Source organism: Roseobacter sp. HKCCD6576-2 (assembly GCF_013179285.1).
Classification (GTDB): Bacteria; Pseudomonadota; Alphaproteobacteria; order Rhodobacterales; family Rhodobacteraceae; genus Rhodophyticola; species Rhodophyticola oceani.
This window is the reverse complement of sequence record NZ_WVNW01000001.1, coordinates 733,430-790,719: the sequence shown is the minus strand read 5'-3', so window position 1 is coordinate 790,719 and position 57,290 is coordinate 733,430. Positions and strand designations below refer to the sequence as shown.

The 57,290-nt window shown below is 60.8% G+C and carries 54 protein-coding genes (2 of these 54 running past the window's edge); 23 read left to right on the top strand and 31 right to left on the bottom strand.

Annotated elements, in window-relative coordinates:
* The 10 genes from GTF44_RS03915 to pdeM all read left to right on the top strand — a co-directional run.
* Positions 1–463: the 3' portion of an AAA family ATPase gene (locus GTF44_RS03915; protein WP_171557660.1), read on the top strand. Its footprint begins 788 nt before the window's first position; 463 of the gene's 1,251 nt are visible here — the last part of the coding sequence; its start codon lies beyond the left edge, outside the window; its stop codon occupies positions 461–463.
* A 14-nt stretch (positions 464–477) separates the two neighbouring features.
* Positions 478–1,935 (top strand): CpaF family protein, encoded by a 1,458-nt coding sequence (locus GTF44_RS03910; RefSeq protein ID WP_171557659.1) that lies wholly within the window; start codon positions 478–480, stop codon positions 1,933–1,935.
* A gap of 6 nt (positions 1,936–1,941) precedes the next feature.
* Entirely contained in the window at positions 1,942–2,910 is a 969-nt protein-coding gene (locus GTF44_RS03905) for a type II secretion system F family protein (RefSeq protein ID WP_145211684.1), read from the top strand.
* Between the two features lie 14 nt (positions 2,911–2,924).
* A complete protein-coding gene (locus GTF44_RS03900) occupies positions 2,925–3,902 on the top strand; it encodes a type II secretion system F family protein (protein WP_171557657.1) in 978 nt (325 codons plus the stop codon).
* A 33-nt stretch (positions 3,903–3,935) separates the two neighbouring features.
* Positions 3,936–4,514 (top strand): tetratricopeptide repeat protein, encoded by a 579-nt coding sequence (locus GTF44_RS03895; protein WP_171557656.1) that lies wholly within the window; start codon positions 3,936–3,938, stop codon positions 4,512–4,514.
* Between the two features lie 24 nt (positions 4,515–4,538).
* Positions 4,539–5,396 carry a lipopolysaccharide assembly protein LapB gene (locus GTF44_RS03890; protein WP_171557655.1) on the top strand — a complete coding sequence of 286 codons (858 nt, stop codon included), beginning with the start codon at positions 4,539–4,541 and terminating at the stop codon, positions 5,394–5,396.
* Complete coding sequence (locus GTF44_RS03885) at positions 5,396–5,893, top strand: prepilin peptidase (RefSeq protein ID WP_171557654.1); 498 nt, start codon at positions 5,396–5,398, stop codon at positions 5,891–5,893. Before GTF44_RS03890 ends, GTF44_RS03885 begins: the two co-directional genes overlap by 1 nt.
* 87 nt (positions 5,894–5,980) lie before the next feature.
* Positions 5,981–7,303, top strand: a complete 1,323-nt coding sequence (locus GTF44_RS03880; protein WP_171557653.1) for an ATPase — start codon at positions 5,981–5,983, stop codon at positions 7,301–7,303.
* A 136-nt stretch (positions 7,304–7,439) separates the two neighbouring features.
* Positions 7,440–9,854 carry a ligase-associated DNA damage response DEXH box helicase gene (locus GTF44_RS03875; RefSeq protein ID WP_171557652.1) on the top strand — a complete coding sequence of 805 codons (2,415 nt, stop codon included), beginning with the start codon at positions 7,440–7,442 and terminating at the stop codon, positions 9,852–9,854.
* A 57-nt stretch (positions 9,855–9,911) separates the two neighbouring features.
* Complete coding sequence (pdeM, locus tag GTF44_RS03870; protein ID WP_171557651.1) at positions 9,912–10,574, top strand: ligase-associated DNA damage response endonuclease PdeM; 663 nt, start codon at positions 9,912–9,914, stop codon at positions 10,572–10,574.
* Here pdeM and GTF44_RS03865 read toward each other — a convergent pair.
* Entirely contained in the window at positions 10,571–11,365 is a 795-nt protein-coding gene (locus GTF44_RS03865) for a LytTR family DNA-binding domain-containing protein (protein ID WP_171557649.1), read from the bottom strand. The genes pdeM and GTF44_RS03865 overlap by 4 nt on opposite strands.
* A gap of 92 nt (positions 11,366–11,457) precedes the next feature.
* Here GTF44_RS03865 and GTF44_RS03860 point away from each other — a divergent pair, with 92 nt between their 5' ends.
* Entirely contained in the window at positions 11,458–11,871 is a 414-nt protein-coding gene (locus GTF44_RS03860) for a PaaI family thioesterase (RefSeq protein WP_171557648.1), read from the top strand.
* 35 nt (positions 11,872–11,906) lie between these two features.
* On the opposite strand, the gene folD is transcribed toward GTF44_RS03860, so the two are convergent.
* The 16 genes from folD to ruvC form a co-directional block, all read right to left on the bottom strand.
* Positions 11,907–12,806, bottom strand: coding sequence for a bifunctional methylenetetrahydrofolate dehydrogenase/methenyltetrahydrofolate cyclohydrolase FolD (gene folD, locus GTF44_RS03855; protein WP_171557646.1), 900 nt, complete (start codon positions 12,804–12,806; stop codon positions 11,907–11,909).
* A 1-nt stretch (position 12,807) separates the two neighbouring features.
* Entirely contained in the window at positions 12,808–14,484 is a 1,677-nt protein-coding gene (locus tag GTF44_RS03850; RefSeq protein ID WP_171557644.1) for a formate--tetrahydrofolate ligase, read from the bottom strand.
* Positions 14,485–14,850: 366 nt separating this feature from the next.
* A complete protein-coding gene (locus GTF44_RS03845; RefSeq protein ID WP_171557643.1) occupies positions 14,851–15,456 on the bottom strand; it encodes an MOSC domain-containing protein in 606 nt (201 codons plus the stop codon).
* Between the two features lie 98 nt (positions 15,457–15,554).
* Positions 15,555–17,474 carry an ATP-dependent zinc metalloprotease FtsH gene (gene ftsH / locus GTF44_RS03840; protein ID WP_145211722.1) on the bottom strand — a complete coding sequence of 640 codons (1,920 nt, stop codon included), beginning with the start codon at positions 17,472–17,474 and terminating at the stop codon, positions 15,555–15,557.
* 90 nt (positions 17,475–17,564) lie between these two features.
* The gene (tilS, locus tag GTF44_RS03835) at positions 17,565–18,824 is read right to left on the bottom strand and encodes a tRNA lysidine(34) synthetase TilS (RefSeq protein WP_171557641.1); all 1,260 of its coding nucleotides are present in this window, start codon (positions 18,822–18,824) and stop codon (positions 17,565–17,567) included.
* Positions 18,821–19,639, bottom strand: coding sequence for a tol-pal system protein YbgF (ybgF, locus tag GTF44_RS03830; RefSeq protein ID WP_171557639.1), 819 nt, complete (start codon positions 19,637–19,639; stop codon positions 18,821–18,823). Before ybgF ends, tilS begins: the two co-directional genes overlap by 4 nt.
* A 6-nt stretch (positions 19,640–19,645) precedes the next feature.
* Complete coding sequence (gene pal, locus GTF44_RS03825) at positions 19,646–20,140, bottom strand: peptidoglycan-associated lipoprotein Pal (protein WP_171557638.1); 495 nt, start codon at positions 20,138–20,140, stop codon at positions 19,646–19,648.
* A 78-nt stretch (positions 20,141–20,218) separates the two neighbouring features.
* Complete coding sequence (tolB, locus tag GTF44_RS03820; protein WP_171557636.1) at positions 20,219–21,559, bottom strand: Tol-Pal system beta propeller repeat protein TolB; 1,341 nt, start codon at positions 21,557–21,559, stop codon at positions 20,219–20,221.
* On the bottom strand, positions 21,556–22,668 hold the full coding sequence (locus GTF44_RS03815; protein WP_171557634.1) for an energy transducer TonB: 1,113 nt from the start codon (positions 22,666–22,668) through the stop codon (positions 21,556–21,558). The genes tolB and GTF44_RS03815 overlap by 4 nt, the downstream gene beginning before the upstream one ends.
* A gap of 7 nt (positions 22,669–22,675) precedes the next feature.
* Positions 22,676–23,149, bottom strand: a complete 474-nt coding sequence (gene tolR / locus GTF44_RS03810; protein ID WP_171557632.1) for a protein TolR — start codon at positions 23,147–23,149, stop codon at positions 22,676–22,678.
* Positions 23,149–23,841, bottom strand: coding sequence for a protein TolQ (tolQ, locus tag GTF44_RS03805; protein ID WP_145211742.1), 693 nt, complete (start codon positions 23,839–23,841; stop codon positions 23,149–23,151). The genes tolR and tolQ overlap by 1 nt, the downstream gene beginning before the upstream one ends.
* A gap of 113 nt (positions 23,842–23,954) precedes the next feature.
* A complete protein-coding gene (gene ybgC / locus GTF44_RS03800; RefSeq protein WP_171557631.1) occupies positions 23,955–24,368 on the bottom strand; it encodes a tol-pal system-associated acyl-CoA thioesterase in 414 nt (137 codons plus the stop codon).
* On the bottom strand, positions 24,365–25,015 hold the full coding sequence (locus tag GTF44_RS03795; protein WP_253261143.1) for a DUF2927 domain-containing protein: 651 nt from the start codon (positions 25,013–25,015) through the stop codon (positions 24,365–24,367). The genes ybgC and GTF44_RS03795 overlap by 4 nt, the downstream gene beginning before the upstream one ends.
* 43 nt (positions 25,016–25,058) lie before the next feature.
* A complete protein-coding gene (gene ruvB, locus GTF44_RS03790; protein ID WP_171557629.1) occupies positions 25,059–26,093 on the bottom strand; it encodes a Holliday junction branch migration DNA helicase RuvB in 1,035 nt (344 codons plus the stop codon).
* Between the two features lies 1 nt (position 26,094).
* Positions 26,095–26,754, bottom strand: coding sequence for a Holliday junction branch migration protein RuvA (ruvA, locus tag GTF44_RS03785; protein WP_171557627.1), 660 nt, complete (start codon positions 26,752–26,754; stop codon positions 26,095–26,097).
* Complete coding sequence (ruvC, locus tag GTF44_RS03780) at positions 26,751–27,254, bottom strand: crossover junction endodeoxyribonuclease RuvC (RefSeq protein ID WP_171558599.1); 504 nt, start codon at positions 27,252–27,254, stop codon at positions 26,751–26,753. The genes ruvA and ruvC overlap by 4 nt, the downstream gene beginning before the upstream one ends.
* A gap of 336 nt (positions 27,255–27,590) precedes the next feature.
* On the opposite strand from ruvC, the gene GTF44_RS03775 reads away from it, so the two are divergent.
* Positions 27,591–27,794: a DUF1127 domain-containing protein gene (locus tag GTF44_RS03775; RefSeq protein ID WP_145211756.1), complete on the top strand. Its 204-nt coding sequence runs from the start codon at positions 27,591–27,593 to the stop codon at positions 27,792–27,794.
* Positions 27,795–27,870: 76 nt separating this feature from the next.
* Here the strand turns inward: GTF44_RS03775 and GTF44_RS03770 are convergent, their stop codons facing one another.
* The 3 genes from GTF44_RS03770 to GTF44_RS03760 all read right to left on the bottom strand — a co-directional run bounded on the left by GTF44_RS03770 (position 27,871) and on the right by GTF44_RS03760 (position 30,429).
* A complete protein-coding gene (locus GTF44_RS03770) occupies positions 27,871–28,230 on the bottom strand; it encodes a hypothetical protein (RefSeq protein ID WP_171557625.1) in 360 nt (119 codons plus the stop codon).
* A 75-nt stretch (positions 28,231–28,305) separates the two neighbouring features.
* Entirely contained in the window at positions 28,306–29,172 is an 867-nt protein-coding gene (locus tag GTF44_RS03765; protein WP_171557624.1) for a 50S ribosomal protein L11 methyltransferase, read from the bottom strand.
* Between the two features lie 9 nt (positions 29,173–29,181).
* The gene (locus GTF44_RS03760; RefSeq protein WP_171557622.1) at positions 29,182–30,429 is read right to left on the bottom strand and encodes an MFS transporter; all 1,248 of its coding nucleotides are present in this window, start codon (positions 30,427–30,429) and stop codon (positions 29,182–29,184) included.
* Between the two features lie 84 nt (positions 30,430–30,513).
* On the opposite strand from GTF44_RS03760, the gene GTF44_RS03755 reads away from it, so the two are divergent.
* Complete coding sequence (locus tag GTF44_RS03755) at positions 30,514–31,149, top strand: class I SAM-dependent methyltransferase (protein ID WP_253261142.1); 636 nt, start codon at positions 30,514–30,516, stop codon at positions 31,147–31,149.
* Here the strand turns inward: GTF44_RS03755 and GTF44_RS03750 are convergent.
* From GTF44_RS03750 to GTF44_RS03730, 5 genes are all read right to left on the bottom strand, one after another.
* Positions 31,146–32,174 (bottom strand): endonuclease/exonuclease/phosphatase family protein, encoded by a 1,029-nt coding sequence (locus tag GTF44_RS03750; RefSeq protein ID WP_171557620.1) that lies wholly within the window; start codon positions 32,172–32,174, stop codon positions 31,146–31,148. The two genes, GTF44_RS03755 and GTF44_RS03750, sit on opposite strands and share 4 nt — an antisense overlap.
* Positions 32,175–32,307: 133 nt before the next feature.
* Positions 32,308–32,928: a 30S ribosomal protein S4 gene (gene rpsD, locus GTF44_RS03745; RefSeq protein ID WP_145211771.1), complete on the bottom strand. Its 621-nt coding sequence runs from the start codon at positions 32,926–32,928 to the stop codon at positions 32,308–32,310.
* Positions 32,929–33,094: 166 nt separating this feature from the next.
* On the bottom strand, positions 33,095–34,174 hold the full coding sequence (locus GTF44_RS03740) for a Hint domain-containing protein (RefSeq protein WP_171557618.1): 1,080 nt from the start codon (positions 34,172–34,174) through the stop codon (positions 33,095–33,097).
* A 98-nt stretch (positions 34,175–34,272) separates the two neighbouring features.
* Positions 34,273–35,190: a lipid A-modifier LpxR family protein gene (locus GTF44_RS03735; RefSeq protein ID WP_171557617.1), complete on the bottom strand. Its 918-nt coding sequence runs from the start codon at positions 35,188–35,190 to the stop codon at positions 34,273–34,275.
* A gap of 86 nt (positions 35,191–35,276) precedes the next feature.
* A complete protein-coding gene (locus GTF44_RS03730) occupies positions 35,277–37,556 on the bottom strand; it encodes an adenosylcobalamin-dependent ribonucleoside-diphosphate reductase (RefSeq protein ID WP_171557615.1) in 2,280 nt (759 codons plus the stop codon).
* 106 nt (positions 37,557–37,662) lie between these two features.
* Between GTF44_RS03730 and GTF44_RS03725 the strand changes: the two genes are divergently transcribed.
* Positions 37,663–38,094, top strand: a complete 432-nt coding sequence (locus GTF44_RS03725) for a DUF1489 family protein (RefSeq protein WP_171557613.1) — start codon at positions 37,663–37,665, stop codon at positions 38,092–38,094.
* A 3-nt stretch (positions 38,095–38,097) separates the two neighbouring features.
* On the opposite strand, the gene GTF44_RS03720 is transcribed toward GTF44_RS03725, so the two are convergent.
* The 4 genes from GTF44_RS03720 to hisS all read right to left on the bottom strand — a co-directional run bounded on the left by GTF44_RS03720 (position 38,098) and on the right by hisS (position 42,957).
* Positions 38,098–39,591: an L-lactate permease gene (locus tag GTF44_RS03720; RefSeq protein WP_171557611.1), complete on the bottom strand. Its 1,494-nt coding sequence runs from the start codon at positions 39,589–39,591 to the stop codon at positions 38,098–38,100.
* A gap of 83 nt (positions 39,592–39,674) precedes the next feature.
* The gene (gene hisG / locus GTF44_RS03715; RefSeq protein WP_171557610.1) at positions 39,675–40,367 is read right to left on the bottom strand and encodes an ATP phosphoribosyltransferase; all 693 of its coding nucleotides are present in this window, start codon (positions 40,365–40,367) and stop codon (positions 39,675–39,677) included.
* The gene (locus tag GTF44_RS03710) at positions 40,364–41,479 is read right to left on the bottom strand and encodes an ATP phosphoribosyltransferase regulatory subunit (RefSeq protein ID WP_171557608.1); all 1,116 of its coding nucleotides are present in this window, start codon (positions 41,477–41,479) and stop codon (positions 40,364–40,366) included. The genes hisG and GTF44_RS03710 overlap by 4 nt, the downstream gene beginning before the upstream one ends.
* Positions 41,476–42,957 (bottom strand): histidine--tRNA ligase, encoded by a 1,482-nt coding sequence (gene hisS, locus GTF44_RS03705; protein ID WP_171557606.1) that lies wholly within the window; start codon positions 42,955–42,957, stop codon positions 41,476–41,478. The genes GTF44_RS03710 and hisS overlap by 4 nt, the downstream gene beginning before the upstream one ends.
* Before the next feature lie 151 nt (positions 42,958–43,108).
* Here hisS and GTF44_RS03700 point away from each other — a divergent pair, with 151 nt between their 5' ends.
* Entirely contained in the window at positions 43,109–43,312 is a 204-nt protein-coding gene (locus GTF44_RS03700) for a SlyX family protein (RefSeq protein WP_171557605.1), read from the top strand.
* Positions 43,313–43,322: 10 nt separating this feature from the next.
* Here the strand turns inward: GTF44_RS03700 and arsH are convergent, their stop codons facing one another.
* Complete coding sequence (gene arsH, locus GTF44_RS03695) at positions 43,323–44,039, bottom strand: arsenical resistance protein ArsH (RefSeq protein ID WP_171557603.1); 717 nt, start codon at positions 44,037–44,039, stop codon at positions 43,323–43,325.
* 107 nt (positions 44,040–44,146) lie between these two features.
* Positions 44,147–47,593 carry a DNA polymerase III subunit alpha gene (gene dnaE, locus GTF44_RS03690; RefSeq protein ID WP_171557601.1) on the bottom strand — a complete coding sequence of 1,149 codons (3,447 nt, stop codon included), beginning with the start codon at positions 47,591–47,593 and terminating at the stop codon, positions 44,147–44,149.
* A gap of 360 nt (positions 47,594–47,953) precedes the next feature.
* On the opposite strand from dnaE, the gene xdhA reads away from it, so the two are divergent.
* The 8 genes in view from xdhA to GTF44_RS03650 are tightly spaced (at most 8 nt apart) and all read left to right on the top strand, a layout consistent with a single transcriptional unit that may run on beyond the window.
* Entirely contained in the window at positions 47,954–49,351 is a 1,398-nt protein-coding gene (xdhA, locus tag GTF44_RS03685; RefSeq protein ID WP_171557600.1) for a xanthine dehydrogenase small subunit, read from the top strand.
* Complete coding sequence (gene xdhB, locus GTF44_RS03680; RefSeq protein WP_171557598.1) at positions 49,348–51,783, top strand: xanthine dehydrogenase molybdopterin binding subunit; 2,436 nt, start codon at positions 49,348–49,350, stop codon at positions 51,781–51,783. Before xdhA ends, xdhB begins: the two co-directional genes overlap by 4 nt.
* The gene (xdhC, locus tag GTF44_RS03675; protein ID WP_171557596.1) at positions 51,780–52,721 is read left to right on the top strand and encodes a xanthine dehydrogenase accessory protein XdhC; all 942 of its coding nucleotides are present in this window, start codon (positions 51,780–51,782) and stop codon (positions 52,719–52,721) included. The genes xdhB and xdhC overlap by 4 nt, the downstream gene beginning before the upstream one ends.
* Positions 52,718–54,247 (top strand): ATP-binding cassette domain-containing protein, encoded by a 1,530-nt coding sequence (locus tag GTF44_RS03670; RefSeq protein WP_171557595.1) that lies wholly within the window; start codon positions 52,718–52,720, stop codon positions 54,245–54,247. Before xdhC ends, GTF44_RS03670 begins: the two co-directional genes overlap by 4 nt.
* Positions 54,234–55,322, top strand: a complete 1,089-nt coding sequence (locus GTF44_RS03665; RefSeq protein ID WP_145211820.1) for an ABC transporter permease — start codon at positions 54,234–54,236, stop codon at positions 55,320–55,322. Before GTF44_RS03670 ends, GTF44_RS03665 begins: the two co-directional genes overlap by 14 nt.
* Positions 55,322–56,245 carry an ABC transporter permease gene (locus GTF44_RS03660; protein WP_145217292.1) on the top strand — a complete coding sequence of 308 codons (924 nt, stop codon included), beginning with the start codon at positions 55,322–55,324 and terminating at the stop codon, positions 56,243–56,245. Before GTF44_RS03665 ends, GTF44_RS03660 begins: the two co-directional genes overlap by 1 nt.
* 8 nt (positions 56,246–56,253) lie before the next feature.
* Positions 56,254–57,015 carry an ion transporter gene (locus tag GTF44_RS03655; protein ID WP_171557593.1) on the top strand — a complete coding sequence of 254 codons (762 nt, stop codon included), beginning with the start codon at positions 56,254–56,256 and terminating at the stop codon, positions 57,013–57,015.
* Positions 57,012–57,290, top strand: partial view of a BMP family ABC transporter substrate-binding protein gene (locus GTF44_RS03650; RefSeq protein WP_145211825.1) — the 5' portion only. The gene runs 801 nt beyond the window's last position; only the first 279 of its 1,080 coding nucleotides appear in the window; it begins with the start codon at positions 57,012–57,014; the stop codon falls past the right edge of the window. Before GTF44_RS03655 ends, GTF44_RS03650 begins: the two co-directional genes overlap by 4 nt.

Genomic DNA, 57,290 nt, shown 5'->3' with positions numbered 1-57,290 from the left:
GCCCGAAGACGTCGAAGCGGTTCTGAACCTTGCGACGGAGTGTTTCGACATCGTGGTTATCGATATGCCAACCACGATCGTGCAATGGACAGAGACCGTCCTGAACCGAGTCGATGTGTTCTTTTCGATGCTGGAACTCGACATGCGCTCGGCTCAAAACGCGATGCGGTTCATCCGGGCCTTGCAGTCGGAAGAACTGCCGCTCGAAAAGGTAAACTTTGTTCTGAACCGAGCGCCGAAAGGCCTGGATTTGAACGGAAAATCGCGCGTGAAGCGCCTTGCAGACAGCTTAGGCGTGAAGATCTCGACACAGCTTTCTGACGGCGCCCGCCAAGTGACGCAATCCTCGGATCATGGCGTACCATTGGCTGAAATGGCGCGAAAAAATCCGATGCGGAAAGACATTTTGAAACTGGCTGGCAACCTTTTCGAGGCGATGCTGTCGGACGCAGTCGCTAGGTAGGGGAGACCAGAGCCATGTTCTCGAAATACAAAAAACCGGTGGCGGCGCGACCTGCTGCGCAGGCCGGCGAAACCGCGAGCGGTGTGCCGCTGGGTGGTGTAGAAGCCCCGCAGCCGAAAGTGCAGCGGAAACAACCGGCACCAGATCAGCCTGCAAAACCCGCCGCTGAGGTCGCAAATCTCGACAAAGAGAAAAAGCGTCGCTTGCGCCTCGACGAAATCAAGACGGAAATGCACCACCGTCTCCTCGAAAACCTGAATCTCTCGGCGCTCGAAGGCGCGAAAGACACAGAATTGAAGGCCGAGATCAGCGCGATCACGTCCGAGGAACTGGCGGAGATGGGTGTGGTCTTGAACCGCGAAGACCGTCAGACCCTGCAAACTGAACTCTTCGACGAAGTGACCGGCCTTGGCCCACTTGAGCCACTGCTGAAGGACGACACCGTCAACGATATCCTGGTGAACGGCCCAAATCGCGTCTTTGTGGAACGTGACGGCAAGCTGACACTCTCCGATGTGCGGTTCAAAGACGAGCGGCACCTGCTGCGGATCATCGACAAGATCGTATCGGCCGTTGGTCGTCGCGTCGACGAATCGAACCCGCATGTGGACGCGCGCCTCAAAGACGGCTCGCGTTTCAACGCGATGGTCCCGCCGGTCGCCGTGGATGGCAGCTTGGTCTCCATTCGTAAGTTCAAGAAGGAGAAGCTGGGCGTCGATGACCTCGTGAAATTCGGCGCGTTTTCCGAGGAAATGGCGGCGTATCTTCAAGCTGCCGTTGCCACACGCCTGAACGTGATTGTTTCGGGCGGGACGGGCTCCGGTAAAACCACGACGCTGAACGCGCTTTCGAGCTTCATCGACAATTCCGAGCGGATCTTGACGATCGAGGATACGGCGGAACTTCAGCTTCAACAGATTCACGTGGGTCGGATGGAGAGCCGTCCGCCGAATGTCGAAGGCAAAGGTGCCGTTACACAACGCGATTGTTTGCGGAACGCGCTTCGGATGCGACCCGACCGGATCATCGTGGGGGAAACCCGCGGCGATGAGGTGATCGACATGCTGCAGGCGATGAACACCGGCCATGACGGGTCGATGACCACGATCCACGCCAACTCAGCGCGAGATGCCTGTTCGCGCTTGGAAAACATGATTGCCATGTCGGGTATCGAGATGCCGATCAAGGCCGTTCGCGCGCAGATCTCTTCGGCGGTGAACCTGATTGTGCAGGCCAGCCGTTTGCAGGACGGCTCACGCCGCATGGTCTCGATCACCGAGGTGACGGGCATGGAAGGCGAAGTGATCTCGATGCAGGAGGTCTTCCGCTATCAGCGTTTGGGCCTGAAACCTGACGGCACGATCATCGGTCGGTTCACCGCTTGTGGCGTGCGTTCGCACTATTCGGAACGCTTCAAGCAATGGGGCTACGACCTGCCCATGTCCATCTACGACCCTGTCGCGGCGGAGTAAGCTGTCATGCAAATCAGCATCGAACCCCTCATTTATATCGGCATATTCGTCGGCGTGATCATGCTGGTCAACGGCGTGTATCTGATGGTTTTTGGCAAATCGATTAGCTTCAACGCTCGGGTCAACCGACGGCTGACCATGCTCGAAAAAGGGTCCTCGCGGGAGGATGTCCTGGCCAAGCTCCGCAAAGAGCTGGACCAACACACCAAGTCCCGCACGATCCCTCTCTACTCGTTGATCGCCGACAAAGCGCAGAAGGCCAATATCGCCTTCACGCCGCAACAGCTCATCTTGGTTATGATCGGCATGACGATGGTCGCCTTTTTGCTGCTGACTCTGTTGACAGGGGCATCCTTGCCGATCCGCCTGTTGGTGTCGGTCGGGATGGGCGTCGGCGGTGTGTATTACTGGGTGAACTCCAAAGCCAAAAAACGCATCGCAATGATCGAGGAACAACTGCCCGACGCGGTGGAGTTGATGGTGCGCTCGCTGCGCGTGGGGCACCCGTTTGTCTCGGCCATCAACACGGTTGCGAAAGAGGTAGCCGATCCGCTTGGCTCGGAACTGGGCATCATTGCTGACGAAGCTGCCTATGGCCGCGATATCGCGGAAAGCATCGAAAACATGGCTGAACGTTTGGACCTGCAAGACTTGCGTTTCATGGCGGTCGCTGTTGGCATTCAGCAGACCTCCGGCGGCAACCTTGCAGAGATCCTGGCTGGCTTGGCAAATGTGATCCGCGCGCGGTTCAAACTGTTCCGCCGGGTGAAAGCGATCACTGCCGAGGCGAAGTGGTCAGGGATGTTCCTCTCGGTTTTCCCGATCCTATGCCTGATCGGCATCAACGTGATGCAGCCCGATTATTATAGCGACGTGATGAACAGCCCAGTCTTTATCCCAGCTTGTGCTGTTGTTGGGGTGATGTTGTTCGTGAACGTCATTTTCATGCGCATGATGGTCAACATCAAAGTGTAAAGGCGGGTTAACCGATGGACTTCATTCGAAACCTTCTGACTCAAATCAATGAGGCCGTGACCGGCGCCCTTGGCGATCTTGGCCCGCTGATTTTGGTCGGTGGCCTTGGCCTCCTTTTGGTCATCGTCGCCCTTCCAGCCATTCTGTTCCGGAAAAAGGACCCGCTTGATAAGCTGCGCGATATGCAAAACGGTGCCGGTGACCAAGAGTCCCGCCGAGCGCTACGGATTGGCGGCAAGGACCAGCGACTGGATCGGTTTTCGCAATTCCTCGAGCCACAGGATATCGACGAACTGAGCCAGATGCGCCTGACCTTGATCCGTGCGGGTTACCGCTCGAAAGGGGCTGTGCAAACCTTCCACTTTGCCCAATTCGCCCTTGGCCTCGGCTTTCTGGCGCTCGGCTCGATCTATGTGCTGGTGGCGCCTGGGCTTAGTGCCCAAGCCTCGATCATGTCGGTCCTAATCCCGGGGGCGGTCGGGTATTACCTGCCGAAGTATTGGGTCACAAAACGGGTTCAGACCCGCGCCGAAGAGATCACCCAGGGCTTTCCGGATGCGCTTGACCTGATGTTGGTCTGCGTTGAGGCGGGTCAGTCACTCGACCAATCCATCATCCGTGTCGCGAAAGAGATGCGCGCGGCCTACCCCGCTCTTTGCGAAGAGTTTGAAATGGTCGCTTATGAGATGAAGGCCGGCAAAGACAAAACCAAAGTGTTGCGCGATATGGGCGAGCGGGTCGATATTCAGGATGTGAATAGCTTCGTCACCGTGTTGATCCAATCAGCGACTTTCGGCACCTCCGTGGCCGAAGCGCTCCGGGTCTATGCCGCCGAGATGCGCGACAAACGCGTGTTGCGTGCCGAAGAGAAAGCCAACAAACTCCCGACCAAACTGACACTCGGCACGATGATGTTCTGTGTACCGCCGCTGTTGATCATTCTGATCGGCCCATCGGTCTATGGCATCGCGCAAAACCTTGGCGGAGGCTAATGCGGAGGCAATCCAACCAAGGAGATTAGGATCATGATGCGGGGGCTCATCATTTCCACAACAATTCTTGGGCTGGCCGCCTGTGGTCACCAGGCGACCAGCCGTTTGGGCGCGGACCGCCAGGGTTTGGCCGCACCCGCCGGCACCCATGTGCTGCGCGACGCGGTCGATGGGCTCATCGTTGGCCATCGCTTGATGGAGGCTGGCGAATATGAGCTGGCGCTCAGGGCGTATATGCGCGCGACGGCGGAAGACGGCCCCTCTGGCGCACATTTCTCGGCCCTTGGTTCCGCAAATCTACAGCTCGGCCGTTTAGGCCAAGCCGAAACCTGGCTCCGCCGCGCGGTCGAAGAAGATCCCGACTTCCCACCATCCTGGAACAATCTCGGCGTCGTCTTGATGGAACGGGGCGAATATGGCGAAGCGCGGCAGGTGTTTCAGCACGCTTTTGCCCTCGATAGTGGCCAATCGGACTCCATCCGCGAAAACTTAAGGCTCGCTATCGCAAGAATGGAAAATTCGGGGTATATTCCTGAAAACAACGAAAACCGCTATGATTTGGAGCGTCGGGGCGGAGGGGTTTGGATCCTTACCGACACACCAAGAACATAGCGATCGAGCAGTAAGAGGTCGCCTATGCGCCTGACTACCCGGGTTTCTCTGGTTGTCGGCTTGTCCCTGGGACTCGCCGCTTGTGGCAATTCCGAACGCGCCGATGTGGAGCGCGCGATGGACAGTATGAATGTTATCGATGAGACCAATCTCAACGACATCATGCTCACCGTCGCCGACCCTGACGAGGCGGTCACCTATTTTCGCCGAGCGACGCGAGAACAGCCTGACCGGCTGGATCTGCAGCGGGGCCTGGGTCACAGCTTGATCCGCGCTGGACGGGCGGCCGAAGCGGGCGTTGTATGGCGCGACATCGCGGAACATCCGGAAGCGACCGCCCAAGACCGGGTAGACTATGCCGACGCGCTGATCCGCAACAGTGACTGGGATCAGGCCGAAGCGCAGCTTGATCTGGTTCCACCCACCTTCGAGACATATGAACGCTACCGACTCGAAGCGATGGTGGCCGATAGCAACCAAGAATGGTCCAATGCGGACAGCTTTTATGAGACGGCTGTGGGTCTCACGACCCGGCCCGCGAGTGTTCTGAACAATTGGGGCTTCTCCAAGCTCACACGTGGCGACACCGAAGCTGCCGAACGCCTGTTTACCGAGGCGATCACCTATGACCCCGATCTCTTCACCGCCAAGAACAACCTTGTTTTGGCGCGGGCTGCGCGGGGCAACTACAATCTGCCGCTGGTGCAAATGACGCAGATTGAGCGCGCGCAGTTGCTCCATACCGCGGCACTCGCCGCTATCCGCCAAGGCGATGTGGATATTGGCCGCGGTCTTTTGGCCGAAGCAATCGACACCCATCCGCAGCATTTCGACGCCGCCGTGCGGGCCCTCCGTGCGCTTGATACGGAGGTGCGCAACTGATGTCGTTAACCTTTTCCGAAGCCGCTTGGTTCCTGCCCTTCGTCGTACCGATCTGCATCTGGGTCGCCTGGTCTGACCTGCGTGAGATGCGTATTCCCAATGTCGCGGTCCTCGCCCTGGCGGGGGTCTTCCTGATCGGTGGCCTGCTCCTTCTCCCATTCGACACGTATCTCTGGCGTCTTGCACAGCTTGGCGGTGTCTTGTTGGTCGGTTTTGTGGTCTCCTCGCTTGGCCTCGTCGGCGCGGGCGATGCGAAATTCGCGGCGGCTATGGCCCCCTTTATTGCGACGGGCGATGCGCTGTTCTTCCTGATGCTCTTCTCCCTGGTCCTCATCGGCTCTTGGCTGACCCATCGCGGTGCCTCGCGCGTGCCAGCGGTGCGGCGCGCAACGCCGGATTGGGTCTCTTGGGATCGGGGCAAGCTTTTCCCGATGGGCGTGGCTCTGGCCGGTGCTCTGGCGATTTACTTGGTGCTCGGTTTGGGACTATGGGCCTGAGCCGCAAAAATTGACGCAATTTCAAGCCGTGCCGCCTAGGTTACGCCGCATTCGTCCGGCAAAATCGCGCCAGTTAGAGGGCCCGCTATGAATATTCAGACACCATCAAGCTCCGAAGGTTTTGCCCCCCCTGCCCTGCGCAAATTGGGGGATACAGGCCTTCCCATCGTGATGATGCGCGATATCCTGCTAAAGACCATCTTCCGCAAGAATGTGGAGACCGCGACGGAGATTTCCGAGGCGATCTGTCTGCCTCTGACCCTGACGCAAGGGTTGATCGATATGGCGCGCGATATGAGCCTTCTTCAAGCAACCGGAACCTTGCATGCGACGTCTGGCTCGGAGATGGGCTTTCAACTGACCGACAATGGCAAAGCCCGCGCCCTCGATGCATTGAGCCAGTCCGAATACTATGGCGCGATGCCAGTGCCATTGGATGACTACAAAATCCAGGTGAAGCGGCAGTCGATCCGAGACATCCACCTGACCCGCGACATGCTGGAAAAATCCATGGGTCATCTGATCCTGCCAGATGGCATGATCGATCAGCTTGGGCCTGCTGTCGGCTCTGGCCGCTCGGTCTTGCTCTACGGGCCGCCCGGCAACGGCAAATCCTCCATCGCTGAAGGCATCCGTTCCGCAATGGGCGACACGATCTATATTCCCCGCGCGCTGGCCTATGCCGGTCAGGTCATTACGCTCTTTGACCCGATCGTGCACACGCCGATCGAAGACACTGACGCGACAGCACATAGTAGCCTTCGTAAAGCGTCGGCCCGGTTTGACACGCGCTATCTGCTCTGCAAGCGCCCCACGGTGATGACCGGCGGCGAGTTGATGCTGAACATGCTGGATCTGAACTACAACGCCGTCAGCCGCACCTACCAGGCCAGCTTGCAGCTGAAATCCACCGGCGGCGTCTTCATCGTCGACGACCTTGGCCGCCAGGAGGAGCCGCCTCAGGCGCTGATCAACCGGTGGATTGTACCGATGGAGAACGCCTATGACATTCTCGCCCTCCAGTCGGGTGAGAAATTCGAAGTGCCGTTCGACACGCTTGTGATCTTCTCCACCAACTTCCACCCGAATGAATTGTTCGACCAAGCGGCGCTGCGCCGAATCTTCTTCAAGGTGAAGATTGATGGCCCGACGCAGGAGGAATTCCTGAAAGTCTTCGCCATGGTCGCACGCAAGAAGAAAGTGCCGCTAAACGAGGAAAGCCTCGTTCATATGCTGAAAGTGCGCTACCCGAAGATTAACAATGTCTATGCCAACTACCACGCGAACTTCCTGATCGATCAGTTGATTGCGATCTGCGAATTCGAGGGCATCCCATATCAGATGCGCCCCGATCTGATCGACCGCGCGTGGGAGAACATGTACGTCAAAGAGGAAGCCATTATCCACTGATCTGGCCCCTGTCGCTGCACCGGATGTGCTTAGATGAAGCTGCCGGGCCGCCTCCCCTCGTCGATGACGCCGCCTTGCGCCACCGTCACGTGCTAAAGGGGCTGACCGCCACGCGCCTACGCTTTATCTCTGTGGTATGACGGCGTTGCCCCCGAATATCACCGATTGGTTCACCAAACGCGGCTGGACCATTCATCCGCATCAACAGCAGATGTTGGAGCTCTCACGAGAGCCCTGCCAACTTCTCATCGCGCCTACGGGCGGCGGCAAAACCATGGCCGGGTTTCTGCCGACGCTGGCCGAATTGGCCGATGGCACCCATCAGGGTCTCCACACGCTCTATATCTCGCCGCTGAAAGCCCTGGCCGCAGATATCAAGCGCAACCTGCGCACGCCGGTGGATGAAATCGGCCTGCCGATCCGCATTGAAGACCGGACCGGGGACACGACCCAAACCCAAAGAAAACGTCAGCGGGCCGATCCGCCGCATATCCTGCTCACGACACCGGAAAGCCTGGCGCTTCTGACTTCTTACGAAGACGCGGGCCATATGTTCAACGACCTGCAACGGGTGATCGTCGATGAGATTCACGCCCTGGCGGAATCCAAGCGCGGTGATCAACTCATGCTGGCCTTGTCGCGCCTGTCCACTCTTGCGCCAGGACTCCGCCGGGTGGGCCTCTCGGCGACGGTTGAAGACCCGCCCGCCATCGCCCGCATTCTGGCCCGCCACCCAGATCCTTGTGCAATCCTCGAGGCCGATCCTGGCCCTGACCCCGACATCTCAATGTTGGAGACCGAGGAGCGCCCGCCCTGGTCCGGCGGCGGCGGACGCTATGCAATTCCGGCGGTTCTGGAGCAGGTCAGAGCCCATAAGACGACGCTGATCTTCCACAACACGCGCGCCCAGGCGGAGATCTTCTTTCACCACCTTTGGCTCGCCAATGAAGAGCACCTGCCAATCGGCATCCATCACGGCGCGCTCTCCCGTGAGCAGCGCGAGAAAGTCGAGGCCGCGATGGTTACCGGAGACTTGCGCGCCATTGTTTGTACCGGATCGCTCGATCTAGGGATCGACTGGGGGGACGTTGACTTGGTCATCCAGGTCGGCGCGCCGAAAAACGTCAAACGTCTGGTGCAGCGGATTGGCCGTGCCAATCACCGGTATAACGCGCCCTCCAAGGCGCTCATGGTGCCCGCGAATCGGTTTGAGGTCATTGAATGCGTCGCCGCACTGGAAGCCGCCCGGGACCATGATCTGGACGGCGATCCGAAAGGCGACGGCCCACTGGACGTCCTCTGCCAGCATATCTTGATCCGCGCCGCCGCAGGCCCGTTCGCCGCGGATGATCTCTATGCCGAGGTCACGTCAGCCGGCGCCTATGCCACCCTGCCGCGCGGCACTTTTGATCGCTGTCTGGATTTCTGCGCCACCGGCGGCTATGCGCTAAAGGCTTATGACCGCTGGCAAAAGCTGGTCCAACGCCCAGATGGACAGTGGCAATTGCGTGACCCCCGCGCGAGCCGACAGATCCGAATGAATATCGGCACTATTCTTGCCTCCGACAAGCTGAAGGTCCGCTTGAAACACGCGCGGGGCGGGATGCCTTTGGGGGAGGTCGAGGAGGATTTCGCTGCGACTTTGGTGAAGGGCGATACCTTTCTGATCGGTGGTCAGATCGTGCGGTATGAAGGCCTCCGCGAGATGACCATCGAGGTTACCCGAAGCCCATCGGACAAGCCCAAGGTCGCGGTCTTCATGGGCAGTAAATTCGCCACTTCCACCCAGTTATCCGACCGAATTCTGCGGATGTTCCGGCAAGAGGATTGGCCGACACTGCCGCAACACACACGCGACTGGCTCGCCCTACAACGAGAGGTCTCGCGCCTACCCGAGCGCGACCGTCTGCTGGTTGAAAGCTTCCCCCATGACGGGCGCGAACATGTCTGCGCCTATGGGTTTGCGGGCAAGAATGCGCAGCAGACCTTAGGCCTATTGCTGACCCAACGGATGGAGCAGGAAGGCCTGAACCCGCTTGGATTTGTCTCCACCGATTATGCAACCTTGATTTGGGGGCTGGACCCTTTGCCGGATGCCAAACCATTGTTTTCCCGTGAGACCCTCACAGAAACGATGGAGACCTGGCTCTCCGGCAACGCGGTGATGAAACGCACCTTCAAAGGTGCTGCAATCATCGCCGGGCTGATCGACCGCAACATGCCCGCTGGCAAACGCAAAACCGGACGGCAGGCGACGTTTTCGACGGATATCCTCTATGACACGCTCCGCAAATACGACCCCGACCACGTGATGCTCGAGATCACGAGGATCGAGGCGATGCGCGGCATGGTGGATTTCGGCCGAATTGACGGGATGCTCACGCGGATCGGCACCCGGATTGACCATGTAAAATTGCCGCGCATCACGCCGCTCGCGGCCCCGCTGTTTTTAGAAGTCGGAAAGATTGCGGTTAAGGGCCGCGCGGAGCAGCGGTTGGTCGAAGAGGAAGCGGCCCGCTTGATGGCAACTGCCGGTGTTCAAGCTCCTTAGCCCGTCAGAGAGATGTGAAGCTTGCAAGGCGCCGCCCGTCATGCCATCGAACGAAGCATGAACGAACTGGAGTTTACCTTTGCCGACGAGCGGCTGATGGCCCTTTCATCCGGGGCGCTTTGGTGGCCTGCGGCCCGCATTCTCTGTGTCTCAGATCTGCATTTGGGTAAGTCCGAACGGATGGCCCGTCGCGGCGGGCCGATGTTGCCGCCTTACGAGGTCCAGGATACCCTGATGCGCCTTGAAGCCGATTTGGCGACCACGACAGCCGAAACGGTAATCTGCCTCGGCGACAGTTTCGACGATTTGGCCGCAGCCGACGCTCTACATAGCGAGATGGTCACCTGGTTGACGAAGCTGATGGCGAGGCGACGCTGGATCTGGATTGAGGGCAATCACGATGCCGGACCTGTCGACCTCGGCGGCAGTCACCTTGCGCATTACCGGCACGGACCCCTTCAGTTCCGCCATATTGCTGAGGCTGGGCAAGACGGCGAAATCTCTGGGCATTACCACCCCAAAGCGAAGCTTCCGACCCGCGCGCGGCGTGTCACGCGCCCTTGTTTCTTGGTTGATGATCAGCGGGTGATCATGCCCGCCTATGGCACATATACCGGCGGCCTTCACAGCGATGACAGTGCCTTGACGGCCCTGATGCAGCCCGAGGCGCATGCCATCTTGCTGACCACACCACCGCTCCGCGTGGCAATGCCGCGTTAGACCTGAAACCCATGTTCGGTCAGCGCGGGCTGATGGGCTTGGCTCACCGGGACCCGGTGTCCATCGGACAGAATGACAAAGACGCGTCGGCCCGTTTGCTCCACCGCCACAATCGCATCCAAAGCCACCCAATGAGACCTGTGGACACGGACGCCCTCATACCCATCCAACTCAGCCAAGGCATCGGAGAAGCGCATCAGAATGCGCTCCTGCCCGAGATGGGTGGCAACATCGAGATAGTGACCATCCGCAGAAACATGCACCAAATCCTTGCCCAATTCATCTGGCAAACGCCGCAAAAAAACGACATCCGGCACTTCGGGCGGGGGCGATAAAATTTCCGCGTCGACTGGTTCGGATTGAAGGTAAACTCGGATCAAAACCACGATCATGCAAACCGCAAAAACAACAAGAACATGCTTCCCAAGACTTGGCAGATCTGCGCGAGGCAAATTGTAGAGAAAGTGGTTATAGAACCAGATCATTGGCCCAAGCATCAGCGCGACAACACCGCTTGTGACCATATCAATTAAGAAAGGGTCGCCCCCGACAACCCTGGAAGTCAAGCATCTGACCCAAAAAGATAAAAACACCGACACGCCAATCATAATGCCCCAATAGATTGCCCGTTCAGGCAATGACATTGAGAGATACGTGCCGAATGGCCCAACAAGTGTGGCCAAGACAGTCATGGCCACAAATGAAGAAAACGCAGGCGACCCGATTATCCGAATCATCCTAAAGCGCAGATCAGATAATTTGGTCTGCATTTGTCCCAGCTCGTTACACAAACAATTGCGGTTTCTTTGCTCCGCTAATGGTTAACATGATAAGGAAAGTTTCGGGGGTGTGTAGGCCTTTAGGATAGAAAGATGCATAATTGATGGACGACGTCGAAAATCGCATTGCCAAGAGCTTTGCCAGCCAAGGCCTTATGCGGAGCTTGGACGCGCGGTTAGAGCATGTGTCCGAAGGGCGTGTGACAATCTCCGCGCCCATCACGGAAGCCAGCAATCAGCAGCACGGGTTTGCCCATGCGGGCCTCACTTTCGCGATTGGCGACAGCGCATCGGGCTATGCCGCGCTGACCCAAATGGAGCCGGATGCCGAGGTTTTGACCGTGGAAATGAAGATCAACCTCATCGCACCCGGCGACGGGGTGCGGCTTTGGGCGCATGGCGAAGTGGTGAAACCCGGGCGTCGCCTGCTCATCACTCGGGCAACGGTCGAGGTGGAACGTGCCGATGGCAGCCGCCGCGACATCGCACTTTTGCAGGGCACGATGATCCCGGTCTGAAGCGCTGGTCTCCGCCCGAGCCCCAGGCCCGAGGTTTAAGCAGTCAAGCCTTCGGGTTCCGGTAACCCATTGGCGCGGCAACACGCCGTGAGTGTGTTGGCCAGCAGGCAAGCGATGGTCATCGGCCCGACGCCGCCGGGAACCGGCGTGATCGCTCCGGCAACTTCTGCTGCTGACGCGAACTCCACATCTCCGATCAGCCGTGTCTTGCCGGGCTTCTCAGGGTGCGGCACCCGGGTGATGCCGACATCAATCACTGTGGCGCCGGGCTTCACCCAATCGCCCTTGACCATTTCCGCGCGGCCGACCGCCGCCACCAGGATATCGGCACCGCGACAGACCTCGGCCAGGTCCTTGGTGCGGGAATGCGCGATGGTGACGGTGCAATTCTCGCGCAGCAAAAGCTGCGCCATCGGTTTGCCGAATAGGTTCGAGCGCCCCACCACCACGGCATTCAGCCCCGTCATATCGCCAATCTGATCACGCAGCAGCATCAGGCACCCCAAAGGCGTGCAGCTGACCAGCGCGTCTTCCCCGGTGGAGAGCCGCCCGGCATTGGTCACGCTCAACCCGTCGACATCCTTGGACGGGTCGATCCGCGCCACTGTGCGCCGCTCATCCAGATGATCGGGCACCGGGAACTGGCACAACACGCCGTGCACCGAAGGGTCGGCATTCAGCTGGTCGATCAGGGCAAACAAATCGGCCTCGGACGTATCGGCGGGCAGCTTGTGCTCAAACGAGGCCATACCGACTTCGACGGTCTGCTTGTGTTTGTGGTGCACATAGACCTGGCTGGCCGGATCCTCGCCCACCAGAACCACGGCCAGACCAGGGGTCAGGCCATGGTCGGATTTCAGGCCCGCGACATGCTCCGCAACTTGGGCGCGGACATTCGCGGCAAAGGCCTTTCCGTCGATAATCGTCGCGCTCATCTCAGAACAGCCCCTCGATATTGCCCATATCGTTCAGCATGATCTGCTCAGCCGAGGGCACACGTGGCAGACCCGGCATGGTCATGATCTCGCCGCAGATCGCGACGATGAAGCCCGCACCGGCGCTCAACCGCACTTCACGCACCGGCACCGAATGGCCCGTAGGCGCACCGCGCAGATTGGGGTCGGTGGAGAAGCTATATTGCGTCTTCGCCATGCAGACCGGCAGATCGCCATAGCCTGCGTCTTCCCAGGCTTTCAGCTGATCCCGGATCTTCTTATCGGCCAGCACCTCATCGGCGCGATAAATCCGCTTGGCGATGGTCTCGATCTTCTCGAACAGCGGCATCTCATCGCGATAGAGGGGGGCGAATTGCGACGCCCCGCTTTCGGCCAGTTCCACCACCTTATGGGCCAGGTCTTCGGTTCCGGCGGAACCATCGGCCCAGTGTTTGCACAGCACAGCCTCAGAGCCTTGCGTCTCCACATAAGCCTGCACGGCGGCCACTTCGGCCTCGGTATCACCGGCGAAATGGTTGATCGCGACCACGACGGGCACACCGAAACTTTTCACATTGCCGATATGACGACCGAGGTTCGCGCAGCCAGCCTCAACCGCCTCCACATTCTCAGCACCAAGATCGGCCTTCGCCACGCCGCCATTCATCTTCATCGCCCGAACAGTGGCCACCAGCACCACCGCATCCGGCGCAATGCCCGCTTTCCGGCATTTGATGTTCATGAATTTCTCGGCACCCAGATCGGCGCCAAAGCCAGCTTCGGTCACGACATAATCGGCGATTTTGAGCGCCGTCGTCGTTGCGATGACGGAGTTACAGCCATGGGCGATATTGGCAAATGGCCCGCCATGCACAAAGGCGGGGTTGTTCTCCAAGGTCTGCACCAGGTTCGGCTGCATCGCATCTTTGAGCAGTACCGTCATCGCGCCATCGGCTTTGATATCGCGCGCATAGATTGGCTTCCGCTCGCGGGTATAGGCCACGATGATATCGCCAAGGCGTTTCTGCAAGTCTTCCAGACCGGTGGCGAGGCACAGGATCGCCATGACTTCCGACGCCACGGTGATGTCAAACCCGGTTTGACGCGGGAAACCATTGGCCACGCCGCCCAGGGATGTCACGGTATCGCGAAGCGCCCGGTCATTCATATCCATGACGCGACGCCACGTGACCCGGCGCTCATCAATCTCCAGCGCATTGCCCCAATAGATGTGGTTGTCGATCATCGCTGAGAGCAGGTTATGCGCCGACGTGATCGCATGAAAATCACCCGTGAAGTGCAGGTTCATCTCTTCCATCGGAACGACCTGAGCATAGCCACCCCCTGCGGCCCCACCTTTCATCCCGAAGCAGGGCCCGAGCGAGGCCTCACGGATACAGATCGCGGCTTTCTTGCCGATCCGGTTCAGGCCGTCGCCAAGGCCCACAGTCGTGGTCGTCTTACCCTCCCCTGCCGGGGTCGGGTTGATCGCGGTCACCAAGATCAGCTTGCCGTTTTCGCGACCCTGCACACCATCGATAAAGTCTTGGCTGAGTTTCGCTTTGTCATGGCCATAGGGCAGCAGATCATCGGACGGGATGCCCAGTTTCTCGCCAATCTCCTGGATCGGACGTTTCTTCGCTTCGCGTGCGATTTCGATGTCAGTTTTGAAAGCCATTTTGAGTGGTCCCCGTCACGGTCTTTGGGTGATGTCTCCTTCGCCTATAGCGTCTATGGATCACATGAACAGGGGCATTTCCGACATTTCCGACCTTCGCGCCGTCAGATTCCCGAAACGGTGGCGCTTCGGGCCTGTCTTCCTTGGCCTTATGGCCCATGAGTCCAATCGCAACAAATTGTAATGGCACATGCATCACAGCGCGTTGGACCTCCCTCAAGCTTTCTTTGAACCATTTCTCGCACCGGACGGTCTTACCCATAGCGAATGAGGGAGAAATGTGATGTCAGCACCGATGATCTTGATGCAAGGTGGCTTCGTCGCGGGTCTGGTTTTGGGCCTCCTCGTGGCGCTCATGGCCTGATCTTATCGATCCGCCGCCCGCGCTTTGTCGAGATGTGGCCAGACCGGCTGATCCGGCACATGTAAGCGCAGGGTCTCGCCAAGCTGAAGCGTGCCTTCCCGCTCGACCCAAGCGGTCACACCTCGCCGATTGACAGCTGCCGGTTTGAACGCCTTTCCGAAGCCAGGTTCATGGGCCTCGATCACCTTAGCGGGTAAGCTACAGGGCCGGTTTTCCATATCCACCACGAGGGTTGTGCCGTTCTCGCCTTGGAGGCGCGAGGATGGCGGGATATGGGTGAAATCCGGGATACCCTCGACCACGACGGAGGCGCCAAGCCAAGCGGGATGAAGGCGCTCCACACCCATTTCTACCGCAATCGCGGCCAACTCCTCCGCAGAAAGGATCGACACTTGCCGGACATTCCGGATTTCCGTGCCACGCTCATATTGCGCCAGAACGCGGCTGTCGGAGGGACGCGTCAAACCAGCGTGGCTCTCAACCTCATATCCCGCGAAGGTCAGCGGCATGGCGGTCAACGCCTTGCTTTCCAGGGCCGCCTCGCGGTCAGCATTATGACCGAGCCAGGTGATCTTGGCGGTGAATTCTGTTGGGATCAGGGCGGGCATCGCAACTTCTCCACTCTCCTATTCATGGCGTTACATCGCGTTGCATATCAAAAAAACCCGGCAGAAATGCCGGGTTTTTCACATGAGGGTTGTGGCTATTACGCCGTGGGCTCTGGCTCCAAGCCGCCATCGCCTGTTGGCTTGGCCTTCGGCTTGGTCTTCGGAATGGCCGTAACCGACGGCGCATTGCCGGCATCCGAACTGGCATCATCGTCATCGCCCGTATGCGGCGGCTCGCCTTTGATCACCCGCTGAATCTCTTCGCCGGTCAGGGTCTCATATTCCAAGAGGCCTTGCGCCAGACGCTCAAACTCCTCGGTTTTCTCGTCGAGGATTTGTTTGGCTGTGACATAGCCTTCATCGATCAGGCGTTTGACCTCCTGCTCGATCAACTCCTTGGTCTCCGACGAGATCGAGAAGCCGCCCGCACCATTGCCCATATAGCCTTCATGGGCTTGCTGGTAATCAATGTTGCCGACCTTGTCCGACATACCCCATCGGAGAACCATCGCGCGCGCCAGAGAGCTGGCCTGCTGGATGTCACCCGCCGGGCCGTTAGAGACATTCTCTTCGCCGTACTTGATGATCTCGGCGGCTTTCCCTGCCATGGTCATCGCGAGCTTCTGCTCACATTCCGACTTGTGCCAGTTCAGACGGTCAATCTCAGGCAGGCTGACCACCATGCCCAAAGCGCCACCGCGCGGGATGATCGTCGCCTTATAGACCGGGTCACATTTCGGCAGGCTGAGGCCCACAATCGCGTGGCCGGCCTCATGATAGGCGGTCTTTTCCTTCTGCTCGTCGGTCATCACCATCGAGCGGCGTTCGGCGCCCATCATCACCTTGTCTTTGGCGTTCTCGAAATCTTCCATCGTGACGAAGCGACGACCAACCCGTGCGGCCATCAGAGCCGCCTCGTTGACCAGGTTGGCCAAATCAGCGCCCGAGAAGCCAGGCGTGCCCCGCGCGATGATGCGGAGGTCCACATCGGGCCCAAGCGGCACTTTGCGCGCATGAACGCCGAGGATTTTGTCGCGGCCTTTGATGTCGGGGTTCGGAACCTGCACCTGACGGTCGAACCGGCCCGGGCGCAGAAGCGCAGGGTCCAACACGTCGCGCCGGTTGGTCGCGGCCAGGATGATCACACCCTCATTGGCCTCAAACCCGTCCATCTCGACCAGAAGCTGGTTCAAGGTCTGTTCGCGTTCGTCATTGCCGCCGCCGTAACCTGCGCCGCGATGGCGACCAACAGCGTCGATCTCGTCGATGAAAACGATACAAGGCGCGTTTTTCTTCGCCTGTTCGAACATGTCACGAACGCGTGAGGCCCCAACACCGACAAACATTTCGACGAAATCGGACCCGGAAATGGTGAAGAACGGTACGCCCGCCTCGCCCGCAATCGCACGCGCCAAGAGGGTTTTACCGGTGCCCGGAGGGCCGACCAAAAGCGCGCCCTTGGGGATTTTGCCGCCGAGCCGCGAGAACTTCTGCGGATTCCTCAAGAACTCCACAATCTCTTCCAGCTCTTCCTTGGCTTCGTCAATGCCGGCAACATCGTCAAAGGTCACGCGACCGGATTTTTCGGTGAGCAGTTTGGCCTTCGACTTGCCAAAACCCATCGCCCCACCGCGGCCACCGCCCTGCATCCGGTTCATGAAGAAAATCCAGATCCCGATCAGGACCAGGACCGGCAGCCAGAGGGACAACACACTGAGAAAGCCGGATTGTTCCTGAGGCGTCGCCTCAATCCGAACGTCATTCTCCAAAAGCGTGTTGGTCAGATCATCATCGCCCGGGCGGACCGTGGAATAGGTGCCGTCGCCCGTGGTGAATTGCACATTCTCGCCATCAATCGTGACCGAGACCACGCCGCCATTTTCAACCTGCTGGATGAAGTCGGAATAGGCGACCCCCTGCTGGTTGACGTTGGACTGACCGCCCGAGAATAGGTTGAACAGAGCAAGGATCAGTAGAAATAGAATGACCCAAAAAGCGATATTTCTCGCGTTGCCCAAGTGATATCTCCTTACATCAGCGCAGGCACAAGGGGGGCGGAAAGGCCCGCGCCCGGCACAAACCGTAAGATAGACATGCCTGGGCCAACTTCAATGCGATAATATAGTGTGGTGGAAGCGCGCCTGTCGCGCATAGGTCGGCTGGCAAAGCGCCGCGTGCCAAAGATTTGGCGCGGCAACCAAGGTCTCGCCACTCCATATGCCGGGATAGGAGGTGAGAGCCGCATGGGGCAGCCCTTCTGGGCGGTCGATTTGGCTGGCCCCCTCCGCCCCCAAAGCGCGGATATGGCAGCCCTGCAGCCGCGTGCCGCGCATCTGCCAGCGATTGTCCCAGAGCGCTTGCCCGTCGGCGGGGCACTCAAGCGCGGCAACGGCCACCAATTCGCGGGAGAGGATGATATGGTCGGTCGTCACGGTGATCTGCCCGCCGTGAAGGGTGCTGCCTTTGCCGATCTGCGCGCCATCCAAGCTGCTTTCCAACGCGCTCAGGCGGGGGCGGTAAGCGGCCGAGGCCAAGCACTGCAACCCATGAGCCATAAGGCGCAGTTGCGTTTCGCGTTCCGTCGCGGCGAAACCCGGTCGGTCAAACATGATGACGCCCGGCAACGGCTCGGTCGCCAGACGAGCTGCGGCCTCCGCCGTCCGCGCTTCAAGCGCTTTGCGGGCCCGAGCAAGCTGTTGCGCGGTTTCCGCGAGCCGGTCGGTGGTCAGGCCCAACGGCCCAAGCACATCCAGCGCCTGACGCATCCGCACCCGGTCAAATTGCGGATCTTCATTGGAGGGGTCGTTCAGCCAGGTCATCCGCCGCGCGCTCAGCTCATCCCGCAAGGTCTGGCGGCGCTCCGCCAAAAGTGGGCGGAGGACGCGCATACCGCCTATCTCAGCGGTCTCCGCCATCGCTGCCAATCCATCCACGCCAGAACCGCGCGCCAAGCGCATCAGAAAGGTTTCCGCCAGATCATCGCGCGTATGGCCCAACAGCACCGTCATCTCGGGGTGATGATCCGCCACCCAATCCGCGATCAACCGATACCGCGCGGCCCGCGCCTGCGCCTGCAGATTGCCCTGCCCGTCCCACTGCCAGGGCAATGTGACGTGCGCGGCGCCTTGTTCTGCCGCCCGCGCCGCAACCCAAGCCGCCTCCTCCGCGCTGCCGTCGCGAAGGCCGTGGTCAACTGTGATCGCAATAATCTTCGAAGCCTCGACGCCTTGGGCTTGGGCCCAGTCAACCGTCAACGCTAGGAGCGCCAGAGAATCGCCGCCGCCAGAAACCGCGACACCCAATGCCGCTGGTTTCTGCCCCGCCGATAGACGTGACAGCGTCGCGGCGAAGCGGGCTTCTAAGCTCAAGAGCAGCCGAGATTGGTCATGGCCGAGCGGGCGTTGAGCACCGCCGGACTACCGGGATAACGCAATTCAACCTCGGCCAGGGTCAGACAGGCCTCTTCGGTTTGGCCCAACTGACCCAGGCTGGTGCCCAATCTGGTCAGGCTTTCCGGCGCACGCGGCGCATCTGGTGCGCCCGAGAAACTGTCGAGATAGGCGCGGGCCGCCGCACTCCAGTTTTCCTGCGCCGCTTCGGCCTCGCCACGGAAGAAATGCGCCTCCGCACTGAGCGGACCACCGGGATAGGTTTGGGTGAACGCGGTAAAGAGGTCCGCCGCCTCGGAATAACTGCCAGCGTCCAAAGCGGCCTGGGCCCGATCAAAATCGGTTTGCTCACCCACGGCCAACGCTGCGCCGCCACCCGCCTGAACCGGCGGTGTGATCGGCCCGGCAACGGGCTCTTCACCGCCGAGGCTGGGCGTGTCTCCCAGATCGGCAATATCGCAGCCTTCTTCCAACTCGCAGAGGCGGAACTCCAAATCGCCGACGCGGTTGGTGCCATCGCGCACAACACGATCTACCCGAAGCTGCAGCTCTTCGGTCAGGCTCGTCAAACGGCGCAACTCTGCCTCAATCGCATCGACCCGCTGAAGCGTGCCGCCGACCCCGCCGCTGCCGAGCGGTGCGCCGGTTGTGTTCAATTCGCCGCGCAAACGCTGCAACTCAACATAGAGAACTGACAATTCCTGCCGGATATCAGCAAGGGTTTCTGCCCGATCCTGCGCTTGAACAGCAACCGGCAGGATCAAGGCGACCGAGAGAAACAGCGCGCGCCACATCTGGGTTTAGACCCCCGCGCCGGCGGCAATCACGCTGACCGCGCGGCGGTTCTGGCGATAGCAGCTCTCGTTCGAACAAATCTCCAACGGACGCTCTTTGCCGTAGCTGATCGTGCGCAGCCGATTGGCCGCAACGCCTTGGCTGATCAGATATTCCTGCACCGCGTTGGCACGGCGCGCGCCGAGCGCGAGGTTGTACTCCCGCGTGCCTTGTTCATCGGCATGGCCTTCGATTAAGGCAGTGTATTCCGTATTGGTCAAAAGCCATTGCGCCTGACCGGCGAGGATCGATTGCGCCTCTGGCGACAGGCTCGATTGATCCACGGCGAACAGCACGCGGTCGCCCACGACCTGGTTGAAGTAAGCGGGTGATCTGGGGTCCGATGCGGCCCCCTGATTGGCGTTGAGGTCGACGGTGTTGCCACCGCCAAGCCCACCTTGGGCGCAGGCGGAAAGGCCCAGAACCGCCATCAGAAGGGCGGATTTTGCGATCATGTTCATTTTGCTCGTTCCTCGTATCGAAGGCGCTTTTGCGGCGCAGGGTAACATGGGCGGGGCCGTCTGCAAATCACATCCCGACTATGGCAAGCGTGGGGACCAAGATGGATCGGACGCCATGCCAGGTGTTGCGACGCGCTGTAGGTTCCGGCCGGAGATATCCACCGAATAAAGCGCCGGTGCCCCATCGGTCCCTGCCGTTTCGCGCGTGAACATGATCACGCGGCCATTGGGTGCCCAGGTCGGCCCCTCATCCAGAAAAGAGGCCGTGAGCAGCCGCTCTTCAGAGCCGTCCGTGCGCATCACGCCGATATGGAACCGCCCTGCATTTTGAAATGTGAAGGCAATCAAGTCGCCGCGCGGCGACCAGACCGGTGTGCCATAGCGGCCGGTTGTTCCTTGGCTAACCCGGCGGGCTTCGCCGCCGCTGGCTGGCATGACATAGATTTGCTGCCGCCCAGAACGGTCAGATTCGAAGACGATCTGCGAGCCATCCGGCGAGAAACTGGGCGCAGTTTCGATCGACGGCGCTTGGGTCAGGCGGGTCCGCTGACCGGTGTTCAGATCCAAGATATAGATGTCGGTATTGCCGCCGGAGGACTCCGAATAAACCACCCGGTTGCCATCCGGCGAGAAGCGCGGCGCAAAACTCATCGTGTCGGGCAATGCATCCAGCGGCCGACGCTGCACCGTCGCCACATCCATCAAATAGACCCGCGGAAAGCCGCTTTCATAACTCGTATAGATGACCCGGTCGCCATTCGGCGAGAAGCGCGGGGCGAGCACGATGGCGCGGCTATCGGTCAAATACTGCACATTTGCGCCGTCGTAATCCATGACAGCCAACCGTTTCAGACGCGCGTTTTTCGGGCCGGATTCCGAGATGAAGGCCACCCGCGTATCGAAATAGCCGGTCTCGCCCGTGATCCTCTCATAGACCTGATCGGCCACGTTATGAGCCATACGCCGCCAGCTTTCAGGCGATCCGACAAATTGCAGGCCTTCGCCAAGCGGCTCATCGGCGAAGACATCGAAAAGGCGGAAGCGGACGACAAGCTGACCATTGGCCGTCTGTTCGACCGAGCCGGTGATCAGGGCTTGCGCATTGATCGCTTTCCAATCGGCATATTGGACCGGGCTGTCGAAGCTGGTGATCGTGGAGATATGAGCGGAGGCCGGGATCTCCCGGAAGAGGCCCGTGCCTCTGAGATCGGCGGAGATCACCCGAGTGATGTCTTGCGCCACATCCGAGGCGGCGGCGTTCTCCGCGATGAAGGTTGGGGCCGCGAAGGGCAACGGCTCGATCACCCCTTCGGTGATTTCAATCCTGAGGGGGCCGGGACTCGTCTGAGCCACAGCGGGCGCAAAAAGGCCAGCAATCAAAAGGGCCAGAACGGCCACGGGGATCAGAAAACGGGTCATCTCAACCTCATTCCTTCGGGGTTAAATACCATTTCAACGCTGCGCCAATGGTCATAGCTCTCTTCGGGCAGGTCAAAACCATTGGAGCCACAGCGGATAATTGCGCGGCGGGCCGCCTCAAACGCTTGGCGGGCGGCGGCATCGGAGCCACCAACCGACTCGATCAGGCGGATTGTTCCATTTTCTGGGCGACCGTCACGGGCCATCTCCACACCAACGGTGACGGTTGTTTGCAGCGCTTCGGAGGAAAGCGAGCCGACATTCCAGCATTGCTGCACGGCAATGCGGAACCCATCCCGCTGCCCGGCGGTGAGCGGCGGGCCAGAGGGTTGCGCAGGCGCGGTATTGGCATCGGCCACAGCATCGGCGATGGCGGCGGCCAGCGGGTCTTCCTCAGCTGGCGCAGGTGTTTCGGGTGTCTCGGGCGCGGGTGCCGCCGTTTCGACAACCGGGGCAGGTCGATTAGGCCGAGCGCTCGGGCGGACCGAGGCTTGCGGCGCGGCACTGCCCAAAGATGGCTCTTCGGCCTCAGTGACGATCTCGGTGGTCGCTTCTTCCGGCGCGGTCGGTGTGACGTCCTCGGCGGGCGTTTCGGATGGCTCGGGATTGGTCGGTTGCTCCACCACCTCGGGCGCGGTTTCGACCTCGGGGGCAGGCACCGGCGCGGGTTGCGGCGCAACGCGCGGCGCTTCTTGTGGTGTCGGCGTCTCTGATGGCGCGGCCGTGGGGTCCCCTTGGGGTGGGGTCGGCAAAGCCGCGACCTCATCGGTCACATCGGCTTGGGGCGTGTCCAGTTCCGATACATCCGGCGTTGTCTCGGTCTCCGGTGTCGCCGCGGCCTCGGGTTGTGTGACGTCAGGCGCGGGCGTCTCCGCCTCCGGCGCCACTGGCGTTTCGATCTCCGGCGTCGGTTGCAACACCTCAGGCGCCTCCGACACTGTCGGCGTCACAGGCCGCGCAGTCAGGGCCTCGAACTCGGATGTGCTCACGATGCTCACACCGGTCACCTCAAACGGAACCGGATCGCTCTGCCGGACGATCCCGCCAATTGCCACCCAGACGATGATACCGGCATGAATGCCAGCCGAGGCGTAGAGAGATCGGCGCATCGCCACCTCACCCCTCGGACCCATCAAGCGCGGGGCCGCCCGCATCTGTGACCAAGCCGATCTCTCGGAACCCGCCTGCGTTGAGCGCGCCCATGACCTGCATCACCTGCTCATAAGGAATGGCCCCATCGGCCCGCAGGAACACTTGGTTGCTGTCCCGCTCGGCGGCGATGGCTTGCAAGCGCGGGATCAGATCAGACAGCGCCACTTCGGTCGTCTGGATCAAGACCCGACCATCGGCCGCCAACGTGATCGAAAGTGGCTCCTCCTCATCCCCCGGCAACGCCTCCGCCGCCGTTTCCGGCAGTTCCACCGGCACACCAACCGTCATCAGCGGCGCAGCCACCATGAAGATGATCAAAAGGCAGAGCATCACGTCCACAAAGGGCGTGACATTGATCTCGGACATCGGCTTAGACCGGCCAGACCGGCGGCCCCGTCTCCGGCCGCCGCCCGATTTCGTTGCGACCTGAGCGCCCATCAGTCGAGCTGCCGCGATAGAAGGGTGGAGAACTCATCGGCAAAGCCTTCATAACCGCCGATCAACCGATCCGCGTCGGACGAAAGCTTGTTGTAGAAAATCACCGCCGGAATCGCGGCGAGAAGGCCCAGACCCGTCGCGAGCAGCGCTTCGGCGATACCGGGCGCCACCACGGCCAGCGATGTGTTGCCCGAAGCTGCGATCTCCTGAAACGAGCGCATGATGCCCCAGACCGTGCCGAACAGGCCCACAAAGGGCGCGGTGGCCCCAGTGGTGGCGAGGAAGTTCAGCCCCGATGTAAGGCGCTCATTCTCCCGCGCAATCGCCACATCCATGGACCGATCGACCCGCTGCTGCACCCCCGGGATCAACGCCCCATCATCACGCAGGGATCGCCGCCATTCGGTCATACCCGCCACAAACACCCGTTCCGAGGCGCTGCGCGGTGCATCGGCGACCTGATCATAGAGCTCATCAAGCGGCTCCCCCGACCAAAACGCCGCATCAAACGCCGCCGCATTGCCACGCGCCCGGCGATAAAGTGCATATTTCGAAAAGGTAATTGCCCAAACCCAGACCGAGGCCACCATCAGGGCCACCATCACCAATTGAACCGTTAAAGTTGCGCGAAAGAAAAGCGCCAGAAGGGTAAAATCCGCCTCCTGCGCCATGCCTAGCGTCTCAGCTTCCATTGCCTGCTCTTCCTGCCTTGCCCCAGCCCATCTTCGGGCGCGATTGTCAAAATTTGCGCCTCATTAAGGCCGCATATTAACAACTTGTAAGGGGGAACACCAACGATTGTGCGTCACTGGCTCGTGAGGGCCGAAATTGTTTCAAGCTTTTGGCGAATATCCGCCGGAAGACGGGTCGCGCGGCCCTCTCGGCCAATGCAGACAACACTGACGCGGGCCTCAAACAGCAGTTGATCGCCGCGAAACACCTTCTGCGGCATGTCAAACCGCGCCCCTTTGAGACGATCAAGCGTGGTTTCGACCAACAATTCATCGTCGTAATGCGCCGCCGCAAGATAATCGGCTTCGACCCGGCGCACCGCAAAGACCACGCCACGCTCACGCTTCATTTCAAGCTGATCAATCCCCGCTTCGCGGACCATCTCGGACCGCGCGCGTTCGATGAATTTGAAGTAATTGGCGTAGTAGACGAGGCCCGCCAGGTCGGTATCTTCATAGTACACGCGGATCGGCCAATGATGGATCATTGTAGGTCTCCAAGACGCGCCGTCAGACGCAAGGCGTGAGACGGGTCCTGCGCCATCGCGGGCATCACCGGATCATATGCAGCGCGGATCACTGCCGCGATCTCTGGCTTCAACACCGCCGGCCCCCCTTCGGTTAGGACCGCGAGCGGCGAGGTGCCAAGAAACGCCGTGTCAGACCAGAGCAGGATGGTCTGCACCATCTGGCTGAGCGCGATGGTCTCCGCGGCGGCCTCCTGCATCGCCCGATCCATGCGAATAAAGACAAACGCCGCTTTGATCGTTCCCAACTCATCAAAACGGAAGCTTCGGTATTGATTGGCATCCGCCTGCTGCAGCCGCCCAACCAAAGGCGCCAGATCAGGGATTAGCCGGTCGAGATTGGGTGTGTCCGTCAACTCCGACCATTCGCGAAGGAAAAACACCATGAGGTTCGCGCCCAATTCTGGGTCGGTTTCGGCCATCTGGTGCCCGGCCAAAGCGACAACCGCCTCGATGGCGCCTTTGAAAACCGACACCGTCGCGACATCGACACCAAACACCACCGGCGCAATCGGCCGGCCCCAACGGGCAAAGAGATATTGCCCATCCGCCCGCGTAAAAAGCGCTTCAACCTGTTCAGGCACCATGCGCCCCGAGGTGTCCGTCATGAGCTTCTCTGCTTCATAAATATCCCCGCCGGAGGCTCCCAAGCTATCCCTCAAACAAATCGCTCTGATCCGGGCGCGTCGGGGCCGCCAGTCCCAGATGGGTCCACCCCTTTCGCGCCAGAACCCGCCCCCGCGGGGTCCGCGCGATCAAGCCTTGCTGCAACAGGTAGGGTTCAATGACCTCCTCAATCGCATCCCGGCTTTCAGAGAGCGCCGCAGAGAGCGTCTCCGCCCCCACCGGACCACCGCCATAATTTTCTGCCATCAACCGCAGATAGCGCCGGTCCGCCCCGTCAAGCCCGAGGTGATCGACACCCAAACGGGTAAGCGCACTATCGGCGATCGTCCGCGTCAAAGTCCCATCGCCTTCAACCAACGCAAAATCCACAACCCGGCGGAGCAACCGCCCGGCGATGCGCGGCGTGCCGCGCGCGCGGCGGGCGATTTCCAACGTGCCGTCCGGCTCTGCCGCGATATCTAGAAGCCGCGCGCCTCTGGTGACGATCTCATGCAGTTCGGGCACCGTGTAGAATTGCAACCGTGTCGGAATGCCGAACCGGTCCCGTAAGGGCGTGGTCAGCAGACCGAGCCGTGTCGTCGCACCGACCAGCGTGAAAGGCTGTAACTCGATCCGCACCGTGCGCGCAGCCGGGCCCTCACCAATCACCAAATCCAGTTCGAAATCTTCCAGTGCCGGATAAAGCACCTCTTCCACCGCCGGGTTCAGCCGATGGATCTCGTCAATGAAGAGCACATCGCGCGGCTCAAGATTGGTCAGGATCGCAGCCAAATCGCCCGCGCGAGCCAGAACCGGGCCGGATGTCATCCGGAAATTCACGCCCAATTCGCGCGCCATGATCTGCGCCAATGTCGTCTTGCCCAAGCCGGGCGGCCCATGGAACAGCACGTGATCCATCGCCTCGCCCCGACGCCGCGCGCTTTCGATGAAGACCGCAAGATTGGCCCGCGCCTCTTCCTGCCCGATAAACTCCGATAGCGCCTGCGGGCGCAACGCTCGATCAGGGCTATCCTCGCCAGGAAGTGCGTCCGCGCGGAGGGTCGGGTCGGGTTCGGTCATCTCATTCCTTCGGCGCCAAGAGACGCAGCGCGGCACGGATCAAAGCGGGCGTCTCCGCCTCAGGGGCCTCCCCGGCGGCGGTCGCCACAGCGCTTGCGGCTTCGGATGGGGCATAGCCGAGGTTTTGCAGCGCGGAAAGGGCTTCGGCTTGCGCCGATGCGCTGCTGACCGGTCGGGGTGTCGCAGGCGCTGTTGTTTCGATTACTTGCACGGGCGCATCGCCAAGCGCCTCATGCACAGTGCCGCCAAGCGCCATCGTCGCGGGCGCTTTGTCTTTCAACTCATTGACCACCCGCTGCGCGATTTTCGGCCCCACGCCCGGCGCAGTCTTGACCGCACCCCAATCGCCAATCGCAATCGCCCGGGCGATGCCTTCCGCGCCAAGCGTGCCCAGAATTGCCATCGAGGCCTTGGCCCCAATCCCTTGAACCGAAATCAAAAGCCGATGCCATTCGCGCTCATAAAGCGTGAGAAAACCGAAGAGTTGCAGCAAATCCTCCCGCACCAACAGTTCGGTATAAAGGGCGGCCATCTCCCCGGCGTGTGGCAAAGCGGCCAAGGTGCGCTCGGAACAATGCACGGTGTAGCCGACGCCATTCACGTCCAAAAGCACATGATCCGGCGCCCGATAATCGACGCGCCCGGTGAGTTTGCCGATCATGATGCGGCCTTCACGGCATCTGCCAAGCGGCCTGCGGTCTGCGCATGAAATGCGTGACAAATCGCAATGGCCAGCGCGTCGGCCGCATCTGGCCCGTTTGGTGCGCAGCCAGGAAGCTGCAGCCGCACCATATGGTCGATCTGCCGCTTATCGGCATGGCCAACACCGACAACCGTCTTCTTCACGGCATTCGGCGCATATTCGGCCACAGCGATCCCGAATTGCGCCGGGACCAACATCGCGATGCCCCGCGCCTGACCCAGTTTCAACGTCCCGGCACCGTCTCGGTTCACAAAGGTCTGCTCGACAGCAGCATGGGTTGGTTGATGCAGCGCAAGGATATCCGTGAGTTGCTGATGAAGAGAGAGCAACCGTGCCGCAAGATCGCTACCCGCGCTCTGACATTGCCCGTTGGCCACGTGACTGAGTCGCGATCCATCGACCGAGATGACCCCCCAGCCCAGAGATCGAAGCCCCGGATCAATTCCAATTATCCGTATCACCGCCCGTCACCGCCTGTTTTGCGTCTTTTTTGCATCACTAGCACGAAAGGCGAACATTGACCAGCGCCAGACAAAAGCGACACGAGAAATGTCGCTTTTTGAGGCAGGCGTTCAAAACACGCCTGAAATCGCCCTTAGGTAGATCAAAACCGACACCCGCAAGCCGCATTTTGACCCTATTTTCCAAGGCGTTTCCGGCCATTCAAGATATGCACAAATTGCATGCGTCCCATGCAAAAAAAGATGCTTGTTTGGGCGCTTCGGTCGCCCTAATTGCGGATCAAGAGCAACCGCTCGACACCCCATTACACGAGCTCGGAAAGGACGACTCAGATGGCTATTATTACGAACCGCCCGCTTGGCGCTGGTTTCAGCGCTGTCACTCTCATCGCCGGACTCGTTGCCAAGATTACGAGCTGGAACGACGCCCGCGTGACCCGCGCGAGCCTGTCGCGGCTGTCGGATCGCGAGTTGGACGATTTGGGCCTGGTGCGCGGCGACATCGACGACATCGCAGCTGGCACCTTCCGCCGCTAAATGAACGACAAAACCTGCCAAAGGCCGCCTGGACTAAGTCCCGGCGGCCTTTTTCATGGACCGAGTTAAATGATCGCTATGGCTGGCGGATGAACGTGACCAATACCGCGTATTGCTCGGACACCCAAAGCGATGCCTGGTCTGGCAACAAAACCCTGGCGGCAGCCTGATCCACGGCGGACCCGGTCAGCATGCGGTCGACACGAGAGGTATAGTCTTCCTGACCCAGGTGATAGATCAGGAACCCCTTGACCAGAAAGGCACAAACCAGCCCAGAGATCAGCGCGCGAAACGGGAATCGGAACCGTAGACGTCTCCGCGTGCGTGGCACGACAAGACCATCTTCATTGATGGTAAACGTCTCGGGGATTCGATTCGCGTAATTGCGCTCGATCCGGTTAACCCGGTGATTAAAAAGTCGAATTTGATGACTCATAAGAGGCAACCCGTATTACGTGTTGCCCCCACCTTTCACCAAATTAGCAGAAACTGTGGCAGAATGCCAGATTTTTCAATGACCTAACGTCAACGTGGCCCAGTCGCCAAGCTCGGCCCGGCGGATCAACGAGAAACCGGCCTCAACATAGGCGGCGATGACGTCATCAGCCTGTGCGATAAGGAGCCCCGAGAGGATCACCCGCCCGCCCTTGGCGGAGTGTTGTGCCATCGCTGGAGCAAGGTCGATTAACGGCCCCTTGAGGATATTGGCGAAAATAAGATCAAACGGTGCTTTTTCAGACAATTCACGGTGCTCAAACCCCGCCGCTTCGACGCAGATGACGCGGTCGGTGAGCCCATTGGCGGCTGCATTGGCGCGCGCCACATCGACAGCCACTTGGTCGATATCACTGGCCAAAACGATTTCAGGCCAGGTCTTGGCCGCCGCGAGCGCCAAAACGGCGGTGCCGCAGCCAATATCAACCGTGTTATGCGCCACGAACCCTTCCGAAATCAGCGCATCCAAGGCCTCCAAGCAGCCTTGTGTGGTGCCGTGATGCCCGGTGCCAAACGCCATCGCCGCCTCGATCAACAGCCCGACAGCATCGTCAGGCAGCTTGTCGGCGTCGTGGCTCCCATAGACGAAGAAACGTCCAGCGGTGACCGGATGCAACTCGCGCCGCACTTCGGCGACCCAATCGGTCTCTGGCAGTTCCGAAACGGCGAAGTCTTTCGCGCCATGCGCCGCAGCCAGAAGCGCCAGTGCCACGCCATCCGGCGGCGCCTCGAAATAGCCGCCGACCTCCCAGAGGCCGGAGCCGTCTTCCATCTCAAACACACCCACGCCGGTCGGATTTGGCTCCAAACCCTCAAGCGCCTCGCCCAAAGCTTCGGCGGCCTCTTTGCGGGGCAAAGTGGTCAACGCGGTATATGTCGGCATGGGCGGTCCTTACTCTGCGGCAGTGGGGGCCGGGCGGAGAAAGACTGTCTCATTCCCCGGCTCGGGATGCCGCGGGATTAACGTGGAGAGGGCCAAAGACACAAGGGCCATCGCCGCAGCCAAGACAAAGACCGACATCGGCGAACTGAGCCAGAGATATCCCAGCCCGGCGGGCAAGAAGACCGCCGCGATATGGTTGATCGTGAAAGCCACAGCCGCAGTTGGGGCAATATCCCCCGGGGCGGCAATCTTCTGAAAATAGGTTTTGATCGCCAGTGCCAGCGAAAAGAAGATGTGGTTCACCACATAGAGCGAGGCCGCCATCCAGGGCCCCCAGTCAAAATGGTACAGCCCGGCATAGAGCACGAAGACGACGCTCAGCCCGGCATATTCAAAGATCAGCGCCGCGCGCTCTCCAAAGAAGGACACAGCCCGCCCCAGAAGCGGCGCCACGATCATGTTGATCAAGAGCGTCGCCATGAAGAGCGCCGTGATCTGGTGCACCTCATAGCCATAGCGTTCGACCATCATGAATCCCGCAAAGACCACGAAGATTTGCCGCCGCGCACCAGACATGAATTGCAGCGCGTAATAGAGCCAATAGCGGCGGCGCAGGATCATCTTCTTGGTCTGTGGGTTCGGGCTTTCGAACTGCGGATAGATCGCGAGGCAGAGAAGACCGATCGCCGCCGTCACACCGCCCGCCAACCAATAGACCAACTCATAGCTCAGGTCATATGCCCGCCATGTCAGCACGATCAGCAGATAGGCCAGGAGCGTCGCGCCCGAGCCGACCGAGAGCAGCCAGCCAAGCGTTTGTGGTGCTTTCTTCTTGTCGATCCATTGCAGCTGGAGCGACTGGTTGACGGTCTCGTAATAGTGGAAGCCGATCGAACTGAGCAGGGTGATGAAGAGCAGCCCGCCAAGCGTTGGGAATTGTGCCGTCAGCGCGGTGGCCACCCCAAGCAAAACCAGCGAGATCAGGCCCAGAACCTGCTCGCGAATGAAAATGATCAGGAAGATCACGCCGATAGCCAGAAACCCGGGAATTTCCCGAACCGTATGAAGCCAGCCGATATCGGAGCCGTCAAAACCGGCCACTTCGATGACGAAATTGTTCAGAAGTGCGGACCAAGTCGCAAAAGCCACGGGCATGGCGAAAGCCATCACCACTAGCAATGCCACAGGCCGCCGCCATAGGGGCAGCGCGCGCGATTGATCAATCGTCATGCTGTTGAGGGTATCACCGAGGGCCATAGCGGCCTCCTATCGCAGAAATTGGAGAATGGCGAGAGCGAACGCCCGCTGTTCCGCGCAGATCGAATGTGGCAGGCTGCACAGATGAGCCAGACAAACGCCTCTTCCCACGACGATTTGACCGGGCGGTATGACCGCGCCGCCGGATCCTGGGGCGATAAGATGCGCACGCTTGGCTATTACGACGCCTATCTTGGGTTCCTCTCCTCCCGCATCCCCCGACCAGACGCTCGGGCACAGGTTTTGGATGTCGGCTGCGGCACGGGGGCTTTTGCGGAGGCCTGGGCCGCGATTCATGGGCCTGCATCCGAGATCACGCTTCTTGATCCCTCCGCGCCAATGCTCGACCGTGCCGAGGCCGCGCTGATGCGCCGGGATATCGTGCCGGATCGGGCGCAGGTGATGCTGGGCAGCTACCGGCCCCCTGCCCTGTTTGATCACCTCCTGGCGGCACATATCATCGAACACTGCGATGATCCCGCCGCTGCTTTGGCCGAAATGCGCGCGCTGGTGCGACCGGGTGGATGCCTCTGGCTGGCCGCCTCAAAACCGCATTGGTGCAATGCGATCATCTGGCTGCAATGGCGGCACCGGACCTTCCAACCCGATGAAATCGCCGAATTGCTTGCGGCATCCGGTTGGCAATTGGGGGCGGAATACGCCTTCCCCGCTGGCCCGCCATCGCGGACCAGCCGGGGCTATCTTGCCCGCGCGATCTAGCCGCGTTCCGGCTTCCATTTGAAATTGACCTGAACGACGCCATGATCGTTGGTGCCGCTTTCTTTGTGGTCGTCCCGGTTCAGATGATCGTTTTCGACCACCATTTCATCAAAGGCCCAAAGCCGCTTTTTCGAATTGTCGTAGAACTGCTCCGAAAACAGAATGTGATCCAGGCTTTCCCGCTGCTTCTTGAAAACATGGGTGTAATAGACATCACGGGTTGAGCGGTATTCTTGAATGGTCTGCGCCGTATAAAGCGCATTGCCACCGCCGCCCCGCGACAAAGGCGATAAATAAGACGGTTGCTCACTGAGGATGTTCAGTGTGTTGCTGGCTTTGCCGTCATTCATATCGCCCAGCACCACGACGGGCGTGTCACTGTCTTTGGCAATCTTGGTGATCAACACCCTCAGCGCGGTGGCCTCCGCTGTCCGCCGGATGGTGGACAACGCATAGCCAAGCGCGGTGCTGTGGTCTCCATGCACATCGCGATCATACCAATCCCGCTCCCGCCAAACCTGATGCGGGCGGCGTGATTTGAAATGGCAGACGAACACCTCAATCGCGGGTGTATCGTCATGGGGTTTGACGCGCAGATGCATGACAGGCCGCGAAAAGCTGTTGAGATTGACCGAGATGTCGGATTGTTGCGGATCATCACCAGAGGATTTGAGAACCATCTCTTCCGGAAAATCGGTGATCCATTCCGGATCGCCCACGACCATATCGCTCCGGACCACGGCGGCGCAGACAATGCGGTTGCCCGGATGCCCCGGCGGCGTCAGGGCCACGAAATCATCCGCAAGCCCCGCCGCCTCGATGGCATCCTTCAACGCCTCGGGGGCCCAAAGCTCTTGGATACCGACAACATCGGCCGAGAGGCGGGCCAGCATATCACCGGTGAATGCGATCTTCCGGTCATAGACCTCTTGCGGCCAGCCATCTCTATCGCCGTAAATGGCTTCGCCCGGCGTTTGAAGATTGAGCAGGTTAAAAGACGCAAAAGAAATGTCGCGTGCAGTCATGTCTAATACTCCAAATACGAAAATATATTCAGGTATCGTACAGGAAAACCGCTTTTCATGACATGGTGGTGACGATCAAACGCAAAACGCCGCCCCAATTGGGACGGCGTTTTCTGGCAAAACTCGGCGAAGATCAGTTCTTCGCGTAATATTCCACGACCAGGTTCGGCTCCATATGAACCGGATAGGGCACATCACCCAGACCCGGCGTACGGGTGAAGGTGGCGGTCATTTTCGAGTGATCGGCTTCGATGTAATCCGGCACATCGCGCTCGGCCAGTTGCACGGCTTCGAGCACCACGGCGAGTTGTTTGGAGCGGTCGCGCACCTCGATCACGTCACCCTCTTTCACACGGTAGGAGGGGATGTTGACCTTCTGGCCGTTCACCTTGACATGGCCGTGGTTCACGAACTGGCGTGCGGCGAAAACGGTCGGCACGAATTTCGCGCGATAAACAACCGCGTCCAGGCGGCGTTCCAACAGACCAATCAGGTTTTCACCGGTATCGCCTTTGACCCGCTCAGCTTCGGCATAGATGCGGCGGAACTGCTTCTCGGTCAGGTCGCCATAGTAGCCTTTCAACTTCTGCTTGGCGCGCAGCTGGATACCGAAATCCGACAGCTTGCCCTTGCGGCGCTGACCGTGCTGACCGGGGCCGTATTCGCGACGGTTGACGGGGGATTTCGGACGACCCCAGATGTTTTCACCCATCCGGCGGTCAATTTTGTATTTGGCAGACGTGCGTTTGGTCACGGCTGATCTCCTTCGTTAGAGCGCCCCCGAGACGGAGGCTATGAAGGGCGTTGTCCTTTGCCTTGCGGCCGACAGGCGTTCCCTCGCGGGAGCCACCAACACCAATGAAAACCCCGCCAGTCACCCGGCGGGAATGACGCGCCTTCTATCGCAAATAGCGGGGGTGTCAATGGCGAGATGGCGCGCCGAAGCCGGTATTGGCCTGCATCAAAATCGCGGCTTCGGCCCGGTTCACCATACGACGGGCGGCGGGGCCATAGATATGCGGATCCTGGGATAGTTCCGGCCGCATCTCCAACAAGCTGTCGCGCTGCAGTTGATCAAGATGATCCAACCCCATGAAACCCGGGTGGAAGGTCTCGACCTCCAACCCATTGGCCCAGATCACCTGATGCCGGTCGAGCATCAGATGCACATAGAAGGTTTCGCGCAGAGAATGATCCACAGTGATGAACCGATCCCCCACCAGATCGGCGGCCCGCACCAGCACCTCAGGTTCGCCCCAGAGATCCATCGCAGCAGGGCCTTTGACCAAAACCCGGTGCTCGGGCGAGACGATCAAATCTTCATCCGGGCGCTCAATACCAAGCGCGCCAACACGCATGCGGATCGGACGCTGATCCGGCATCGCAAAAAGCCGGGCGCCCGACATGCGCCGGTGACCAGACCAGATCACCTCTTGCGGGCCGTCATCGCGCGTTAGAATTCTGTCGCCAGGTCCGAGATCTTCGATCGCCATCTCGCCGTCTTCGGTCTGAAGCCGCGTGTCCGGGGTGAAACAAATCACCGAGGGTTTGACATCCGAGACCGGCGGCAAGATGCGCTGACTGGCTTGGACAATCGTCAATTGCCGGTTCGCTGGCGGCATATCCTCTGGGAATAGCAAAATGGGCACACGCCCATCCGCCGGCACCACGGGAACGACCGTAAAAAACCGCGCTCCATCGGATAGGATAAACGCCCCTCGAAAAAGCGGGTCGGCCTCTTCTGCAGCCTCTTCGGCCTCGGTCGGTGGTGCGGTTTGCAGCAGTTTTCGCACAACGAGCCCTGCCCGCCTGCGCAGCTCGTCATGGTCGCGGCTTGCGCCCAGCAAAAGGGCCGCCCGGTCCCCCTCAAGCGGCAAAGCTCTGCCGCTCCAAGACCAACTCATGCCCTCGGCCAGTTCGTGTGTTTGATCCGCAGGGAACCCTTCGACCAAGGTCTGCGCCCATGAAATCATGAACGCGCCCCGAAAGCCCGTGCCCATCTGTCCCGCCTCATGCGTTTTTGTTTTTATTCGGCCTTTTCAGCCTGTTCTGAGCAAATGCTAACAGAACCGATTCGCCGAGGGAAGAGCGGGTTTGCCTAAAACACCCATCCGAGCGTAAGAGACCCGACGACTTGGCCTTCGTGCTGACCAACAAACTCTTCGGACAGATATGTCATGCCATAGAAGATATTTGTCTCACCGATCCCGTAATTGACTCCGGCGCGCAAGCGATATCGCTGATCCTCCACCTCATATCCCCGCTCCGCGGGCAAGAGTTCGGAACTATCGACAAAGGCCACATCTCCGCCGACGAGATAGGAAAAACCCTGATCGTCCAAGGCGTTAACGCCATTTATCCGCTGCCCTGAGACAACATCGCGCACACGAAGACCACCATCGCCAAAGCCGCCGAATGTCAGATCGACCCCTGCGCGCGCCATATTCTCGACCCCCGCTTGCAACTCGACAAAGGGTCGGATCGCGCCGCCGTTGAAGTGAATATCTCGCGCGATCTCGAGCGTTCCGTGCAGAAAGACGCCGTTATCGATCTGGAAATTCTCTACATTCAGCTGTGGCAAGCTGAGCACATCGTGGATCGAAGATTGCACACCACGTAGGCCGGTTTGCTCTCCAATCATCGCGATATCGGCGCCCGCAGCCACATCAAATCCGTACCAATCGAAATGCAGATGCGCCCCTGCGCTTAGCGTGCCTGCATAAAGCCGATCCGCCGGGTTTGGGTTGCCCAGATTGTTTGGCGCCACGATCTCAGCCCGAAACCGATACTCGACGACATCCCCCAAGCGCGGGCTCAGCTGGCCCTGCCATTCTGGGCCACGGATGAAGGAGAATGAATAAGACCCGGTGCGCCATCGATCTTCGGCATCACCAATCCAGTCATTATTGAAAACGCGCGCCACGCCGAGTGTCTCTCGGCCCTGCGCAAGCGCGGGACTGAGCCCTAAAAGCACAGCAATAAAGGTAAACACCGCAAAGCGGATGCCTCGGATCATACGAACTGCCCCATATCTGTCGCCATCGTTTTTTTTGTGGCGTATTTCAGAATTATGGCGAAATTAGCACGAGCGCCGCGGCGCGGCTAGCCGCATTTGGAATATCCGCAATCTGCACAAGTCAGGCAGCCCTCGATCATCCGCATCTCATGGCTGCCACATGAGGAACAGACCGGCCCGCGTGGGCGAGCGCCGACCTCCATCACCTCGGCCTGAGGGTCGGATTTCAGCCCCATCCCCTCGCCATCGATAAACCCGATCGAGATCAAGTGCCGCTCGATCACGCCGCCAATCGCCGCCAGTATGGAGGGCACGTATTTACCATTCATCCAAGCGCCGCCGCGCGGGTCGAACACGGCTTTCAACTCCTCGACGACAAAAGAAATGTCGCCGCCGCGCCGGAACACCGCCGAGATCATCCGGGTCAACGCCACGGTCCAGGCAAAGTGTTCCATATTCTTGGAGTTGATAAAGACCTCGAATGGACGACGGTGGCCGTTCTGCACAATGTCGTTGATCGTGATGTAAATCGCATGGCTGCTCTCGGGCCAACGCAGCTTGTAGGTCTGCCCTTCCAGCGATTGCGGGCGGTCCAGCGGTTCGGAGATGTAAACCACCTCCCCTGCTGCGCCGACTTGTTCCGCCACCGCACCGGCGGGCTTCTCTTCAGTCTCAGAGACACTCAAAACAGACCCCGTCACATCATTGGGCCGGTAGGTGGTGCAGCCCTTACAACCGCTGTCCCAAGCTTGCATATAGACGTCTTTAAAATCCTCGAAGCTGATATCCTCGGGGCAATTGATCGTCTTCGAAATCGAGCTGTCGATCCAGCGCTGCGCCGCAGCCTGCATTTTCACGTGATCCGCGGGCGGCAAGGTTTGCGCATTCACGAAATGATCCGGCAGGTCGATATCACCGAATTTTTCGCGCCAAAGCTGGACCGCGTAATCCTCCACCTCTTCTTCGGTGCGCGAGCCGTCGCGCTGCAGTACTTTGCGGGTGTAGCTATAGGCAAAAACCGGTTCGATGCCGGAGGACACATTGCCAGCATAAAGCGAAATGGTGCCGGTCGGCGCGATGGAGGTCAGAAGCGCGTTGCGGATGCCATGCTGCCGGATCGCGTCGCGCACATCCTCGTCCATATGCCTCATATTGCCGGAGGCCAGGAAGCCATCGGCGTCAAAGAGTGGGAAACTGCCTTTCTCCTTCGCCAGATCGACGGAAGCGAGATAGGCCGCGCGGGCAATCTGCTGCATCCAAGCTTCGGTCTGCGCGGCAGCATCATCGGAGCCATAGCGCAAGCCCAACATCAACAGCGCATCGGCAAGGCCTGTCACGCCCAACCCGATCCGGCGCTTGGCCTGCGCCTCCTGCGCTTGCTGTTCGAGCGGGAAGCGGCTGGCATCGACCACATTGTCCATCATTCGGATCGCCACGCGCACCAGATCGTCCAGCGCCGCTTCGTCCAGATGCGCCGTCGCCTCAAACGGGTTCGCCACAAGGCGGGCAAGGTTCACCGAGCCAAGCAAACACGCGCCATAGGGTGGCAAAGGCTGCTCCCCGCAGGGGTTCGTTGCCGCGATCTCTTCGACATAGTTCAAGTTGTTGGCCGCGTTGATCCGGTCGATGAAGATCACGCCCGGCTCAGCATAGTCATAGGTCGACTGCATGATCTTGTTCCACAGATCACGGGCCTCAACCGTGTGATAGACTTTACCGTCAAAAACCAAATCCCAGGAAGTATCGGCCTTAACCGCCTCCATAAATGGGTCCGTCACCAGCACGCTCACGTTGAACATCCGGAGCCGCGCCGGGTCAGATTTCGCGGTGATGAAATCCTCGATATCGGGATGATCGCAGCGCATCGTCGCCATCATCGCGCCACGCCGGGAGCCCGCCGACATGATCGTGCGGCACATCGCGTCCCACACATCCATGAAACTGAGCGGGCCCGACGCATCCGCCGCGACCCCTTTCACATCCGCGCCTTTCGGTCGGATTGTGGAGAAGTCATAGCCGATGCCGCCGCCTTGCTGCATGGTCAAGGCGGCCTCTTTCAGATTATCGAAAATCCCCCCCATGCTGTCAGGGATCGTGCCCATGACGAAGCAATTGAAGAGTGTGACCGCCCGGCCCGTCCCTGCGCCCGCCGTGATCCGGCCAGCAGGGAGATATTTGAAATCCTCCAGCGCGGCATAGAACCGCTCTTCCCAAACCGCAGGATCGGCCTCGACGGAGGCCAGATCCCGCGCGATGCGGCGCCAAGTATCCTCGACGGTCTGATCAATGGGGGTGCCGTCGGCCTCTTTCAGCCGGTACTTCATATCCCAGATTTGTTCAGCAATTGGGGCGGAAAAGCGGGACATTGGCGGCAGCTCCCTGGGCGCGGTGGGGTTACGAAACTAGCAGCGTTCTGTGGATAAGTCTACCAAACCTTGTGGCCTTTTGCGGTAGATCGCTAGATATATAGCTATGGCTGCGAATCTCAATCTCATCAAGCTTTCTGTCGGCACCGAGCATGTCGAAGGCTTGGCCGACTGGCAGGCAAGCACCCGCGCGCAAGGCCCCGATGGATTGCCACGCCATGTCACGCGGATGTGGCCAAAACGCGCGGAAGAGCTGCTGGACGGCGGGTCGATCTATTGGGTGATCAAAGGCGTTATCCTCGCCCGGCAGCGCATTTTGCGGCTTGATGAAGTGGATCGCGGCGACGGGATCACCCGCTGTGGCATCGTCCTCGATCCGATGCTTGTGCGGGTGGAGGCAACGCCCAAACGCGCGTTTCAGGGCTGGCGCTATCTGCCAGGTTCGGACGCGCCAAGCGACTTGAGCGCGGCGCGGAGCCATGAAGACAGCCTGCCGCCCGCTCTGCAATCCGCGCTGGCCGAGATCGGGGTGCGCTGACGCTCACGCCATCAAAGTCAGCCCAAGGACCGCCAGACCACCCAGGAGCATGTAAAGCGCCGCCGCCCCAAGCGTGCGTGACAGGACCTCCCCTTCGCGGCCGATCAAGCCGACGGTCGCGGCGCCCGCGATGATGTTATGCGGCGCAATGATATTGCCAATCGCCGAGCCGAAACCCTGCGCCGCCGCCATGGTGATCGCGGGCAGAGACAGGCTTTCCGCCGCCGCCAATTGCAGCTCGGTAAAGAGGATGTTGGAGGCCGTGGCTGACCCAGTGATGAAGGTGCCCAAGGCCCCGACAGCCGGGGCGAGGATCGGCCAAACGGCCCCAGTGCCCGCCGCCGCTTCGGCGAGCGCCCCGATCATCCCGGAATGCACCAAGACCCGCGAGAGTGACAGCATCACCAAAAGCGCGGCGCTGACCGGCACCAATCGGCGGAGGGCCGCACGCACCGAAGGACCGACGCTCGCCATACGCGCGGTCAAAAGCGCGCCAAGGATCAGGCCCAACCACATCAAACTGCCCGGATGGTAGAGCGGCTGGAAACTACCGGAAAAGCTGCCATGCAGGACCCAAGCCAGATCCAACCCGCGCAACGCCTCCTGCACCGGTGCGATCAACCGCGTGATCAACACCAACCCGACGATCAGCAGATAAGGCGCCAGATCAGGCAGCAGGGCCCGCGCCTCGAATGGTCGCGACTGGCCTTGGCGACGCAGGAGCAGGATAAAGACGAAGCCACCCAACAGCGCGCCGCCGAGGCTGGGCACTTCCGGTCCGGTCAGAGTGGCAAGCGCCAGGAACGGGACGAAAAAACAGATCGCGGCCAGCGCTGACCACATGAGGTCTGAGCGGCGCAGCGGCCCCTCGCCCGCCAGCCGGACCATCAGCAGCAACAGAATCCAGCCAAGCGCGGCATGGAGCAGCGCGACACGCCCCGCCAACGCGCTGGCCTCCAAGCCCGACACCTCCAATTGCGCCAGCGTCGGCGTGCCCACAGCCCCAAAGGAGACCCCCGCCGCATGGCCCAAAAGCGCCAAAGACACGGCCCGCACCGGCGCGTAGCCGAGCCCCACCAAGAGCGGCGCGGCCAAGGCCACGGGCGTACCGAACCCGGCCGCGCCTTCAATGAACAATCCGAAAAACCAGCCGATCAGGATCGCCTGCAATCGCCGGTCTTCTGTCAAACCCGCGAGGGCGCTGCGGATGCGCTCCGCTGCACCGGTTCGTTGGAGATACTCATAAAGCGCCAGCGCCGGCAGGATGATCCACAAAATGGCGATGGTCGAATACAGCGCCTCTGCGAAGACACCCATCCCGGCCTGCAGACGCGGCACTGGCGCCGCCTCCGCCAAATCAAACGGTCCGATCCAGCCAAGCGCCAAGATCAGCGCCAGGGTTAAGCCCAACGCTCCTGCCACCGCCGCCGACCAACGCAACACCACCATCGCGACCAACACGGTCATCAGCGGCAGCGCGGCAAGGAAAACAGCCATTCACAGCTCCTGAACTGGCAAGTTGGGCCGACAGCACCGACGCCGCGCGAACCCCCTTCCGCCAACCTAGGCGAGGCAGCAGGTCAGAGCAATTCGAGCTTATCCTGAAGCGTGTGCAATGCGGCACGGATATCGTCATCCCAAGGCGCTGCCCGGGATTTGAACAACGTCGCCTGGCTGCGATGCACCAATCCGTCACTCAGGATTTTCAAGTGGTTCGCCCGCAAGGTCTCTCCGGTGGAGGTGATGTCCGCAATCGCTTCGGCGGTTTGGTGTTTTACAGTGCCTTCTGTCGCGCCCTGGCTGTCGACCAATTGATAATCGGCCACGCCCGAATCTTGCAGAAACTCGCGCACCAGGCGGTGATATTTCGTTGCAATGCGCAACCGGAACCCATGCGCCTCGCGGAAATCGGCAGCGGCGGCATCCAGGTCATCGAGCGTTTCAACATCGACCCAAAGCTTCGGCACGGCAATCACCAGATCGGCAAACCCGAACCCCATCGGCGCCAGCTCAGCCACAACCTGCTCCCAAAGCGGGATACGCTCGCGGACCAAATCACTGCCCGTGACGCCCAGATGAATCCGCCCGGCCTGCAACTCGCGCGGAATCTCCGATGCGCTAAGCAGCAGCAATTGCAGATCCGCACCGTCCACACGCGCGGCATATTCTCGATCCGATCCGCTCCGTTGCATCACGATGCCACGGGCCGCGAACCAATCGAAGGTCTTCTCCATCAGGCGACCTTTGGAGGGGACAGCGAGTTTCAAGCTCATCGCGCATTCTCCGCCAAATGGCTGTGCAGATGCTGCACCAATTCGGGCCGGATCACGCCGCCAACGGCGGGAATATCGCGCCCGCCGCCCAAAACATGGCAGAGCGCGTCGTACCGTCCACCGGTTGCAACCGGCGGCATATCAGGGCGGGCATCGGCCAAGAAGCCAAAGACGAACCCGTCGTAATACTCCATATTCGTGCGGCCATAGCTCGCCTCGAACGCCAACCCCGCCACATCGATCCCTGCGGCGTCGAGCGCCTCCATCCGGCGTGCCATCCGAGCCACCGCATGGCTGATCCCTGGCAAATCAACCGCGATGTCGCGCAGATGTTCATGGGCGTTGGTCAGCGTCTCGCGCAGGGAGAGGATGACATCCAAAACCTCGGCCTCGGCCGAGCCGATCGGCTCCGCCATTGCCTCCTCTTGGAGCAATTCGATCCGGCGCGCGATCTCGCCGGGGCTGCGCAACCCGATATTAGGGCTTGCCGCCGCGATCAGGGTTTCGACACCGTTATCGGCCGCTTTCAGAAGCTCAGCCCGACCCGCAGGCGCTGGTTTCCGCCCCGTGAATCGGTCCAAAAGCACCCGGAATCGCCTTGGCCGCCAGATATGGCGGCGCAACGCCCGTTTGCGGCGCTCTGTTGTCGAAAGGCTATCGACCGCCGCCAGGAGGATACCGATATCGCCCGTCACAGGGCGCAGGCCAAGCGGCGAAAGCACTTCGGAGAAGAGCGCAAACACTTCGGCATCGGACCCTGCCGGATTGCTTCGGTCGAATATCTCGTACCCAACTTGCAGATATTCACTGGCCCGATTGGCCCCGGCGGGTTGCTTACGGAACACCTCGCCCAGATAGGTATAGCGCGCGGGCTCCGCCCCCTCTTCCATGTGCCTCTGCACAACCGGCACGGTGAAATCCGGGCGCAACATCAACTCACCCCGGTCGGGGTCATGGGTGGTGTAAGCGCGCGCGCGGATATCCTCACCATAAAGGTCGAGAAGCGTGTCGGCGGGTTGCAATAGATCGGCCTCGACCGGCACCGCGCCCGAGGCCTGGAAAAACGCCTGAAGCCGCGCGGCTTCGGCCCGGATCGCCGCTTTGTCGCTCACGCCTGACGGTCCAGAATGCTGCGGACTTCGGCGACCAAATCGGCCAGCGGCACTTCGCGTTGCGCGGGTTGGGACTTCCATTCTTCCAGTGTCGCATCTTGGGCAATCTGCGCGCCCAGAACCAAGTCTTTGATCTGCACGACACCGCGCGCGGCTTCGTCAGAGCCTTGGATAATCGCCACAGGGCTTTCGCGTTTATCGGCGTATTTCAACTGGTTACCGAAATTCTTCGGATTGCCCAGATAGACCTCGGCCCGAATACCGGCCTGGCGCAAGGTTGCGACCATCGATTGATAATCGCCCATCCGGTCGCGATCCATCACCGTCACGATCACCGGGCCTTGCGCTGCGCCGCCGATCCGGCCCTTGGCGCGCAATGCGGCCAGCAAACGGTCGACCCCGATCGAGATCCCGGTCGCTGGAACCTCCTGGCCCGTGAAGCGCTTCACCAGGTCATCATAGCGGCCCCCGCCGGCAACCGAGCCGAACTGTCGAGGGCGGCCTTTTTCGTCTTTGATTTCGAAGGTCAGTTCCGCCTCATAAACCGGCCCTGTGTAATAGCCGAGGCCGCGCACAACGCTCGGGTCGATCTCAATTCGATCCGGGCCATAGCCTTGCGCGGCCAAGAGTTCCGCAATGGTTTCAAGCTCTTGCACACCCTGCGCGCCGATCTCGGAGCCTTGCACCAGCTCGGTCAGGCGCGTGACCGTGGCGGTGCCCGTTTCGCGCTTGGCGGCCATGAACCCCATTATGATCTCGGCTTGGTCCGGAGCCAAACCGGCCCCTTTGGTATAATCGCCGGACTCATCCTCACGACCTTCGCCAAGCAGGGCGCGAACGCCGGTCTCGCCGAGCCGATCCAGCTTGTCGATGGCGCGCAAGACAATGCCCCGCTCGGCCTCTTTGTCATCCCCGGAGAGGCCTGCGACCTCCATCACGCCGTTCAAAACTTTGCGATTGTTCACCCGCACGATGAAGTCGCCACGCGGGATGCCAACCGCCTCCAGCGTGTCGGCCAGCATCGCACAAATCTCGGCATCTGCGGCCATCGAGGCAGAGCCAACGGTATCCGCATCACATTGATAAAACTGCCGAAACCGCCCCGGCCCTGGCTTCTCATTGCGCCAGACGGGCCCCATGGTGAAGCGGCGATAGGGGTTGGGCAGGTCGTTGCGGAACTGGGCGGCGACGCGGGCCAGGGGCGCGGTCATATCATAGCGCAGCGCCAGCCAGTCGCCCTCCTCCTCCTGCCAGGCAAAAACGCCTGCGTTCGGGCGATCCACATCGGGCAGGAACTTGCCCAACGCCTCGACCGTTTCCACCGCGGAGGTTTCCAGCGGGTCGAAGCCATAGCGGTTGTAGACCTCGGCGATCACCCGCAACATCTCGTTGCGTTCGGTCACTTCCGCGCCGAAATAGTCCCGGAACCCTTTCGGCGTTTCGGCCTTGGGGCGGGGTTGTTTCTTCACTTTGGCCATGGGTGGTCACGTCCGGATTTGAGGGTCGCGGGACGTGTAGCCGAGGGGGCCGGTCGGGGCAAGGTTGCGGTGAAACGGGCCGTATGGAAATGGTATGGTTCCGGCATGGAACGGATATGTATGGAAAGCAGATGGGGTACGAGGGTCTGATATGACGAGCCAAGCGGAATTGGAGGAGCAGATCGCCCATCTGGTGCGGACGGTGGAGGATCTCTCAGAGGTCGTCGCCCGGCAAGACGCGGACATTGCCACACTGACCCGGCGGGTGGAGATGCTGATGATGCGCGAGGCGGAGCGCGAGGTCGACGGCGGCGGGACGGTGCCGCTCGCCGATCAAAAGCCGCCGCATTGGTAGGGGCGCGAAGCTATTCGCCAATTGCCTGTGGCGCGTTCACCCGTTTTGATAGCTCGGCCCGGCTCTCTTTTCGCTCGCTATACCGATCCAGCAGGTAGTCGCGATTGTCGCGGGTCATCCAGGTGAATTTCACCAACTCCTCCATCACATCGACCATGCGGTTGTAATAGGGCGAAGGGCGCATTCGGCCCGCCTCATCAAACTCCTGCCAGGCTTTGGCAACAGAGGATTGGTTTGGAATCGTGACAAGCCGCATCCAACGGCCGAGAATGCGGAGTTGGTTGACCGCGTTGAAGCTTTGCGAGCCGCCGCAGACCTGCATGACCGCCAAAGTCTTTCCTTGCGTCGGGCGGACGCCGCCCATCGACAGCGGAATCCAATCGATCTGCGCTTTCATGATACCCGACATTGCCCCGTGACGTTCGGGTGAGCACCAAACCATCCCGTCGCTCCACGTCACGAGGTCACGCAGTTCTTGCACCTTCGGGTGATCCGGTTCGGCTGAATCCGGGAGTGGCAGGCCGGTTGGGTCGAAGGTTCTGGTCTCGGCACCAAAACGATCCAGAACGCGCGCCGCTTCCTCCGACATCAAACGGCTGTAAGAGCGATCTCGCAGCGAGCCATAGAGCAACAGGATTTTTGGCGGCGCATCGGTACGTTCAGGGAAAAGCCGCGTGTTATCCAGGGGCTGGAAACAGGCGGGGTCGAAGGCGGCGGTATCGGTCATATGGCGCTCCCTGAGGTCGTGCAGGGTTTAGGCAGCGAGGCGCGTCGCGACAAGGGGCCATAGAGGAAGCGCAAGACCAGTCGTGGAAGGCAGGTCTCCGCCTGTCGCTAGACCTCCTCCACCATCATCACACCGCCGAGGCTTTTCAACGCGCCTTTGATCTGAGGGTTTACTGGGAAATCCTCGCCCAGAAGCACATCGACTTCACCCGGCAGATCGGGGTCCATCAGGCAGAGATGCACCGGGCCGCGCCCCTTGAGTTTACCTTCGCCTTTGGCGCGCTCCAGAAGACCCGCAACGCTCGGGATCGCCTCGGGCTCTTCCACGAAGATACGCAAGCCCGCGCCGATATCCCCAGCGATATTGTCGTCCACCGGTTGAACACCGCGGGCAAGGAGCTTGAGGCTGTCACCCTCCTGCGTCGCTTCGACCTGCAAGACGACATTGGCCCCGGTGTCGAGATGCTCGCGGGCGGTCTCCAGCACGTCGCTGAACATGGTGACCTCATAAAGGCCGGTGGGATCGGAGAGCTGTACGAAGGCAAACCGATTGCCGCGCTGGCTTTTCCGCTCCTGACGACCGGAGACCGCGCCGGCCATTTTCGCAACGAAAGCCCCGCCCTGAACCCGGTTCTCGACCTCGGCGAGTGTCAAGCAACCTTTGCGCTTCAGGGACGGCATGTAGTCGTCAAGCGGGTGGCCGGAGAGGTAGAACCCGATCGCCATATGTTCATTGGCGAGCCGTTCATTCGGCAACCAGTCGTCGCGCGTCGGCAGGCGGGGTTCGGGCAAGTCATCGCCCGCCTCACCAAAAAGCGACACCTGATCAGAGGCGCGTTGATCATGGGTCGCCGCAGAATAGGCCGTGAGCGCGTCGAGGCTTTCGAATACGCGCGCACGGTTGCGGTCCAACTCATCGAATGCGCCCGCGCGGGCGAGCATTTCCAAAGAGCGCTTGCCGATACGTTTGAGGTCGGCGCGGCGGGCGAGATCGAACAGGGTGGCGAAGGGCGTCTCGCCACGGGCCTCTTCGATCAGTTTCATCGCTTCGACACCGACATTCTTGAGCCCGCCGAGGGCATAGACCACCTTGCCGTCTTTTACCGCGAAGCTGGCCGACGAGCGGTTTACGCAAGGTGGGATCGTTTCGATCTCAAGCCGGTCAACCTCTTGTTTGTAAACGCCTAATTTATCCGTCAGGTGGATGTCGCAATTCATCACCGCAGCCATGAACTCGACGGGGTAGTTGGCTTTCAACCAGGCGGTTTGGTAACTCACAACCGCATAGGCGGCGGCGTGGGATTTGTTGAAGCCGTAATTGGCGAATTTATCGAGCAGGTTCCAAACTTCGGTGGCCTTGGCTTTATCCACCCCGTTTTCGGCCGCGCCTTTCAGGAATTTCGGGCGCTCGGCATCCATCGCTTCTTGGATCTTCTTGCCCATGGCCCGGCGCAGCAAATCAGCGCCGCCAAGCGAGTAACCCGCCATCTCTTGGGCGATCTGCATCACCTGTTCCTGATAGACGATGATGCCTTGGGTTTCGTCCAAGATATGGTCGATCGTCGGGTGCAGCAATTCGCGGTCAGAAAGGTTGTTTTTTACCTCGCAGAATTTCGGGATGTTCTCCATCGGGCCCGGACGATAGAGCGCAACAAGGGCGATGATGTCTTCGATGCAATCCGGCTTCATCCGCCGCAGCGCATCCATCATGCCCGAGCTTTCCACCTGAAACACCGCGACCGTTTTGGCGGAGGCGTAGAGCTTGTAGGTTTTCTCGTCATCGAGGGGGATCATCCCCGGGTCGATCTCGATCCCACGTTCTTCTAGAAGATCGACGGCATTCTGCACCACCGTCAGGGTTTTCAGGCCCAGGAAGTCGAACTTCACCAAACCCGCAGGTTCGACCCATTTCATGTTGAATTGCGTGGCGGGCATGTCGGACCGAGGGTCCTGATAAAGCGGGACCAATTCGTCGAGCGGACGGTCGCCGATCACCACCCCGGCGGCGTGGGTAGAGGCGTTGCGGAGCAGCCCTTCGACCTGCTGGCCATAGGTCAGAAGCCGATCAACCACCTCCTCTTCTTTCGCCATTTCGCGCAGGCGGGGCTCATCGGCCAATGCCTTCTCGATCGAGACGGGTTTTACACCTTCGACCGGGATCATTTTCGACAGGCGATCGACTTGGCCAAACGGCATTTGCAGGACGCGGCCCACATCGCGGACGGCGGCCTTACTGAGCAACGCACCAAAGGTGATGATCTGCCCAACCTTGTCGCGCCCGTATTTCTCCTGGACGTAGCGGATGACTTCTTCGCGCCGATCCATGCAAAAATCGATGTCGAAATCGGGCATCGAGACCCGTTCGGGGTTCAGGAACCGTTCAAACAGCAAAGAGTACCGCAGCGGGTCCAGATCGGTAATAGTCAGCGCATAGGCCACGAGACTGCCCGCGCCCGAACCCCGCCCTGGCCCGACGGGGATGTCATGATCCTTCGCCCATTTGATGAAGTCGGCCACGATCAGGAAGTAGCCGGGGAAACCCATCCCCTCAATGATCCCAAGCTCAAAATCGAGGCGTTTCTCATACGCCTCGACCGAGGCGGCGGGTTCGATCACCGAAAGCCGGTCTTTCAGTCCTTCATGGGACTGACGGCGCAGCTCCTCCACTTCGTTCTCGGCAAAGCGCGGCAAGATCGGATCATGCGTTCGCGCCCGAAAGGCGCACCGACGTGCGATCTCGACCGTGTTTTCAAGCGCCTCTGGCAGATCGGCAAACAGCACCGCCATCTCTTCCGGCGTCTTGAAGTAATGCTGCGGCGTCAGGCGGCGGCGCGGCTCTTGTTGGTCGACATAAGCGCCCTGCGCGATGCAGATCAGCGCATCATGGGCCTCGTACATATCGGGTTTCGGGAAATAGGCATCATTGGTGGCCACCAGCGGCAACCCGCGTGCATAGGCGGTTTCGACGAACCATTCTTCGGTCAGTCGCTCGGCTTCAGGGGCGCTGGCATCGTCACGCGGATGGCGTTGCAACTCGATATAGAGCCGGTCCGCATAGGCCGCGGCCAACCGGGCCAGAAGCGCCTCGGCCTTGGCCCGCTGATTATCCTGCATCAGACGGCCAAGCGGCCCATCCGGACCGCCGGTCAGACAGATCAAACCGCCGGCGTGGGCTTCGAGCTCGGCCAAAGTCACATGCGGCAGGCTCCCATCCCCGCGCAAATAGAGGCAGGAGTTGAGCTTCATCAGGTTCTCATACCCGGCGGCATTCTGCGCCAGCAGAACCAAAGCCGCAGGGTCTCGCGCCCGTTCACCTTGCGCCACTTCGTCATAGAGCAGGTCGACCTGGCAGCCGATGATCGGCTGAATGCCCGCCTTGGCTGCGGTCTCGGAAAACTCCAAGGCGCAGAACATGTTGTTCGTGTCGGTCACGGCAACCGCGGGCATCCCGGCGCCCGCCGCCATTCCCGGCAATTTCTTGACCCGCATCGCCCCTTCAAGAAGCGAATACTCGGTGTGAAGGCGGAGATGGATGAATCGGGGCTGCTCGGTCATGACGGCGAGGCTACCGCAGGATGATGGGGTGCGCCACCGCGATGACCACCCGATCTTGGGGATAACATGTTGGGCCGGCCATGATCGCGCATCTCCGCATACAGGGACCAAGGCCGCCAATCGAGGCGCGCCATTGTTCCATGTATGACAGCCCCCAGACCGAGGGGCACCGGCACCAATCAACGCGCCCAAATTGTAGGCAGATGCCGCCACTCTTAACGCCCAAGACACACGCAAAGCTTGCAAAACGGGCGATTTCCGGCTTTTCTGGCCCGCGGTCGACAGGGAAACGGGCCGCCTTCTACGCCGCATCGAAGGCCGGATGACCACCCGTATAGGGTAACGCGGCGGGCATATTTCATGAGCATCCGGTTTCTTTTGAATGGGGAACCTGTGGCGGTTGACGCGTCGGCGACCACCACGCTGCTGGATTGGCTGCGCGAGCGTCGCGGGCTGACCGGCACGAAAGAGGGCTGTAACGAAGGCGATTGCGGGGCCTGCACGGTGATGGTCACCGATGCGGGCGGATCCAAGGCGTTGAACGCGTGCATCTTGTTCTTGCCGCAACTGGCGGGCAAGGCCGTGCGCACGGTCGAGGGGATCGCGGGCCCCGATGGCGATTTGCATCCGGTGCAACAGGCGATGGTGGCCCATCACGGCAGCCAGTGTGGGTTTTGCACGCCTGGCTTTGTGGTCTCGATGGCGGTCGCGCATCTGAACGGGCGGCTCGATTTCGATGATCAACTGGCGGGCAATCTCTGCCGCTGCACCGGCTATGCACCGATCGTACGGGCCGCGGAGGCTGCGGCGCGTGAGCCAGTGCCGGAGTGGATGTCGGCGGATGCCGAAGCCGTGGAGGCGATGGGGCTGGATGGGGTTGGCGCAGTATCCGCCGGGCAAAACGCGCCCTATCTCCCGACCTCCGCCGATGATCTGGCGGATTGGTATGTCACGCATCCCGATGCGACCTTGATCGCCGGGGCGACCGATGTCGGGCTTTGGGTGACGAAGCAATTGCGCGATCTAGCCCCGGTTGCGCTTTTGGGCCAATGCGATGATCTGCGCGGGATCACATCGGATGGAGAGACCATCCGGATCGGCGCAATGACCAGCCTCACCGAGCTTGGGGCGTTCATGGCGGACCCGCATCCGAGCTTTGCCGAGATGATCCGGCGCTATGGCTCGGTCCAGGTCCGCAACGCCGCAACCGTCGGCGGCAACATCGCCAATGGCTCCCCGATTGGAGACAGCCCGCCAGCTTTGATCGCCCTCGACGCCCGGCTGCATCTCCGCAAAGGAGACGCGCGACGTGACATACCTTTGGAGGATTTCTTCCTCGATTACGGCAAGCAAGATCGGCAGCCCGGCGAATTCGTAGAGGCGATTTCGCTGCCCGTGCAGGCGGATCGCTTGCGCTGCTACAAACTGTCGAAACGGTTCGATCAGGATATCTCGGCGGTGTGTGGCTGCTTCCATATTCTTGTAGAAGATGGTGTTGTGACCTCGGCTCGGATCGCTTTCGGCGGCATGGCGGGCACGCCGAAACGCGCCATCAGGGTGGAAGCCGCCTTGGACGGCCAGCCGTGGGACGACGCGACGATCCGGGCCGCGATGGGCCGGTTTGCCGAGGATTACACGCCGATGAGTGATATGCGCGCCTCGGCGGCGTATCGGCTTGAGGCCGCTCGGAACATGCTGCTGCGCTATTTCCAGGAGGATCGGGGCGTGGCGGCGGATGTGTTGGGGGTGTCGGCATGAGCGTTGCAAAACCCCTGCCCCATGATGCAGCGCGCCTGCATGTGACCGGTGCCGCGCGCTATGTCGATGACATCCCCACGCCCGCAGACTGTTTGCATCTGGCCTTTGGGATCAGCCGAATTGCCGCCGGAACGGTCACCGCGATGGAGCTTGATGCGGTGCGCGCGGCCCCTGGTGTTGTTGCGGCAATGTCGGGCGCGGATTTCGACGTGATCCCCGATTGCTCGCCCTCGCTTCACGACGAGCCACTGTTGAGCGACGGAACGGTGCATTATCTTGGCCAGCCGCTGTTCCTGGTGGTGGCCGAGAGCCATTTGGCCGCGCGAAAGGCGGCGGCCTTGGGTTCGGTCACCTATGACGAAGCGCCCGCGATCTTGACTGTGGATGAGGCGCTCGCGGCGGGGTCGATTTTCGAAGACGGGCCGCGCGTTTACCGCAAAGGAGATGTGGAGGCGGCGCTTTCCGAAGCAGCCCATGTGCTTGACGGCCAGATCGAGATCGGGGCGCAGGAGCATTTCTATCTCGAGGGGCAGGCCGCGCTGGCACTGCCGCAAGAAGGCGGCGATATGATCGTCCATTCCTCCAGCCAGCACCCGACCGAGATTCAGCACAAGGTGGCCGATGCATTGGGGATCCCGATGCATGGCGTCCGCGTTGAGGTGCGCCGCATGGGGGGCGGATTTGGCGGGAAGGAGAGCCAGGGCAATCATCTGGCGGTGGCCTGTGCCGTGGCCGCGAAAGCAACCGGGCGGCCCTGCAAGATGCGCTATGACCGGGATGATGATTTCCTGATCACCGGCAAGCGGCATGATGTCAGGGTCTCCTATCGGGTTGGATTTGACGATGATGGGCGGATCGCGGGGGTGGATTTCACCCATTATGTCCGCTGCGGTTGGGCGATGGATTTATCGCTGCCGGTGGCGGATCGGGCGATGCTGCATGCCGACAATGCCTATCTGCTGCCCACCGCGCGGATCACCTCGCATCGGTTGAAGACCAACACGCAAAGTGCGACGGCCTTCCGGGGCTTTGGCGGGCCGCAGGGTATGGTTGGGATCGAGCGCGTCATTGATCATATCGCCGCGCATTTGGGCCATGACCCTCTGGCCGTGCGGCAAATCAACTATTACCGGGAGGCTGCAGCCGAAACCGGCACGGATGGCACCGTCTTGGGCCTGCAGAAGGGCAAAACACTCGATACATCCGATCTCACTGGGCAAGGGTCCGTTAAAGTTGCCCCAAGCGCCGGGCGGGCGGAACGGTTTGGGGGTGCGCATTCGCCAGATGCCGTGCAGGCGTTGGAGAACACAACGCCTTACGGGATGGAAGTTGAGGATTTCATCCTCCATGAGATGACGGAGGCGCTGGCCACGCGTTGCGACTATGCCAAGCGGCGGGCAGAGGTGGCGGACTGGAACGCGCGCGAGCCGATCTTGAAGAAGGGCATCGCGCTGACACCGGTGAAATTCGGGATTTCCTTCACGCTCACGCATCTGAACCAGGCCGGGGCCTTGGTGCATGTCTATCAAGATGGCTCGATCCACATGAACCATGGCGGGACCGAGATGGGTCAGGGCCTGTTTCAGAAGGTGGCGCAAGTCGCGGCGGATCGGTTTGGCGTCGGCCTCGATCGGGTCAAAATCACCGCGACCGATACCGGAAAAGTGCCGAATACCAGCGCGACGGCGGCCTCCTCCGGCAGTGATTTGAACGGCATGGCGGTGCAGCTCGCCTGCGATGAGATCAAATCGCGGATCGCCGAGGTGGTGGCCCAGGATTTGCAGGCAGAGCCCAGCGCGATTGTGTTTGAAGACGGGATGGTCCGCGCAAACGGGGCCGAAATGCCGTTTGAGGAAGCGGTGTCGAAAACCTATCTCGCCCGGGTCTCTTTGAGCGCCACCGGGTTCTACAAGACCCCCAAACTCGCCTGGGACCGGATCGCGGGTACAGGCCGGCCCTTCTTCTATTTCGCCTATGGCGTGGCCTGTTCCGAAGTGGTGATCGATACGCTGACCGGTGAGAACCGGATTTTGCGGACCGACATTCTGCATGATGCAGGCGCGTCGCTGAACCCCGCGCTCGATATCGGCCAGATCGAGGGTGGCTTCGTGCAGGGCGCCGGCTGGCTGACCACCGAGGAACTGGTTTGGGATGCGAAAGGCGCGCTCAAAACTCATGCGCCATCGACCTACAAAATCCCGGCCTGTTCCGACCGGCCCGACATTTTCAACGTCGCGCTTTGGGATCAACCGAACCGGGAGGAGACGATTTACCGCTCCAAAGCCGTGGGCGAGCCACCGTTTATGTTGGGGATCAGTGTGTTCTCAGCCTTGGGTGATGCCTGCGCGGCCAGCGGACCGAGCTATCCCGATCTGCAAGCCCCCGCGACGGCGGAAGAGGTGCTCCGCGCTATCGGAAGGGCGCGGGCATGAGCTTTGATCTGGCCGGTTTGGAACGCGCCGTTGCGGCGCATGGGCCGGTCTGCCGTGTTGTGATCGTCGACATAAAGGGGTCGACGCCGCGCGACGTGGGCACCGCCATGCTGGTCTGGCCCGGCGGGCAATCGGGCACCATCGGCGGCGGGCGGTTGGAATATGATGCCGCCGCCATGGCGCGCAAGAATCTCGACCGCGAGATCCCTCATTCCGCCAAAACCTTCGCCCTTGGCCCGGCGCTTGGCCAATGCTGCGGCGGCGCGGTGACGCTGTCTTTCGAGCGTTTCCTGCCCGATCAACTGCCGCAAGACTTCCCGCATGCGCATCCGGTCATGGCCCATCCTGGCCGCCCCGAAGCCGTGGATCGCGCGATCGCCGCCGGGGTCGAAGCGCCGCTTCATATCGCGGATTGGTTCATCGAACCCCTGGCCCAGCCACAGCAATCGCTCTGGCTCTACGGCGCGGGGCATGTGGGGCGTGCCCTGGCCAATATCATGGCACCGCTCCCGGATTTTGCGCTCACCTGGATCGATACCGGCCCGGAACGTTTCCCCGACCCGCTGCCGGATGGCGTGACCGCCCTGCCCGCCGCCAAGCCGGAACTGGTCGTGCGACACGCCCCGGCTGAGGCGCATCATCTGATCATGACCTATGCCCATGAGATGGATTTCGCGCTCTGCCATGCCGTGCTGAGCCAACCCTTCCAGAGTTGCGGATTTATTGGCAGTGCGACCAAGAAGGCCCGGTTTCGCTCTAGACTTAGCGATTTGGGTCACAGCGATGCTCAAATTTCGCGCATCGCCTGCCCAATTGGCGACCCAAACCTAGGCAAACACCCGCAAGCCATTGCCGTAGGGGTGGCCGCAGAGCTACTAAATGGGCAGATGCTTAAAGACTCAGCACCGACGCATTTGCGGACAGGACGGCGCGCGTGACGGCGCTATTGACCATCGATGGGCTGACCAAGGCCTATCCAGGGGTCGTCGCCAATGATGCGGTCTCTTTCCAGATTCAGCCGGGCGAGGTTCACGCCCTTCTGGGCGAAAACGGCGCGGGAAAATCCACGCTCGTGAAGATGATCTATGGGCTGGTCCGGCCCGATGCCGGCACGATGACACTGGAAAGTGCGGCTTACACGCCCGCCGAACCCCGGGCGGCACGTGGTGCCGGCGTCGCGATGGTGTTTCAACATTTCAGCCTGTTTGAGGCGCTGAATGTGGCCGAAAACATCGCGCTTGGCATGGAGAACCCGCCAAAGCCGCGCGATCTGGCGGCGCAAATCCGCGAGGTCAGCGAGACCTATGGCCTGCCACTCGACCCCGACCGCTTGGTCGGCGATCTGAGCGCCGGTGAACGGCAAAGAGTGGAGATCATCCGCTGTCTTTTGCAAGACCCGAAACTCTTGATCATGGATGAACCGACCAGCGTTTTGACGCCGCAGGAGGTGGAAATTCTGTTCCACACCTTGCGGAAGCTCAGCGCCGAGGGAACGGCCATTCTCTATATTTCTCATAAGCTTGAGGAAATCCGCGCGCTTTGCGATGCGGCGACGGTGCTGCGCTTGGGCAAGGTCGTGGCCGAATGCACGCCAAGCGAGGTATCGGCGGCGCATATGGCCGAGTTGATGGTTGGCAAATCGCTGGCCGCCCCGGCGCGCGCGGCGGCGGAGCAGGGCGAGGTGTTGTTGAAGGTCACGGGCCTGTCGCTCGACCCCGCCACACCCTTCGGCACGCCGCTTCGCCATATCGGGCTGGAACTGCGCGCGGGCGAGGTGTTGGGCATCGGCGGCGTTGCGGGAAATGGTCAGGATGAGCTTCTGGCCGCGCTCTCTGGCGAAGCGCGTGTCACACCCAACGCAATCACACTCGAAGGCGCATCGGTTGGCGCGCTTGGCCCGAATGAGCGGCGGAAGCTAGGATTGCTCTGCGCGCCCGAAGAGCGTTTGGGCCACGCCGCCGCGCCCGATATGAGCCTGACCGAAAACGCCATTTTGACCGCGCGGTTGCGCCAAGGTTTGGACCGGAACGGGTTTCTCGATTGGGCCGGGGCCTCTGGGTTTGCCGAACAGGTCGTGGCCGAGTTCGACGTGCGGACGCCCGGCACCCATGTCGCGGCGCGTGCGCTTTCGGGCGGGAACCTCCAGAAATTCGTGATCGGACGAGAGATATTGCAGGCCCCGCGCGTCTTGGTGGTCAACCAACCGACCTGGGGCGTCGATGCCAGCGCCGCAGCCGATATTCGCCAGGCGATTTTGAACCTCGCCCAAGGTGGCGCGGCGGTGATCTGCATCAGCCAGGATCTGGATGAGCTCTTGGAAATCTCGGATCGGTTCTGCGCCTTGAACGAGGGGCGGCTCTCGGCACCGCGGCCCGCGCGCGAACTCTCGATGGAGGAGATCGGACTGATGCTTGGCGGCGCGCATGACATGCATGAGGCGGAGGTGGCCCATGGTCCGGCTTGAAAAACGCCCGACGCCATCGCGCGCCTGGATCATCGCGACGCCCATCGTGGCCGTTATCCTGACGATGATCGCTGGCGGGATCATGTTTGCGCTCTTGGGCCAAGACCCGGTGGAGGCGATCCGGATCATCTTCTGGGATCCTTTGTTTGACGAGCGCTTCGCGAGTTTCTCGCGCCCGCAACTCTTGGTGAAAGCCGGGCCGCTGATCCTCATCGCGATTGGGCTGAGCCTCGGTTTCCGCGCCGGGATTTGGAACATCGGGGCGGAGGGGCAGTATATCATCGGCGCGATCTGCGGCGCAGGGTTCGGGCTGGCCTTCTATCCGTCAGAAAACCCGCTGATCCTGCCCGGCATGGTGATCGCGGGTGCACTTGGCGGATGGGCCTGGGCGATGATCCCCGCGGTGCTGCGGACACGGTTTCGCACCAATGAAATCCTCGTGTCGCTGCTTCTGGTCTATGTGGCCGAAGCGATCCTGGCCTCGGCTGCCACGAGTTTCCTGCGCAACCCAGAGGGGCGCGGATTTCCGGGGAGCCGGAACCTCAGCCAACACCCGGGGACGGACAACCCGGAACTGATTGCGGGGACGGGTATGCATTGGGGCGTGGTCGCGGCCTTCATCGCGGTGATCTTCGCCTATATCCTCCTGAACCGGCATGTGCTCGGCTATCAGATCAAATTGGCCGGTCAGGCGCCGCGCGCCGCGAAATTCGCGGGCGTGAACCCAACCCGGCTGATCATCCTCTGCTTGGGTGTCTCCGGCGCGCTGGCGGGCATGGCGGGTCTGTTCGAAGTGGCGGGCCCGGCGGGACAGATCAGCATTGATTTCAACGTCGGCTACGGCTTCACGGCGATCATCGTCGCGTTTTTGGGCCGGTTGCACCCGGTGGGCATCCTGCTGGCCGGGCTGCTCATGGCGCTCACCTATATCGGCGGGGAGTTGGCGCAATTGATGCTCGGCCTGCCCGCCTCTGCGATCCAGGCCTTCCAGGGGATGTTGCTCTTCTTCCTCCTCGCGCTCGACGTGTTGTCGAACTACCGGGTCCGGATCAAACGGGCGGAGGTAGGCGCATGATGGGCATCGATCCAGTTACCCTGATCGTGGCGCTGATCGGCGCTTCGACCCCGATCCTGCTTGCCGCCATTGGTGAACTGGTTGTTGAGAAATCTGGCGTGCTGAACCTTGGCGTTGAGGGGATGATGATTGTCGGCGCGATCTCGGGCTTCATCATCGCGGTCAATACTGGCTCGCCTTGGCTTGGCTTTATCGCCGGCGCGATCGGCGGGGCGATCCTGTCGCTGATCTTCGCGTTTCTGACGCAGTATCTCTTGTCCAATCAGGTCGCCACTGGCCTGGCGCTGACGCTTTTCGGCCTTGGCCTCTCGTCGCTGATGGGCGAGGAATACTCCGGCATCAACCCGCCGCTGACGGCCGATCTCTTCCCGCAAGCGCTGCGCGACATTCCCGTCGCCGGGCCGATCCTCTTTGGCCATGATCTGATCATCTATTTCTCGGTCCTTCTGGTCGCCGCCGTCTGGTACGTGCTGCGGCACACCCGGATGGGTCTGATCTTGCGGGCCGTGGGGGAAAGCCATGATGCGGCCCATGCGCTTGGCTATAAAGTGATCCGGATCCGGATCTATGCGATCCTCTTTGGCGGGGCCTGTGCGGGGCTTGGCGGGGCCTATCTGTCGCTGGTGCGCGTGCCGTCCTGGACCGAGGGCATGACCGCTGGCGCGGGCTGGATTGCGCTCGCCATCGTGGTGTTCGCGTCTTGGAAACCCTGGCGCGCGCTGATCGGGGCGTATCTCTTTGGCGGCATCGCCGCCCTGCAACTGCGGCTGCAAGCGGCGGAGATCAACATCCCCGTCATGCTGCTCGATATGTCGCCTTATCTCGTGACAATAATCGTTCTGGTCATTATCTCGTCGGACAAAACCCGGGCCGCGATGAGCGCGCCCGCAGCGCTTGGCAAGGTATTCCATGCCAGCGGTTAGGGAGGCTGATGCGACGCGCCAAGATCATCCAGCTGCTCGACGGCACCCACCCGGGCGACAGCCGCGCCGTGGCTTTGGCGCTCAACGGGTTGATCCTGCTCTCGGCCATCGCCATCGCGGTCGAGACGATGCCGACACTTTCGGATCAGGCGCATCGCTTACTCGGCCTGTTCGAGATCGTGGTCTTGGTGATCTTCGCATTGGAATACGGAACCCGCGTGATCTGCGCCCCCCGCCCTCTGCGCTATATTTTCAGCTTCTGGGGGCTGATCGACCTTCTGGCGATCTTGCCGCTTTTGGCGCTTCTGCAACCGCAATGGACCGCCGTTCGGGTGCTGCGGCTTCTGCGGCTGATCCGTTTGTTGAAGCTCTTCCGCACCTCCCGCGCCCTCGACCGGATGGCCCGCGCCTTTCAGGCCGTCAAAGGCGAGTTGACCGTGTTTGGCGTTCTGGCGGGCATGATGCTCTATGTCTCAGCCGTAGGCATCTATGTCTTCGAGCACCCGGTCCAACCCGAGGCGTTTTCCTCGATCCCGATGTCGCTTTGGTGGGCGGTCGCCTCGCTCACCACGGTGGGATACGGCGATCTGGTGCCGATCACGCTTGGTGGGCGCCTCTTCACCACACTGGTCCTCTTTATTGGACTCGGCATTGTCGCCGGGCCAGCCGCCATCATCACAACCGCCCTATTAGAAGCGGACAAATACGAGGTTGATGAGAGCACCCCATCTGACACAGAAAAAACGTCCAACAAGGAGACACTGGAATGAATGCAACCCTCAAAACCCTAGCCAGCGCTGCGCTGGCCCTGGGCTTGGCAGCACCGGCCATGGCCCAAGACGACCCGCTGCAGGTCGGCTTTGTCTATGTCGGCTCGATCGGCGATCTGGGCTGGACCTATGAACATGATCAGTCGCGCCTCGCCGTCGAAGAGCATTTCGGCGACGCCGTCGAAACCTCCTATGTCGAGAACGTGCCGGAAGGCGCGGATGCGGAACGGGTGATGACGCAGATGGTGCTGAGCGGCGCCGACCTGATCTTCACC

What these genes read in the sequence shown, in the direction of transcription:
- GTF44_RS03910 (WP_171557659.1), top strand. Translation starts at nt 478, where the DNA reads ATGTTCTCGAAATACAAAAAACCGGTGGCGGCGCGACCTGCTGCGCAG.
- GTF44_RS03905 (WP_145211684.1), top strand. Translation starts at nt 1,942, where the DNA reads ATGCAAATCAGCATCGAACCCCTCATTTATATCGGCATATTCGTCGGC.
- GTF44_RS03900 (WP_171557657.1), top strand. Translation starts at nt 2,925, where the DNA reads ATGGACTTCATTCGAAACCTTCTGACTCAAATCAATGAGGCCGTGACC.
- GTF44_RS03895 (WP_171557656.1), top strand. Translation starts at nt 3,936, where the DNA reads ATGATGCGGGGGCTCATCATTTCCACAACAATTCTTGGGCTGGCCGCC.
- GTF44_RS03890 (WP_171557655.1), top strand. Translation starts at nt 4,539, where the DNA reads ATGCGCCTGACTACCCGGGTTTCTCTGGTTGTCGGCTTGTCCCTGGGA.
- GTF44_RS03885 (WP_171557654.1), top strand. Translation starts at nt 5,396, where the DNA reads ATGTCGTTAACCTTTTCCGAAGCCGCTTGGTTCCTGCCCTTCGTCGTA.
- GTF44_RS03880 (WP_171557653.1), top strand. Translation starts at nt 5,981, where the DNA reads ATGAATATTCAGACACCATCAAGCTCCGAAGGTTTTGCCCCCCCTGCC.
- GTF44_RS03875 (WP_171557652.1), top strand. Translation starts at nt 7,440, where the DNA reads ATGACGGCGTTGCCCCCGAATATCACCGATTGGTTCACCAAACGCGGC.
- pdeM (WP_171557651.1), top strand. Translation starts at nt 9,912, where the DNA reads ATGAACGAACTGGAGTTTACCTTTGCCGACGAGCGGCTGATGGCCCTT.
- GTF44_RS03860 (WP_171557648.1), top strand. Translation starts at nt 11,458, where the DNA reads ATGGACGACGTCGAAAATCGCATTGCCAAGAGCTTTGCCAGCCAAGGC.
- folD (WP_171557646.1), bottom strand. Translation starts at nt 12,806, where the DNA reads ATGAGCGCGACGATTATCGACGGAAAGGCCTTTGCCGCGAATGTCCGC.
- GTF44_RS03850 (WP_171557644.1), bottom strand. Translation starts at nt 14,484, where the DNA reads ATGGCTTTCAAAACTGACATCGAAATCGCACGCGAAGCGAAGAAACGT.
- GTF44_RS03845 (WP_171557643.1), bottom strand. Translation starts at nt 15,456, where the DNA reads ATGCCCGCCCTGATCCCAACAGAATTCACCGCCAAGATCACCTGGCTC.
- ybgF (WP_171557639.1), bottom strand. Translation starts at nt 19,639, where the DNA reads ATGTGGCGCGCGCTGTTTCTCTCGGTCGCCTTGATCCTGCCGGTTGCT.
- pal (WP_171557638.1), bottom strand. Translation starts at nt 20,140, where the DNA reads ATGAACATGATCGCAAAATCCGCCCTTCTGATGGCGGTTCTGGGCCTT.
- tolB (WP_171557636.1), bottom strand. Translation starts at nt 21,559, where the DNA reads ATGACCCGTTTTCTGATCCCCGTGGCCGTTCTGGCCCTTTTGATTGCT.
- GTF44_RS03815 (WP_171557634.1), bottom strand. Translation starts at nt 22,668, where the DNA reads ATGCGCCGATCTCTCTACGCCTCGGCTGGCATTCATGCCGGTATCATC.
- tolR (WP_171557632.1), bottom strand. Translation starts at nt 23,149, where the DNA reads ATGGGCGCTCAGGTCGCAACGAAATCGGGCGGCGGCCGGAGACGGGGC.
- tolQ (WP_145211742.1), bottom strand. Translation starts at nt 23,841, where the DNA reads ATGGAAGCTGAGACGCTAGGCATGGCGCAGGAGGCGGATTTTACCCTT.
- ybgC (WP_171557631.1), bottom strand. Translation starts at nt 24,368, where the DNA reads ATGATCCATCATTGGCCGATCCGCGTGTACTATGAAGATACCGACCTG.
- GTF44_RS03795 (WP_253261143.1), bottom strand. Translation starts at nt 25,015, where the DNA reads ATGACGGACACCTCGGGGCGCATGGTGCCTGAACAGGTTGAAGCGCTT.
- ruvB (WP_171557629.1), bottom strand. Translation starts at nt 26,093, where the DNA reads ATGACCGAACCCGACCCGACCCTCCGCGCGGACGCACTTCCTGGCGAG.
- ruvA (WP_171557627.1), bottom strand. Translation starts at nt 26,754, where the DNA reads ATGATCGGCAAACTCACCGGGCGCGTCGATTATCGGGCGCCGGATCAT.
- GTF44_RS03775 (WP_145211756.1), top strand. Translation starts at nt 27,591, where the DNA reads ATGGCTATTATTACGAACCGCCCGCTTGGCGCTGGTTTCAGCGCTGTC.
- GTF44_RS03770 (WP_171557625.1), bottom strand. Translation starts at nt 28,230, where the DNA reads ATGAGTCATCAAATTCGACTTTTTAATCACCGGGTTAACCGGATCGAG.
- GTF44_RS03765 (WP_171557624.1), bottom strand. Translation starts at nt 29,172, where the DNA reads ATGCCGACATATACCGCGTTGACCACTTTGCCCCGCAAAGAGGCCGCC.
- GTF44_RS03760 (WP_171557622.1), bottom strand. Translation starts at nt 30,429, where the DNA reads ATGGCCCTCGGTGATACCCTCAACAGCATGACGATTGATCAATCGCGC.
- GTF44_RS03755 (WP_253261142.1), top strand. Translation starts at nt 30,514, where the DNA reads ATGAGCCAGACAAACGCCTCTTCCCACGACGATTTGACCGGGCGGTAT.
- GTF44_RS03750 (WP_171557620.1), bottom strand. Translation starts at nt 32,174, where the DNA reads ATGACTGCACGCGACATTTCTTTTGCGTCTTTTAACCTGCTCAATCTT.
- GTF44_RS03740 (WP_171557618.1), bottom strand. Translation starts at nt 34,174, where the DNA reads ATGGGCACGGGCTTTCGGGGCGCGTTCATGATTTCATGGGCGCAGACC.
- GTF44_RS03735 (WP_171557617.1), bottom strand. Translation starts at nt 35,190, where the DNA reads ATGATCCGAGGCATCCGCTTTGCGGTGTTTACCTTTATTGCTGTGCTT.
- GTF44_RS03730 (WP_171557615.1), bottom strand. Translation starts at nt 37,556, where the DNA reads ATGTCCCGCTTTTCCGCCCCAATTGCTGAACAAATCTGGGATATGAAG.
- GTF44_RS03725 (WP_171557613.1), top strand. Translation starts at nt 37,663, where the DNA reads ATGGCTGCGAATCTCAATCTCATCAAGCTTTCTGTCGGCACCGAGCAT.
- GTF44_RS03720 (WP_171557611.1), bottom strand. Translation starts at nt 39,591, where the DNA reads ATGGCTGTTTTCCTTGCCGCGCTGCCGCTGATGACCGTGTTGGTCGCG.
- hisG (WP_171557610.1), bottom strand. Translation starts at nt 40,367, where the DNA reads ATGAGCTTGAAACTCGCTGTCCCCTCCAAAGGTCGCCTGATGGAGAAG.
- hisS (WP_171557606.1), bottom strand. Translation starts at nt 42,957, where the DNA reads ATGGCCAAAGTGAAGAAACAACCCCGCCCCAAGGCCGAAACGCCGAAA.
- GTF44_RS03700 (WP_171557605.1), top strand. Translation starts at nt 43,109, where the DNA reads ATGACGAGCCAAGCGGAATTGGAGGAGCAGATCGCCCATCTGGTGCGG.
- arsH (WP_171557603.1), bottom strand. Translation starts at nt 44,039, where the DNA reads ATGACCGATACCGCCGCCTTCGACCCCGCCTGTTTCCAGCCCCTGGAT.
- dnaE (WP_171557601.1), bottom strand. Translation starts at nt 47,593, where the DNA reads ATGACCGAGCAGCCCCGATTCATCCATCTCCGCCTTCACACCGAGTAT.
- xdhA (WP_171557600.1), top strand. Translation starts at nt 47,954, where the DNA reads ATGAGCATCCGGTTTCTTTTGAATGGGGAACCTGTGGCGGTTGACGCG.
- xdhB (WP_171557598.1), top strand. Translation starts at nt 49,348, where the DNA reads ATGAGCGTTGCAAAACCCCTGCCCCATGATGCAGCGCGCCTGCATGTG.
- xdhC (WP_171557596.1), top strand. Translation starts at nt 51,780, where the DNA reads ATGAGCTTTGATCTGGCCGGTTTGGAACGCGCCGTTGCGGCGCATGGG.
- GTF44_RS03665 (WP_145211820.1), top strand. Translation starts at nt 54,234, where the DNA reads ATGGTCCGGCTTGAAAAACGCCCGACGCCATCGCGCGCCTGGATCATC.
- GTF44_RS03660 (WP_145217292.1), top strand. Translation starts at nt 55,322, where the DNA reads ATGGGCATCGATCCAGTTACCCTGATCGTGGCGCTGATCGGCGCTTCG.
- GTF44_RS03655 (WP_171557593.1), top strand. Translation starts at nt 56,254, where the DNA reads ATGCGACGCGCCAAGATCATCCAGCTGCTCGACGGCACCCACCCGGGC.